The sequence below is a fragment of the Staphylococcus sp. HMSC062H10 genome (genome assembly GCF_001836945.1).
In the GTDB taxonomy this organism is placed as follows: Bacteria; Bacillota; Bacilli; order Staphylococcales; family Staphylococcaceae; genus Staphylococcus; species Staphylococcus aureus.
The window spans coordinates 1-57,671 of sequence record NZ_KV830989.1; the positions used below are offsets into that span (position 1 = coordinate 1).

Genomic DNA, 57,671 nt, shown 5'->3' on the forward strand with positions numbered 1-57,671 from the left:
ACGTTGACATATTGTCATTCAGTTTTCAATGTTCGTTTGTCACTTACAAGATTTAATTATAACTTGTAAGTTTTTGTAAGTCAAGAATTATTTTTAATTATTTTATTTCTAAAAAATAAATTTCCTAACTCAATTAATTCAACAAATATTATTTTATTATGTATTTGTTCGAATTTCAATAGTCAAATTTACACTTTATTAAAATTTTAAATCAACAACTTAAAACATTTGATTTTTAAATATTAGTGCCGTTTGACGACTTTTATATAATATCAAGTTATTCTAGTAGAGTCAACATAAAACAACACTTATTTTTGTTTAAAAATTACTGTTGAAGGGATTATTTTCTATTCGTAAGTACTATATGTATTTAAAGTGTAATTCCTTACGCTTTTTGCTTCAGTTTTACAAACAAACATACCCTCAATTTATGGATAGTTATTTAAGTAGATCTTTGTTTGTATATTTTTATGTTTATTTATAAAGGTTACTAGTTATTAGTTAATACCACTTCCGTAGTTAGAATGTTCTTTTCTTCTATTTAAATATTTTTCAGAATAAGCATAAAAAAGAAGTTAAACAACCTTCATGTCGTTTAACTTCTAAAATATTACGCTTACTATATATGAAGTAAGCTAACGCCTTTTTAATTTGTCATACTACCAAAGTTAAATTATTTATCTTGGCATTCTTTACAAACTCCATAAATTTCCATTCGATGATGTGTTACGTCAAAGTCAGTCATATGCTGAGCTAATCTTTCAATTTCATTTAACTGTGGATATTGAAAATCAACGATCTTACCACATTGTTCACATATAATATGATAATGATTATGTGTATTAAAGTCGAATCGACTTGATGAGTCTCCATATGTTAATTCTTTTACAATTCCAATATCTTTAAACACTCTTAAATTATTATATATTGTCGCAACACTTATATTTGGAAAATCAGGTGAAAGTGCTTGATAAATTTCATCAGCTGTTGGATGAGTATGTGAAGAAATTAAATAACGTAATATTGCTTGTCTTTGAGGTGTAATTCTTACGCCTGCTTGTCGCAATGATGCAATTGATTCTTCTAGTTCATGTTCAATTGATTCTATTTCAACACTCATCTAAATCACCATCTTTCTTATATAATAATTATTATTACTTACTATAAATATAACTGTTGTATTGCGCGCGTGTCAATATTTACATGTCGATTTCATTTAATAGCCTTTTTTAGCATCAACTTCATTCTCAATTAGACTATTCTTATTGAGAAAATTAACTAGATTGTTTTTAAAAATATCTAATAAGTCATACTTTGCTTCATAATCATTACCAGTTATATGCGCTGTTATAGTTACATTATCCAATTCATATAATTCATGATTAGGTTTCAAAGGTTCATTTTCAAACACATCTAAATATGCATGTCGAATAACTCTACTTTTTAATACTTCTATTAAGAGCGCTTCTTTAACTATGGTACCTCGTCCTATATTTATAAAAAGTGCTTCATCTTTCATTAATTCAAAATGTTTTTTCTTTAGTAAATGAATCGTTTCTTGCGTTTCTGGTAAAGTATTTATAACAATGTCAGCATTTGGTAATGTGCTTTCAAGTGATTCGATGGTATATATATCATCAAACTCATCTTTGTTCTGACCTGACTTACTCAGACCAATTAAATTCATATTAAAAGCCTTTGCTAACTTCGCAGTTCTAGTAGCAATTGCACCTGTACCTAAAAATAAAACTGTTTGTCCTGACAGGCGTTTACCAGTTATTTTCGAATCATATATATGTTGTCGTTGGTTATCATATGATAGTTTCATCTTTTTATAATCATCTAAAATGAAAGCCAAAATGTATTCAGATAATTGTTTAGCTTGAACACCTTTTCCATTAGTTAAAAGTATGCCGTGATCTGCAATATAATCTAACGGTAATATATTTACACCCGTTGCAAACCATGCGATCCATTTTAAATTTGGACAACGTCGTAAAAATACCTCATTGATACCGCCATCATAACCAACTAATATATCTAAATTAGCCAAGTCGCTCTCAGGTATTTCTGATGCTTTTTTATAAAATTTAAAATCTACATCTGAAAAGCGTTGTTGTAATTCAGTTTCAACTTCACGCATACGATTCAACCCAACAACTTTCATATATGTCACCCCAAAATGTTTTTAAGTTCTTCTATTTGTGTTTTAACTTTAACCTTCTCGATAACATCTAATACTTTACCTTGTTCATCTATTATAAAAGTCGTTCTTACAATGCCCATACTTTCTTTGCCAAATGATTTTTTTAACTGATATACGCCAGTTTCTTTAGCTAATTTAAAATCTTCATCTACTAATAAATCGAAATTCAATCCGTATTTTTCAATAAAATTTTGGTGTTTTTTCTTTGAATCACCGCTTATACCATATACTGCAACATCTAAATCATTGAACATTTCTAAATTGTCTCTAAAGTCACAAGCTTCTGTGGTACAAGTAGGTGTATTATCTCTAGGATAAAAATAAATAATCGCCTTTTTACCTTTTAATGTATCATTTGTAATGACAGTTCCGTCTTGATTTTCTAATTTAAATATTGGAAATTGTTCTCCTTTTTGCAACATATAATCACCTTTTTCTTCATTATAATAATTTTATGATACGATATTAGATGAAAATATTAAATTAAAAGAGGTTGATATAAATGAATTTTAGTGAAAGTGAACGTTTACAACAACTTTCAAACGAATATATTCTAGGCGGTGTCAATTCCCCTTCTCGTTCTTATAAAGCTGTAGGAGGCGGTGCACCTGTTGTTATGAAAGAAGGACATGGTGCATATTTATATGATGTCGATGGCAATAGATTTATTGATTACCTTCAAGCATACGGCCCAATTATTACGGGGCATGCACATCCTCATATTACTAAAGCAATTCAAGAACAAGCTGCTAAAGGTGTTTTATTTGGTACGCCGACTGAACTAGAAATTGAATTCAGCAAAAAATTACGTGATGCAATTCCATCTCTTGAGAAAATTCGCTTTGTAAATTCTGGAACAGAAGCAGTCATGACAACAATTCGTGTTGCACGTGCATATACTAAAAGAAATAAAATTATAAAATTTGCTGGATCTTATCATGGCCATTCTGATTTAGTATTGGTTGCAGCAGGTAGCGGCCCATCTCAGCTCGGTTCTCCAGATTCAGCTGGTGTTCCAGAAAGCGTCGCACGTGAAGTCATTACTGTTCCTTTCAATGATATTAACGCATATAAAGAAGCAATTGAATTTTGGGGTGATGAAATTGCCGCCGTATTAGTAGAACCAATTGTTGGTAACTTTGGAATGGTAATGCCTCAACCTGGATTTTTAGAAGAGGTTAATGAAATTTCACATAACAACGGGACACTAGTGATTTATGATGAAGTAATTACTGCATTCCGTTTTCATTACGGTGCCGCTCAAGATTTATTAGGTGTTATCCCTGATTTAACTGCATTTGGTAAAATTGTTGGTGGTGGTTTACCAATTGGAGGCTATGGTGGACGTCAAGATATTATGGAACAAGTAGCACCTCTAGGTCCTGCATATCAAGCTGGTACAATGGCTGGTAACCCGTTATCTATGAAAGCAGGTATTGCATTACTCGAAGTACTAGAACAAGACGGTGTTTATGAAAAATTAGACAGCTTAGGCCAACAACTAGAAGAAGGTTTACTTAAATTAATCGAAAAACATAATATCACAGCTACAATTAATCGTATTTACGGATCTTTAACATTGTACTTTACAGATGAAAAAGTCACACATTATGATCAAGTTGAACATTCTGACGGCGAAGCGTTCGGTAAATTTTTCAAATTAATGTTAAATCAAGGTATCAATTTAGCACCTTCTAAGTTTGAAGCTTGGTTCTTAACAACTGAACATACAGAAGAAGATATTAAACAAACTTTAAAAGCTGCAGACTATGCTTTTAGTCAAATGAAATAACTTTTAAGGAAGTATATTTTTAATTGAATTAAAATAAAACAAATGCTCACATAGTAGATTCATTTTATAACGTTAACTATTAACGTTTAACTTGATATGTCACTATGTGAGTTTTTATTTTACAAATTAAGACTCTTTTAATCTCTGACTAAAGTTTTACATCACTATCAGTATTATGTATGATTTATTTTAACAACTATAAATAAGCTTGAATTTTGTAACTAGTAAGTGTATAACAGTAATGAATACGAATATTAGATATTCAATAAATTTAAAAGGGGCGTCATTATTTTTGAGACTAGGAGCTCGGATTTTTAAAACTGGTATAGCCATTATTTTAGCTATGTCTATCGCTTCTTTACTACCGGATGATGTTGGTCTGAAAGCCTTAGCTGGTGTCAGTGCTGTTGTTGCAATGCAACCTAGTATTTATCGTTCATTTAAAACAGTTTCTGATCAAGCATTGGGTAACGTTATAGGTGCCATACTTTCTGTTACAATGGTAACAATTTTTAGTGATAATTTTATCATTATGGGTGTTACCGTCATAGTACTTATTGCTATTTTATTTAAATTTAATTTAGCACATGTTGCTACTTTGGCGAGTGTAACAGCATTAATCATTATGGGACAACATACCGGTTCTTTCTATATTACCGCCTTTTACAGGTTTGTACTTGTAATGATTGGTGTCATAAGTTCATCTCTAGTTAACTTTGTGTTTCTACCACCTAAATTTGAAACGAAAATTTACTATAATTCATTAAATATATCCTCAGATATTTTTATGTGGTTTAAATTAGTATTAAATGATACGACGGAGTTTAATAATATTAAACAAGATAGTCATAATTTAAAACAACGTGTCGAAAAGTTAGAGAAAATTTATGATTACTATAGCGAAGAACGTCCTATTACAAAAAAACATATTCACCAACAGAATAGAAAGAAAATACTTTTCAGAGAAGTAGTTCAGACGACTAGACAAGCTTATGAAGTATTAAACAAATTGTCGCGTTATCAAAACGACTTATATTTACTTAATAATAATTTCCTATTACAAATCAAATTAGATTTAGATTCATTAACTGCTTTTCACGAGCAAATTTTAGCTAGCCTTTCTAAAAAAGCACGTTATAATGTGACACATGTTGATTATGAGTTAGATAATCCGCAGAAAAAAGATTTATTGTCTACATTTCAGCATGAGTTAATAAATCATCCTTATCAAACGGAATATTCGTTTGCCAATGTTATGCAAATTGTTGCAGCCATCGAAGAGTATCGACACCATTTAGAGCATTTAGACCGCATAAGAATTAGCTTTTTCACATATCATAGATCTGATGCAGACATTGAAATTGTTGAAGAAGACTTTGATTTATAACATTAAAACAATTCCTGTAATTAATACCACAATGAGATAAAGTAATATTGAATCTCGAAATTAAATTTAAAAAAGCAGTAAGATTATTTTCAATTAAGAAAATCTCTTACTGCTTTTTCTATGTTATGACCCCACCATCCTGTTACAAATCTTTCCTACAAAATTGTACTGAAGTCAAACAACTAATACTTTATAAGTTTTGAATGCTATATAAATACTCGTAAGCACCTTGTTTTGCAATCAATTCACGATGCGTACCTGTTTCAACAATATGTCCATTTTCAATTACGACAATTTTGTCAGCATGTGTAATAGTGGACAAGCGATGCGCAACGATAAGTGTCGTTCGATCTTTACTCAACACATCTAATGCTTCTTGAATAATGGATTCACTTTCTAAATCAAGTGCACTTGTTGCTTCATCCAGGATAAGAATTGGCGGATTATTTAAAAATATTCTAGCAATCGATAATCTTTGTTTTTGACCACCTGATAATTTAACACCTCGTTCACCTACTTCAGTGTCATATCCCTGTGGCAAGTTCATGATAAAGTCATGTGCATTAGCCATTTTCGCCGCTTCAACTACTTCTTCATCTGTTGCTGTTGGACGACCAAGTAAAATATTTTCCTTAACTGTATCAGAGAATAAAATATTATCCTGTTGCACCAATCCTATTTGATTTCTTAAACTTCCCGCTAAAAAATCTTTAATGTTGTGACCATCTATTAAAATTTGCCCAGAAGTTACATCGTAAAATCTCGGTATTAAGTTAATTAATGTTGATTTACCACCACCACTCATACCTACGAAAGCAACTGTTTCTCCTTTTTCAATACTCAAATTAATATCTTTTAAAATTGGAGCTTCGTTATCGTTATATTGAAAACTAACATGATCAATATCGATACGACCTTGTTTAATTTCAATAGGTTGAGCACCAACACCATTTTTAATGTCATAATCTTCGTCAATTAATTGGAATACACGGTCCATTGAAGCAAAACTTTGCGTTAAAGTTGTAAATGATGCGACTAAACGACGTAAAGGCCCGAACAATAACTCCAAGTATCCAACAAATGCTGCAAGTGTACCTACTGTGATTGATCCAGAAATTGCAAGATATGCACCAACACCGATGACAATTATTGGTCCAATATCTGTAACTGTATTAATTGCGGCAAAGGAATAGGCATTCCATCTTGTATGTTTCAACGCACGTGTTAAGAAATTAGTGTTCTTTTTATCAAAGTTTTTCGCTTCATTGTCTTCAATCGCAAAACTTTTAACGACTGAAATACCTTGAACACGTTCATGCAAGAATCCTTGAACCTCAGCTAATGCTTGAAATCTTTCACGCGTCAATTTTCTTAATCTTCCAAAGAAAACGTACACCGTTAAAATGTAAAATGGGAAGATAAACAGTGCTGCTAAAGTCAATTTCACATCTAAAAAGAACATTATGGATAGTGCAATAATAATTGTTATACAATCTAACCAAATATTCATTAACCCGGTTAAAATGAAATCTTTTGTTTGTTCAACATCATTAATCACTCTAGATATTACTTGACCTACTTGATTATTAGCATAAAATCTCGCACTTAAAGCTTGTAAATGGTTGTATAACTTTTTACGTATATCATACAATATTTTATTACTTGTCCATTGCGCCAAATATTGACGTATAAATTCAATTGGTGGTCTCACTATTACAAAAATAAATAATGCGATACCAATGGCAATAGTTAAATGATGAACTTTTTCATCAGTCGTTAGTGCGTGGTTATTAATCACGCCATCTATTGCATATTTAATTAAAAGTGGTATAAGCATTGGTATACCAAACTTAATTATCCCAACAATAATCGTTGCAAAAATACGATATTTGTATGGCTTAACAAATTGCAAATATCGTTTAATCATACAATCCCCCCTAATCTATTGCCCTATCTTATTCATAAGTATAAAAATGAATAGAGGTTGGATACATAATTTGTGGATGTAAATTCTTCTTACAATTTACATTTTAAAATTAAGATATCTCAACCTCTGTCATATTCACGTGATTAAATACGTTGTCTTATTCGTATGTTATATTCTATTCAATTTAATCTATGGATACTGTGTCCCCACACGACAGCAAAAATTATCATACTTCTTTACATCACTAAGTCAATATAAATGATTTAATCAGTATTTACACTTTATTTGCTTAATATTGTCTAATTTTTTTGTAACGGTCTTTCCAAACTTTGATAAAATCTGGCGCGAATGGGCCCTTCTTCTGTTCTATCCATTGTTGAAGAATGTCCACGTTGCGTCTTAAAATAATATCAATATCATGCGGATAATTCATTTGATTCATATGTTGCTCATATTCATCTTCATCTAATAAATGATACTTTCCGTTTGGATATACTTTAATATCTAAATCATAGTCTATATATTTTAATGCTTCTTCATCACAAACAAATGGTGATGACAAATTGCAATAGTAATAAATTCCATCTTCTCTAAACATGCAGATAACATTAAACCAATATTCTGAGTGAAAGTAAACAATTGCCGGTTCACGTGTTATCCAAGTTCTTCCGTCACTTTCAGTTACTAACGTATGATCATTGCCACCAATGACAACATGATCAGTACCCTTTAATATTGTTGTTTCAGACCAAACGCGATGAATCTTACCATCATGTTTATAACTCTGAATTTTAATGTTTTCCCCTTCTTTAGGTATGGATTCTCTGACCATACTCCACACCACCTTCTGTTAATTTAACCATTATAAATTATAGCATATTTCAGAAATAGTATTATATAAATACATATTTTTACGAAATAAGATTTTACTACTTAATGATTAAACTCGGTAATATTGCTAAGTACTACAACAGAGATTTACATGTCCCATTTAAAGTATATAAAATCATCACTTTTATAAATCAACACTTTAACTTTTTGACATTGTTATTCTATGAGATTTAAAGGTATCATTTATACATTTTTAAAATTAATGTCACTATATTTTCCGATAATCTTATCAATCATCGAATGTTACCCATTTATAAATTGATAAATCTTTGACATAGGTACAGGGAATGTATATTGATCTCGATCACTTAAATCAAACCAAATCATGTCATCTGGTAATGTTTCAATGTTAATTGTTCCTGAAACGGCGTATACCTTTATCTTCCATGTTAAATGAGTAAATTGATGCTTCAACTCAAAAATAGGTGTTTCTACTGGTTGAATGTCATGACCGATTTTTTCAGTCATTTCACGTCTAGCATGCTCACTTTCAAACATAGGAAATTGCCACATACCATGCAATAATTTTTCGCTACGCTTTTGCAACAGATATTGACCTTGATTATTTCTAATTAAAAAGACGGATTGCTCAATTACTTTTTTACTTACATTTTTAGATTTAACAGGTAACTTTTCAAATGTCCCTTTATCAAATGCCTCACAGTTTTCTTGAACTGGACAAAATAGGCATAATGGATTTTTCGGTGTACAAATTAATGCCCCTAATTCCATCATAGCTTGATTAAACGTTCCAGCTTCTGTAGTAACATATGGTAATAATTCTTGTTCATACGATTTCCTCGTCGATTGTAATTTAATATCTCGATAGTCATCATTCAATCTAGACCATACTCGAAAAACATTTCCGTCTACAGTTGCTAGTGGTACATTATATGCAATGCTCATTACTGCAGCTTGTGTGTATGGGCCAACCCCTTTTAACGCTTTAAATTGATCAGGATCTTTGGGAACTATGCCTTCATATTTATCATGAACTTCTTTAATTGCCGTATGAAAATTTCGAGCTCTACTATAATATCCTAAGCCTTCCCAGTACTTTAACACTTCATCTTCCGAAGCTTGACTCAAAACTTCCACAGTTGGAAATCGTTCAACAAAACGATGATAATAGTCAATAACTGTTTTAACTTGTGTCTGTTGTAACATGACTTCACTTAACCAAATATAGTACGGATTGGTCGTTTGTCTCCATGGCATTTCTCTTTGATTTTCATCAAACCAGTGTATCAAATTTTCTTTAAAACTAGACTGCTGATACATTTATAAAACCCTTTCCTCACCAAAATTAATTATCTTTACTCATAATGTTTTTATTGTACATTAAAATCATGATTAGTATGTAAGTTAATTTAGTTATTTGCGAAATTGGATTATAATAGAATATATAATATTATGAAATGAGTGAACTGATATGGATACTGCAACACATATCGCAATTGGGGTGGGCCTTACAGCACTTGCAACTCAAGATCCAGCAATGGCTTCTACGTTTGGTGCAACAGCTACAACCCTTATCGTTGGTTCATTAATTCCTGATGGGGATACTGTTCTTAAATTAAAGGACAATGCAACATATATTTCGCATCATAGAGGTATCACGCATTCCATCCCTTTCACAATACTATGGCCAATTTTAATTACATTTTTAATATTCACGTTCTTTAGTGGAACCAACCCATTTCATGTATGGATGTGGGCTCAGCTCGCAGTATTTTTACATGTCTTTGTAGATATATTCAATTCTTATGGTACACAAGCACTTAGACCTATCACAAACAAATGGATTCAATTAAGTGTGATTAACACATTTGACCCTATTATTTTCACAGTTCTTTGTATTGGTATTGTATTATGGGTTATAGGCTTGCATCCATTTGCAGTCTTCTTTCCTATAATCGCTTTACTAATCATTTATTACATGATTCGTTTTAAAATGAGAGCCGTAATTAAGCAACAAGCTTTAAAAGCAATTCAACAAGAGCATCACCCTGTTAAAGTATTTGTTGCGCCAACAATAAAATTTATGGAATGGCGTGTCGCGATACAAACTGATGCACATGACTATGTTGGAAAAGCATATGGTAGGAATGTGGTGTTTAGTGATAAAGTGGAACGTCAAAAATTATCAACAGACTCCATTTTATGGAAAGTCAAAGGTAATAAAGATATACGTACTTTTTTAAACTTTTCATCAATCTATCGTTGGCAAACAACAACGTTAGCAGATGGTTCTACTGAAATTCGTTTGATTGATTTGCGTTATTTAAAAAATAATCATTATTCATTTGTGGCAATTGCACATGTAACAAACGATAATGTCATAGACCACTCTTATATTGGCTGGGTATTTACAGAAGATAAGTTACAACGTAAACTGTATGCTAAATAATTTCAATTTATTATTCACTAAAGTTAATCTATAAAAAATGAACAACCGGGCAGAATGAAAATCAAAGCGATTTTTATTCTGTCCGGTTTTTTAATGTAAAACTATAAATGCTTTTACAAAACCTAAAATTTATATTGTCGCTAACAAACTACCTTTAATGACTCGAAATATCAAAATCAGTATAGGAAAACAATATCTAGATTATATTCTAATTGTTTCTGATTCTCACGGATTAATTTACACAACAAGTCAGCTAAACATCATGAAGAAGTATCCGCCTCGTCTGTACTATCTTTTGAAACATCTTGTTGATTATCAGTTTGTGTCACTTTAGATGTTTTATTATAAATTGCGTGTGTCGTATACCTTGCTAATACGAAATTTACTGCAGCTATTAAACATAAGAATAAAATAAAGTAAAAATGATATGGAATGTTTTCCATACTCGATATACCAAATATGATAGATTGTGCTATACCATTAACAATGTAATACATTGGATTCAGCATTAGGATGTGATTGATAAATACATGATTTGGATTTGGTATGAAAATAATTGGTAACACTAAGAAACACAATACACAAATCCCATAAAATATGATATTTATTTTTTCAGTTAACAGTCGAATAAGACCAAAAGTAACTGATATTAATCCTACAAAAATAGTTGCCATCACAATAAAATAGAATAGCGCTATATATGATGTTTCGAAGTTTACTGGTTTAACCAATGCACTAATCATCGTCAAAATGACTAGCATAATAAAACTTAAAATAGACATAATAACTACTGGCGTCGCTGCGGAAATATTAAATAACTTAGTAACTAAAAAGTCATTCATATAATGATGATAAGAGATATAAATTGTGAACATCAATACCGCAAAAACAATCAATGCAATAAGTCTAAATAACCATCGCACCTCTTTAACATCGGTCAAATGACTAAAGGAAAATAGCGTTTCACTTGCAATAATAAGTATTAAACATGCAGCTAATACGATTAGAAAACTTTTCCAACTTTGTTTTAAACGTTCTGTTACATACCTTTTAGTATGCGGTAAGTTTTTAAAATATAAAATAATATTATCTAGCATCTTTACACCTACAATTCAATATAAATCCATTTGTCTTCTTTCAAATTGGCAATACAATATCCATTCCCAACTTTAGTAATCCAAATGTTATTGTTAATATTAAACTTATCTTTTAATTCTTTTTTATCTACGATTGGATAAACAAAACCGTATAACTGATTATTATCATTGAAAAGTAATTGTATCGGTTGTTGTGTAACGGATGCAACGAAACGGTTATCATCATCAGGAACTAAAGTTTTAATAACTGAACTATGCTTTTTATGTAATTGACTGTTAAAGTATGCATAGTAATTACTATAATTTGATTTCATATATGGCGCTAATTTTTTAAAACTATGCGTTTGATATAAACCTGCCGGGTTAAAATATTCTAATTTATCTTTACTAATATAGTAAGTCTTATTATCGGCGGTAACACGATAATTTTTACTATTTTCGCCAGTAATTGTAACTACACTATATTTTGGAATTGTGACTTGTTTATCCCCTTGCATATCCACACTGCCATTAAAAGCAATTCCATAAGCTAACTTTTCGCCATATGGATCTTTATTTTCATTTTGCATCGTAGCACGATTCGTAAAATCTGTTATCGAAATAATTCCAATATTATTGAAAATGAGCAACATCATCAATGCTAAGCCTAAAATAGTACCTGAGGCTAAAGTCCAAAAACGCACTAAAAACTTAGGTGGTTTTGCATGATTATAGCGCTCAACACGTTTGAAATTATAGGTCATCTCCGGTATTCTTGTACGATTCTTTTTCCAATCTAAATCAAAGTTTTCAATTTCTTCTTTTGAGTTTAAACTTAATCGATCACGTTCATGTTCTTTAAAAGATGGAATAACTTGTTTAAGTGACCCTTCCATTCTTAATTGACCATGTGAAAACCAAGCTATATAGTTACTCACTTGTGAAATTTTATCAATATCATCACCAATTGACACAATCGTTAAATTATTTTCAATATAATCATTTGTTAATTCAATCGCACGTTCAATAAATTGTGGCGTTAAATAGTCAATAACATGATTTAAAATAATAATATTTGATTTTGATGAGCGTGCAATACTTAATAGTAATTGAGCGTATGCCGCTTTCGAAATATGGTTAACCGGCTTCGTTTTATAATCGCCTAAATGTGCATATTGAATAATCTGTTCAGCTTTATGATCATTAATTTCATATGGAAATAGTTGAACTAACTGCGCTGTGTAAGCTTCAACAGTTTGATGAATTAACGATTGATCTTCAATATATCCGTAGAACAAATCTTCAGTACAAACTACTTTACCTTTATCGGGTTTAATTGCACCTGCCAACAATTGACCTACCATCGCTTTGGAAGATTCAGGTTCACCAATTATACCTAATGCTTCTCCTTGATAAATATGTAAACTAATATTGTTTAAATCGATATCTTCAGCATCATATCCAAAAGGTAAATACCATTTTTTATTCTGTTTATTCCTATAGTAGTGTGTTACTTTTAGTAACTTTAAAACAATTGAACTTCCCATCTATTTTCATCCTTCTATAATTGTAATAACGCTATAGGTAAGCCTTCTTCGGGTTCATCCCTATTAAATCTAAACCCCCACGCAAAAATACCTTTTAATCTTTCTACTTTAAAATATTGATTACTGCCATCAGTCAGTTTATAAATTTTACCAATTTCTATCTTTTTTCTGTCTACTAAGTAACTTTCGGCAACAATTACTTTACTTTGATAAACGTCATATTCATTTAAAATACCATTCATCTCAGCTTTTCTCATTTTCTCTTTATAAAGTTGTATTTCGTGTCTTAATTCTGGCTCAGACATCTCACTCAATTTCTTCTGTTCCATCGGCAATACCACTTTCTTCTAATTTAGCTTTAATTTTATCATATTTATATCCTTTTCTCATAAGGCCTTCGATAGTTTTTGAAATTAATTTTTGTTGCGTGTACTTCTTTCGATTTTTATTATAAATTTTTTCTAAATCTCGTTGTAATAAATCGTCTAAAACCGCTTCATCTTGTGTAAAATCCATTTCATTCAATACAGCATGAATGGTTTCCATTTCAAACCCTTTTTGAATTAAAGATTGCATTACTTTTTCTTTAACCTTATTTTGTGGCCCCTTTTTTGTTTTAGATATTTTTTCAGCAATTTGGATAATATCATCAAGTTCCTGTTGTTCTCTATAAAGTTCTGTAAACATTTCAATGATATTTGGTTCTATACCAAGTTGATATAGTTTTTGTTGATAAATTTTAGGTCCTTTATCTGTCGTGCGAATCATTGTATTTTTTAAACTTTCTGCATAATCTTGATGGTCGATTAACTTTTCGCGATAACAATATTCAATCACTTCAGAAATCGCTTGCTCTGATATCTCTTCTTTTTGTAAATATTGTAAAACTTCTTTTTCAGTTCTCTTTTTATATGATAAATATTGGATTGCTTTATTTAAACCTATGCGATAATGATCATACTTTTGAATCTCTGCCATGTCAGCAGCTTCAAGTTGTTGCCCTTTTTTTAAATTAAATTTGACTAATGTATCGATATCTATACCCATTTCAAATTGTTCGTCTAAAAAAAGATTAAAACGTTCTTTGTTTTTCTTTTGAACTTCTATTTTAGTAATCTTCGGCACTGGATCACCCCGTTACTTTCTCAAGTTTTAATACAATACTCTTTTATTATTCAATAAGCCACTTCCTATAGCAAATGTTTAACTTTAAATATTTTTCGATGCTAACAAAAAATCACACTATCATCTTTTAAAATGAAAGTGTGATTACAAGCAAATCTGTAAAATTTATTAAGCAGAAACAATTCAACTTTATCATTATGACATTTCAATTAAACCTTCTACATTATTGTTCCAAGTATCTTACACATGAATGCAAGTATTTAACGATTTAATTGTGACATAGCCTGTTGATATTGTGTTTCATTGATATAATTTTGTTGCTTCATTTTTTCTAAGTTCGTGCTTACACGTTGCGTAAAATTCTCAGACATATTATTGATATTATATACGCTAGGTGCATTGACTTTACTAGCTAAAATAGCACTTTGTAAAACTGTAATGTGAGACATTGTTGTACTATTTTTATTCACGGTTGTTCCAAAGTAATGGTTTGCTGCTCCCTCAAGCGTATATTGATTATCCCCAAAGTAAATATTATTTAAATAAAAGCTTAAAATTTCGTTCTTATTATATTGTTTTTCAACTCGATGAGCTACAAATAATTCTTTTACTTTTCTAGTAAATGAACGATCATTATCATAAAAATAATTTTTGACAACTTGTTGTGTAATGGTACTTCCACCTTGCACATCTCTGTCGCTAATCGTTGAAAATAAAGCTCTAGTTGTACCTTTCAAATCGAATCCATGATGATTGTAGAATCGTTCATCTTCCATTGAAATAAAGGCACCTTTAACATACTCTGGCATGTTATCAGCTGACACAAAACTACTTTTATTTTCAATTTTTCTTAGTTCATCCACATTATCGCGTGTAGATAAAAAATACATGATACCAATAAACAATGCGATAATGATTAGAATGGTTAATAATATTTTCAATAGTATTCGTTTACTTTTTTTCTTTTTCGGCGGTTTGCCAACTGGTTGATAATACGTATTATAGTGAGGTTCGTGTTTCATATGCTCAAAATGTTCATTTGAGTTTGAGTACCTATCGCTTCTTTTCATGCGTTTGCTCCTTCTTTTAAAACTCACTTAGTATATACCTTGAGTTTACCAGTACTATCACAAATAGGCTACACTTTTTGGGAAAATCAGTCCAAGGGCTTACAATCGTATACGCCATCATACTTACTTTTTTTGTTTTTTGAAAAGATTATAGATAAATCATTGTGATTTTAAATATTAATCATGTCAAATATTGTTATATTTTAAAAAAATAAAAGACCATCCCTACTAAATGCCAATAGAGATGACCTTTTATTTGTTATTCATTTTTTAAAACTGAAATCCATATTTCATTTCAATCGAAAATATATAAATTTTAACAATCGATAACCACAATACTTCTATTGTAATTGTTTAACAATTTCTCGATTAAAATCATCTAAATCGTCTGGTACTCGACTTGTTACAATATTGTTGTCTACAACTACTGACTCATCAACTACATGTGCGCCTGCATTTGATAAATCTTTGCGCACGTTCAATACTGCTGTTAACGTACGACCTTTTAAATCGTCTGTATCTATTAGTATTTGTGGCCCATGACAAATGGCAAATGTTGGTACATCATTTTTAGTAAAGTATTTAGCAAATGTGCCATATCGACCTTCTGTATCTCCACGTAAATGATCTGGTGAAAATCCTCCAGGAATTAATAATGCATCATAATCTTCTGGTTTAGCTTCTGCAATACCTACATCGACAGTAACTTTTTCACCGTGTTTACCAACAACTTCACTATTTGCAGTATCTCCAATCACTACAGTATTAAAGCCAGCATTCTCTAATGCCTCTTTAGGACTTGAATATTCTATATCTTCAAATTCGTTTGCTAGAATAATTGCTACTTTTTTAGTCATTGAAAATCACCTTTCTATATATATATCATTGATATAAATACTATAGACAAGTAAATCAGTGATTAAACATACAAGATATAAAAATATTAAGCGACTGTCGCGATATCTAACTCTGACACATCTTATGTGGTATTTACTTAGATACTAATTTAACCTTTTCTTCAAGCTGATCTAACAATCCAATCCATTCATCTATATCTTCAACACGTACTTCATCAGGATTTACATGATCGATATCCTCAATAAACTTATTTAAACGCGCTTTTATCTGTTCGATTGTTTGCTGTTCATTCATAAAAAGTTAACTCCTTTTATTTTGTTTTCTTTTTCATTATTATCCTAACAGAAATTGCGTTAAAGCGATATAATCTTAGCTATATTTATGACATTCAAATTATTTTGACTTTTAAAAATCCCCTTTTCAATTAACTAAAATTAAGAGATAATTTGTTACGAGTGATAATACGAAGTGGTATCATACCGATATGAACCAAATAGAAAGAAGGAAGTTTAAGACGATGAATAGCGTCAAATTGAAGCAACCTGTTAGCATTCACAATGATCCATGGGAAGCATATAACGATGTTAAAGAACATGGCCAATTAACTTTAAGTAACATCGAATTTACAACTACAAATCTTTGTAATATGCGTTGTAGCCACTGTGCAGTTGGTTATACTTTACAAACTGTCGACCCCGAGCCTTTAGATATGGACTTAATTTATCGTAGACTTGATGAAATTCCAAATCTGCGAACGATGTCAATTACAGGTGGCGAACCAATGTTTTCTAAAAAGTCTATTAGAAATGTTGTTAAACCTCTATTAAAGTATGCACATAATCGAGGTATATATACACAAATGAATTCAAACCTAACATTGCCTCAAGATCGTTATTTAGATATTGCTGAATATATCGATGTTATGCATATCTCACATAACTGGGGAACAACTGATGAATTCGCAAATGTTGGCTTTGGCGCAATGAAGAAGCAACCACCGTTAAAAGCTAAGTTAAAATTATATGAACAAATGATTTCGAATGCACGTACATTATCTGAACAAGGAATGTTTGTATCTGCGGAAACAATGCTCAATCAAAGTACGCTACCTCATTTACGAAAAATACATCAAGAAGTCGTTCATGATATGAAATGTAGCAGACACGAGATTCACCCTATGTATCCAGCTGACTTTGCAAGTCAATTAAATGTGTTAACTCTAGCGGAAATGAAAAAGACAATTCATGATATATTGGATTTCAGAGATGAAGATATTTGGATGTTATTTGGTACTTTGCCTGTTTTTCCATGCTTAAAAGATGATGAAGATCAAAAGTTACTATCACGTTTAAGAACTGCTAAAAATGTAACGACTAGAAATGATCCGGATGGACGTAGTCGTTTAAATGTCAATGTATTTACAGGTAATGTAATTGTAACTGATTTCGGAGATGAAACAGGTACAATTTCGAATATACAAAAAGATAAATTAACAGATGTATTCGATAAATGGTTATCCTCTGATCTTGCTAAATCATTAAATTGTCATTGTTCTGAGTTTAGTTGTTTAGGACCAAATGTTCTTGTTAAAAATATGTACTATCCGAATATGGATTTTAAAGATAATGAGCGTCATATGCACAAACAACCACAAATTATACAATTTTAAAAACGCTTAATTATGCGGAGAAGCACTTTATCGATAAGTAGTCTCCGCGTATTTTAATGCTATTACAAAATAAAAAACCATTAATTGCTGGCAGTACTCTACATAAATAATAAAGGTCATTTAATAGAACTAATAGTAGTCTATAATAAAAGTGTTAAATTTTAACTAAAAACATAAATGTGCATAATCAAAAAGACAGATTGTAGGTGGAATATTCGAACATAACAGTTCAATTCATCCTTAACAACCTGTCTTTATATTTTTAGTCTCTAATATGTTGCACTTGAGCTAAATATTCAATTGTTTGTTTACTTTCAATGCGACGTGCTTTTCTTCGTTCAACACGTTGTGGTGCTGTATCATAAAACCATTTTTCAACATCATCTTCTGGATATACTCCAGGTACATGTTTAGGCTTCCCTTCATCATCTAACGCAACAAATGTTAAGTAACTTAATGCAGCTAAATCATGCTTGTTATTAAATACATCGTCAATTCTAATTTGAACGACCACTTCCATCGAACTTGTCCCAGCGTATGAAACCATCGCTACGTATTGTAATATGTCCCCTGTTTTAATCGGCTTTAAGAAATCTACTGAGTCTGTAGATGCGGTAACTACTTGCGCACCAGCATGTTTCATAGCTGTGATTGCTGCAATTTCATCAATATTAGCCATCAATGTACCACCAAACATTGTATGATGGTGATTCGTATCTTGAGGGAAAACTTGTCTATTTTTATAACATTTTGATTCTGACATAGATTTCATTGGTCTGTCCTGATTTGTCATTATTTTATCTCCCAATCTATACTTTAATCACGTATTTGACCTTTAAATACATGTTTCATTTCCTACTCAGCACCTCAAAATAACATTTATTAAAATGTTGATGCCCAATTTCCATTTTCAAATACTAGTTCTTTTGAACCATCTTCGAATATGCCGTAAATAGTCAAATCACTACTACCAATCATGAAGTCGACATGTACGTTTGAATCATTTAATCCGCTTGCAATCTTTTCCTCAACAGTCATTTCCGTTCCACCTTGAATATTGAAGGCGTAAGCAGATCCAATCGCTAAATGACATGCTGCATTTTCATCAAATAAAGTATTGTAAAAAATGGTATTACGATTTGATATCGGTGAATCATCAGGTACTAACGCTACTTCACCTAATCTTCTTGAACCTTCATCGGTATTGATTAAATCTTTCAATACCGCTTCACCTTTTTCAGCTGAAAAATCAATAATTTCTCCATCTTTAAACATCAATTTAAATTGATCGATAATCGTGCCATTATAACTTAAAGGTAATTTATTAGTAACATATCCATCTACTCTATTTCGATCTGGTGCTGTAAATACTTCTTCAGTTGGTATATTAGCAATAAAAGCTTGTTCCTTGCCGTTAACATAACTTGTAGCATCTTCCCAGATATGATTTTTCGCTAAACCTACAGTTAAATCAGTACCTTCAGATACATAATGCAACGCATGGTAATTTTTTTGCTGTAACTTTTGAGCGTAAACACTTAAATTAGCGATGTGTTGGCGCCAATTTTCTACTGGATCATTACCATCTATTCGTACAATTTCAAATACTTCATCTATGAACTTAGCATATGCTTCTTCAATAGGTAACTCAGGGTACACACGCTTAGCCCAAGCTTTAGAAGGGAATGCAGCAACTACCCATGCGAATTGATTCTTTTGAACGCGTTCCATATATCCTTTAAATGCACGTGAATTTTGCTGTTGGAATGCTTGCAATTTTTTACTGTCAATTCCATTCATTAAATCAGGGTCTTCACTAATTAATGCTAAATTCGCAGCACCACGTTTTACATAATCCATTCTTTCTTCAACGTCGTACGATTTAATAGCATTATTTGCAAAAAATTCTACTGGTTCATATTCAAATTTCAAACGATTTAACGTTGGATCATTATATGCAACGCGTACATCTGATGCACCACAATTATAAGCTTCTTCAACAATTAAATGTGTTAACTCTAATGTTTCAACTGAAGCTCTTATGAAAACAGGTTGTTTCGGTTGAACATTCATACCTACTTTTACTAATAATTCAGCATATTGTTGTAACTTTTGTTTATAATCTTTCAATTCACTCACTCCTAGTCATGTCGCAATTGCCCTAAAGCATCAGCGATAGCTGTCACTTCACTCGGCGATAATCTATCTCTTGATTGAACAAAATCATATATTTCAGTTAGTTCTTCTTCGTTGGCATTTTTATATTTATCAGGATCTAACAACCCTTGATTAACAATATTTAATTTCTCTCTAATAGCTAATACTTTCTCTTCATTTGTCATAGCCTTATAGTTCACCTCTAATTATAGTTATGTTATCAAAGTATCACAATTTAATAAACTTTAATAGAAATTTATATAATCTGCTTCCTTATTGTTTAAAGTCGCTTTAAAATGGGGATATAACTACATAGTTTGGAGGAATTATAATGGTAGATGTAGCATTTGTCTGTCTTGGCAACATATGTCGTTCTCCAATGGCAGAAGCAATCATGCGACAAAGACTTAAAGACAGAAATATTAATGAAATTAAAGTATACTCTAGAGGTACGGGGGATTGGAACTTAGGTGAACCACCTCACAAAGGTACACAAAAGATTCTTAACAAACACAATATTCCTTTCGATGGCATGATTAGTGAATTATTTGAGGCAACAGATGATTTTGATTACATTATTGCAATGGATCAAAGCAATGTTGATAACATTAAATCTATCAATCCTAATCTTAAGGGCCAATTGTTCAAACTGTTAGAATTTAGTAATATGGAAGAGAGTGATGTGCCAGATCCTTACTACACTAATAATTTTGAAGGTGTATACGACATGGTATTATCATCTTGTGATAATTTAATAGACTACATCGTAAAAGATGCAAATTTGAAAGAGGGGTAGTTTTTTATGGAAAATAAATTTGTTCCTGGTATTTTAATTGGTGCCGTAATTGGTGGTGCAATTAGTTTAGCTGATAAATCTACACGTCAAGCTTTAGTTCAATCAGTTAAAGATGCAAAAAATGGTAACCGCACTCGTAAGCCTTCTAAAGTCAGCAAGATTAAAGACGAAGTTTTATACTGGAAAGATGTTGTTGAAGAAATTCGTCGTAATAATCCTGAATTAGAACGTTCATTAAAGGATGCGAAAGAAACATTTGTTAATAGAAAAAATCAACGCTAAGATGATTTTGATTTTATAAGGTAATACTTAACAATTTGGTGTACGCCTTTCGTAGTTATCATTATTAAATGATAATACAATGATTGGCCAAACTTCATTGTTTCAGTATTGCCTTTGTTTTAATTTTAAATCAAAATAGCCTATGAAAGATTTATATCAATTAATTTCTATAATATTATCATTTTTAAAGCATATCATTGTTTAGTTTTTTTATAATTGGATAAATACTAATAGTTACTTTATAAAACATTACATAGAGAAAGGTTAAGGAGTGCACATGTCGAAAAAGGACCACTCTTCTTCAAAATACCTTAATTCTGTTAAGGAAGCGCAAGAGGAGTCAAAAAAGAAAAATAAAAGTAATCCCAAAATTGATGTTGATCGTACATATATTGAACCACAACAATTCCAATCTAAGAAACCTAAAAAAGATGATCAGGTTTTCTTCTTATCAAGATTAAATAAACCTGCAAAATATAAGAAAGACTCTAATTTCTTATCATATCTCATCTATCGCATAGGAAAAGATGATGCCTCAGGACTAGCAGCGCAAATGACTTACCATTTCGTACTTGCTATGTTCCCTATGTTGCTTTTCCTATTAACATTATTACCATTTTTCAATATTAAGCAGAGTCAAATTACTAATATGTTAAGTAATGCACCCGCTGAAACATCTACTCTAATTAAGAGTGTAATTGGTGATATAACTCAAAACTCCAGTGGTGGCTTATTATCTATCGGTTTGATTTTAGCAATTTGGTCAGCTTCAAATGGAATGACTGCAATTATGAATTCTTTCAATGTTGCTTACGATGTAGAAGATAGCCGTAATGGAATCGTATTAAAACTACTAAGTGTTGTCTTCACTGTAGTTATGGGCGTTGTGTTTGTAGTTGCTCTAGCATTACCAACGCTTGGTTCTGTAATTAGTCATTTCCTATTCGGTCCACTTGGATTTGACGAACAAGTGAAATGGATTTTTAATCTTATTAGAATTGTGTTACCAATCATTATTATATTTATCGTATTTATCGTGTTATATTCGGTTGCACCTAACGTTAAAACGAAGCTTAAGTCAGTATTACCAGGTGCAGTATTTACTTCAATTATTTGGTTAGCTGGTTCATTTGGTTTTGGTTGGTATATTTCAAATTTTGGTAACTATTCTAAAACATATGGCAGTATCGCGGGTATCATCATTTTGTTACTATGGTTATATATCACAAGTTTTATTATAATTGTCGGTGCTGAAATCAATGCAATCATTCATCAGCGTAGTGTAATTAAAGGTAAAACACCTGAAGAAGCAGCATTAGAACATGATGACAATAATAAAAATCATTATAATGAGAACACTAGGTACGAATATGATGAAAATACTAATGCAACACATCAACGTACGTATCATGTTGATGAACATCCTAGTGATACCTATCCAGAAGATGATAAAAGTATAAAAGACAAAATCGTTGATAAGCTTAAAAAAGACTAAACAACAATAAAACAGAGGTTTTCGCTAATGATTGCGAAGACCTCTGTTTTTTGGTATCTATTTGATGTTATATTGTGATTGGCGTTAGTAACTTTTCTTAATTCGATATGAACTATTGAATTAAATTATGTTGGAATGCATAGATAACAGCTTGTGTTCTATCTTGCACTTCTAACTTACTTAAAATGTTACTCACATGTGTCTTAACCGTTTTAATAGTAATATGCGATGCACTAGCAATTTCTTGATTTGAGTAACCTTTCGCAATCAATAATAATATTTCCATTTCTCGTTCTGTAAGCATTTCATATAACTCTGCACGCTTTTTCATACGGTTACGCATTTTCACTAAAACTTCCGGTTCAAAAACAGATTCTCCTCTAGAAGTTTTACGAACTGCATCGGCGATATCTTTTGCACTTGTTGTTTTTAAAATGTAACTATCGACACCTGCATCTAATGCACGATATACCTCTTTATCTTCAATAAAACTAGTTAACATTAATACTTTAATTTGCGGTAAATCTTTTTTAATCTGAGTCGTCGCTTCTACACCATCCATGTCTTCCATAAGTAAATCCATTAAAATTAAATCTGGCTTCAACTCATGTGCTTTGGCAATTGCTTCTTTACCAGAAGCGCCTTCACCAACTACTTCAATATCACTTTGCGTTGATAGATAACTTGAAATTCCTATACGTACCATTTCATGATCATCCACAAACAATACTTTAATCGTCATACGAATCCTCCTTATTTAAAGGTGCTTTCACCTCGATACGTGTACCTGAATCTGGCAATGATACAATATGGAACGTTGCACCAATTTCCAAAGCTCTTTCACGCATATTTTTAAGTCCATAACTTTGTTCTAATTTTTCATCAACATTAAAACCTTTACCATTGTCTTGAATTCTCAACAATAAATAATCGTCTTTATTAAACAATTCGACTGTCACTTTTGTACCGTTTGAATGACGCAATGTATTCGAAATTGCTTCCTGTGTAATTCTGAACAAATGATCTTCAATACCTTTAGGTACTTTAAAATCTTGTATTTCATGCACAACTTTCATTGGCACTTTTTTTTGTAAATCAATAACTAAATCTTTAATACCCTCACCTAAAGATTTGTCTTTTAAACCAAGCGGTCTTAAATGTAACAGCAAAGCACGCATTTCTAACTGCGAATCTTGAACCATTTTCTCTAAAATCGGAATTTGTTGGTCTAATGGTGGTTCTAACTTCGTTTCTTTGATAGCAGATAGCATCATACTTGCCGCAAAAAGTTGCTGACTAACAGAATCGTGAAGTTCTCGTGCTAGTCTTTGACGTTCATCTTCAATAATCTTTTTAACTTTCACATCATTAATATTATAATTTTCATTGGTTAAGTTTTGAGTTTTAAGTCGCAACTTATGCAATTCTTGATTTAAAGGTACGAGTGTATGGTATAAATCTAACGTTTCACTATATATTTCTATATTTTGATCATTAATGCCAACTGTTTCGCCTTCCATTGAACGCTCAATTTGCGTCTTAATCCAATCATTTTGCTGATTGATTTTGTAAGCGAGTACCGAACCAACAATAATACACAATAATATGATGATGAGATTTAAAAATAAAAAGACTGGTATTCCGAATATTTGTGTATAAAACATACCTTGAAAATAGATGATATTTACAAAAACTTTATCGATGAACAGAAATGCAGCTAGCATGCTATATACTAAGATGAGCATTGAACCAATTGTTCTAATGTAGTGGTTCATCGATAAATCACCTCTACGTCTCCGATAAACGTTGATACGTAGATATTAACTGTATAGTTATCCGGTTTCATCATTTCTTCAATATGAATATTGTTATTTTCAACTTTATATGATTTTTCATTCACGTAAGTACTTCCATAAAAAGCAGCTACATGTAAATTAATATTGTAATTAACCGGCAATATAACCTGCACTTTACCTAAAATGTGTCTAACAACAATGGTATTATTTTCCTTAATATTTGCAGCTTTTGTTAAGTCAATATGTAGGTCGCCAATTCCATGTTGAATTTGGACATCTTCCCACTTATATACATAAACTGGTGTACGTTGCTCACCAAACCACTTTTGTTTAATAAAAGATGGTGAAGTCATAACCTCATCCGTCGCAACTACTTTTTTTGGTTTAAACTTGTGTATTAAATAACGCACAATAAGTAGTAATAAAAAGACGAACAAGATGATGATTGTATACTTATTAGACAATAATGTGAATGCAATTAATAGCGCGCCTATCCAAAACGCCAAAAGGCCACGTATTTTATGAAAATAAAGATATCCTACATAAACTAATACACATCCCAATAATAGAACGAGTAAAAAGCCAATTTTTTCAAAAAATATGTAGTAAAAATTGGCAATAATCATTAATGCAGTAAAAATGATCAACATTTGCGTTGATATATATTTGTGTGTCATGTTTCGCCGCCTTTCTATGCCACAGCGTTCATATAATTTATTAGATACGATGTTTTTTCTGTTGCTATTTTTTCAGTTGAAGTTTGTTGAATTTGAGTTTCAATTTGTGCATAATATGCTTCAACTTTATTCAACTCTGATTTAATATTTTCAATTTCTTGATTATTGATTTCTCTTGCACATTGAATTCGAAATGCTTCAGCAATATCAATATATTTATTTTCTAATGTTAGCATTAGACTGTCAATTAACTTGCTAAGTTGTTCTTTTTTAGTAATTAAATAACGCATATAATCATCTAAATTTTTCATTTTTTCATCTAACGTTAAAAGGTAGTGCTTGATATTATTTCTTACTGTTGCTCTCAAAAACTGTTCAATATAACGTTCAACATAGTTCATAACTATCACCTTTTATAATAAGTTTTAAAATACCAAATGCGCTATGTATCTTCGTTGATGTCGATGATATGTTTGCTTAAAAACTACTTTATTACAACATATTTTTGAAATGACGCATTGATTGTGTTCTTAATTATTATAAAACAGTTCCGAAACCAATATGAATAGGCTCCGGAACTAAATGATGTTCATACTTTAGTCTTAGTATATGTTGAACTATTCTTCTTCAATCTTTGTCGTTAAAATCGGACCATCCTTAGTCACGATAACCGTATGCTCAATTTGAGCAACAAAACTTTTATCGCTCGTTTCAAAAGCCCATTCATTTTTACCTTCTGTAACAAATGATGCATTTGATGAGATAAACGGTTCAATAGCTAATACCATACCTTCAGTTAATAATGTTTTGTCTTTTGGATCAAAGTAATTAAGTACATGTGCTGGTGCTTCATGTAATGATAAACCAACACCATGACCTGTTAAGTTTTTAATGACTTTCAAATCATTTTGTCTAGCTGTATTATGCACCGCTTTACCAATGTTACTTAACTTAGTACCCGGTTTTACTTTTGCAATTGCATTCTCAAATGCCATCGTTGCTACGTCACATACTTTTTGTTTCATTGGATCGTCTGATTCTCCAACGACAAATGAAATGCCTGTATCTGCATAATAGCCATTCTTCAAAGCCGATACATCAATATTTACTAAATCTCCTTCACGAATGACACGCTTACTTGGAATCCCATGTGCCACCTCTTCATTCACACTAATACACGTTTGACCAGGAAAATTTTCATCATGAATTGGCGCAGAAATAGCACCGTATTCTTCAAATAACTCTTTCGCAATATTATCAAGATCTTTCGTAGTGATACCTGGTTTGGTTGCAGCTTGCATTGTATTGCGCACTTTAGCGCATATGTATCCAATTTCTTTTAACGCTTGTAATTCTTCTTCTGTTTTTACAATCATTTTATCCCGTTCCTTTTTTATATAATTATAACTTATTATAGCAAAAATTCTTTGATATACTAAAGATGTTACTTTAGTATTTTGGAAAGTGAGTGGGACATAGTGTGATAAAGAAAAAATATTTCTTTATCGTTGTACCCCAACCTGCATTGCCTGTAGAATTTCTTTTTCGAAATTCTCTATGTTGGGGCCCCGCCAACCTGCATTGTCTGTAGAAATTGGTGTTCCAATTTCTCTGTGTTGGGGCCCACACCCCAACTTGCACATTATCGTAAGCTGACTTTTCGTCAGCTTCTTTGTTGGGGCCCCGGACTATAATTGAAAAATGCTTGTTACATGTGCATTTTATTTTAGTCAACTACTAACAATATAACATTGTGGAGCCCAGAACTTTGATTAATGTATATGAAAATCAAAGTAATGCTTAAGCATGATTATTTCAAATATTTTTCATACAGGAACTTTTCCAATGTACGATACTATTATTATAAAGCGCTCGCTAAGATTTTACGATGATTAGAGGTTAAAAAATGAACGATCAATGGTATAAACATTTAATTGGTGCCAGAACAATTAAAACTGGTATTGCCATTTTTTTAACAGCTGTCTTTTGTATGGCATTAGATTTAACACCTATCTATGCCATTTTAACAGCTGTAGTCACAATTGAACCAACTGCCAAGGCATCACTTATTAAAGGTTATCGTAGATTACCTGCTACGGTAATTGGTGCAGGCTTTGCAGTATTATTTACATATTTATTCGGTGATCAATCACCTTTTACATATGCATTGAGTGCGACTTTCACGATTCTATTCTGTACAAAACTCAAATTGCAAGTTGGTACGAATGTTGCTGTACTAACATCATTAGCTATGATTCCAGGTATTCATGATGCCTACATATTCAACTTTTTGTCTCGAACATTGACGGCGATTATTGGACTCGTGACATCAGGTTTAATTAACTTCATGGTATTTCCACCTAAGTATTATGGTCAGGTCGAAGAAAAATTAAGTAAGACAGATGCCTTGATGTATAAATTATTTTACAATCGCTGCCAAGAACTTATCTTATCAAGACTGCAATCTGATAAAAGCGAAAAAGCATATAAAAATATTTTCAATTTAAACAATCAAGTTGAAACGTTAATAAGTTATCAACGTGATGAATTAAGCTATCATAAGAAAAAAGAATGTGATTGGAAATTACTCAACCAATTAACTAAACGTGCATATACGAATCGTTTGTTTATCACTCATTTATCAAATATCATTTACTTGCCTAAAAATACTCGTGTTAACTTTTCAGGTGACGAAAAAATGGCATTGCTAAAAATTAGTAGTAGCATCAAAGATATTTTTTATGATGGTTCATTTAAGAGAGAAGATGATTCTGTAGAAACTTTACGTTCGACAATAAAAGCTCTTGAAATTAGTGGTGAAAATCAAATTAAAAGTCATATACTGTATGAAGTTTTAATGATTTATCGACTGCTAGACAGCAGATATGCATAATTTAAGTACCTTATGCTAATTGGCACCATTACTTATAATCTTACTTTATTCGTATATAGCATGTCCCTTTTTAAAATTACAAGCATAAATATTCAGACTCAAATATAGCCACACGCCTAAACTACGGAGGGATGTGGCTGTCTTTTTTGATTGTAATTGTGTATCAGGTTTAAATCATTAATGTAACGAGACTAATTCATTAATAAATTTAGTAAAACCTGATTTAGCAACATTTATCCTTAATGAAATACCAGATTCTGTTGCCATGTTTGAATGCCTTAAACCAGAATCAAAATCAATATAAATACAAAGCAGTTCTTGATTAAAATCAATAATCGTAAAATGTAAATCAGGTTCTATAAAATATATTTCGGTAACTGGATTATCGTATTCAATATGTTTTAAATTGTCAATGTCACTATCAAAAAGTGCAAATTCAAATTCAACTTCTTGATCTTCGAAAGTTGCACTAGTGTCGAAATAATAAATTTCATTATCTTCTTCGATAACTACATCTTTTAAAATAAATGTTATCGATGTTTTGCTATGTAAATAAGATGCATCTTTTAAAATCACTTTAGTAGGCTTCATCGTCAAATTCCTTTCATCTTTCATTTTTTCATGTTGCATAATTACCATTACTATTGATAATTCTACGGTAGATACTCATTGTATAATAATTATTCACTAGAACAAAAAACACACATCAATTTGGTTGTTTCCATCCAAAATAATGTGTGTGTTTATACATATATGATTAATTACTAAACTTCATCGTTTATCAATTTTAAATCCATTGATACGATGTTCAGAGTTAACGAGATTTCTTCTGTCTATTTGCTCTGTCTATTAATACTTGTTTCGCTTGCTTTTCCGCTTCATTATCTATTTCTTTAGGTTCAAACGGAATACCCTTACGTTCACAAGCTTTTTCTAACAGATAATCAGTGATTTCGTAATTTTTAGGTAAAATTGGTCCGTGTAAATAAGTACCTAATAAGTTTTTATAATGAATGCCTTCTTTTTTATCTTCATCATTATTACCATAACCAAAAGTAACATGACCAAGTGTACCGAAATTATGATATGTTCTACCACCATGATTTTCAAAACCTACAATAGTTCCAAAAGTATCACTTTCGATAACAATATCTCCTGTTAATCGGTTTGTCTTTGATTCAGTATAAAAATCTAAAATACCTAACCCTTCTAATTCTGTACCATCAGGCGTGATATATTTTTTCCCTAAAAATTGATAGCCTCCACAAATCGTTAATCCCGGCATACCATCTTCAATCGCTTCTTTAAGTGGTGTCTTAATTTTACTTAATTCTTTTGTTGCTAATGCTTGTTCTCTATCACTTCCACCACCGATAAAGAAAATATCACATTCATCAAAGGTAATACCTTCTGTTTCATTGATTTCTACGACATTAACTTTAATATTTCGTTTTTTTGCACGTTGTCTTAAAGCAATAATATTTCCTATATCACTGTATAAATTCAATTTATCTGACATAAAATGATAAATAGTCAATTCATGCATATTATGATTGACCTCCTTCAAACGAACGGTTTAATTGTTCAAGCATAGGCGCTAATGATGTATAGTTTGGTATTGCAACTGTGAAACCTTTATAATCCATAGTCTTTGCCGTTGCTTTATAAATATCACGCTCAACTATAATTGGTACTTCAACCTCTGCTAACTTCAATCGCAATTGAAGTTCTTCTGCTCGTGTACCTGTCACGATGATAGCTTCAATTTGTTGCTTAGATAATTTTTCGAAATCTGCATCATAAATCCATGAAGTATCTCGACCATCTGCAGCGTTATCATTTAGTGAAATAACATACACTTTTTCGCCTTCTAATTGTTCACCAACTGATAAACTTGCATTCATTCCTGCAGGGTTTTTAGCTAAATTGATCATCGCTTCTTTTTGTTCTTTTTTAAAGTACTGCATACGACCATTGTCTGATGTATACGTTTCAAAGCCATTTTTAATTGCTTGTTCATTTAACCCTAGCTCTCTTAAAACTGTATATGCTGCTAACGCGTTATAAGCGTTAAAGTCACCTGCTATTTTCATATCATATTTTTCATCATTAATATTTAAATGTAAAAACGGTGCCACATCAAAACTTGATATTTCATATTTTGCTTGCTCTCGTTTGAAACCACACTGACAGTGATAATGACCAATTTGATTATAATGAATATAATCGTATTGCAATAAGCGACCACAGTTTGGACAATATCTACTTTCATTCATCGTACTTTGTTCAAATTCATGGGCATGTGCTTTCATGCCATAGTACACAATCGTATCACTTGCGATTTTCAAACGACTCACAAATGGATCATCAGCATTCAGCAATAATTTGATGCCTTTATTACTAATTGTCTCTGCAATGTTATTAACCATAATATCAATTTCACCGAAGCGATCCATTTGATCTCTAAAGAAATTAGTAAATACCATCATTGAAGGTGTAACTTCTTTTAACACACGTGGAATCGAACCTTCATCAATTTCGATTACCGCAATTTTAGTCTTAGGTGTTGATTGCATGATGAATGCAGAAGTTATACCTGCAGCCATATTAGCACCTTCATTATTGTGTATAATTTGAATATTATTTGCTTTTAAAGTATGTCCAATTAAGTTTGAAGTCGTTGTTTTACCATTTGTTCCACTGATAAATACAATATCATCAACTTGCTCTGCTAATTTTCTTAATATATCTATATCCACTTTTCTAGCAATTTGTCCAGGTAAATCTGTTCCTCTTTTACCTACTGCTCTACTTGCTTTACGCGCCAATTTTGCTAGATGGATTGCCGTCCACTGTCTCATGTGTTTCCTCCTCAAATTTCCACTCGCATCATTATAACATGACAAGGCAACTTCAAAAAAGTTTCTCAATCACAAATTGATACAGCGTTTCTAAATTATAATCATTCTCATTTAGATAATTAAAAATGATATTTATTCTCAATTAAATCTCGCTAAATGATACATTTTCTCAATTAGAGTGCTAAAATCGGGTATTAAATTATAATTATTATTATTTACAATTGAGAATGAGTTTGTTATACTAAGTTTAATTCATAGTAATTTTAATTTACAAATAAGAGGTGTATCAAAATGTTAAGTAAAAATTTATTAGAAGCATTAAATGATCAAATGAACCACGAGTACTTTGCAGCGCACGCATATATGGCAATGGCAGCATACTGTGATAAAGAATCGTACGAAGGATTTGCAAACTTCTTCATTCAACAAGCTAAAGAAGAACGTTTCCATGGACAAAAGATTTATAACTATATTAACGACAGAGGTGCACATGCAGAATTCAGAGCAGTTTCAGCACCAAAAATTGACTTTTCAAGCATACTAGAAACTTTCAAAGACAGTTTAACTCAAGAACAAGAAGTGACAAGACGTTTCTATAACTTATCTGAAATCGCTCGTCAAGATAAAGATTATGCAACTATCTCATTCTTAAACTGGTTCTTAGATGAACAAGTCGAAGAAGAATCAATGTTTGAAACTCACATCAATTATTTAACTCGTATCGGCGATGACAGCAATGCATTATATCTTTACGAAAAAGAACTTGGCGCTCGTACATTCGACGAAGAATAATTAAACATCACTACAATAGACAGATAAATATCATACGACATGATAGACATTTGGGTCACTTACAATAACCCAATGTCTATATTATTTTGCTTTACGGAGATCTTTAGATTTATTTTCTAAATCATTGATCTGCGTTTTTTTATTTTCAAGGCTAATTATTGTATTTTTAGTCATTTATTTTTTAAACTACTAATGTTAATAACTCTAAATTTAATATTGAATTAATTTGACCGATTTTAAAGCATATCATCATTTACTTTTTAACCAGAGTTACATCCAAATGATAGATTTCACGTTATACCTTCACGTATAATATTATGTATCATTTGTAAGCAAATGACTAAAAAGTCTATTAATATATACATTTAATTAATTGAAAGGATTGACTACATGATACAAGATGCGTTTGTTGCACTTGATTTTGAAACAGCAAATGGTAAACGTACAAGTATTTGTTCTGTCGGAATGGTTAAAGTCATTGATAGTCAAATAACAGAAACATTTCATACTCTTGTGAATCCGCAAGACTATTTTTCACAACAAAATATTAAAGTTCATGGCATACAACCAGAAGATGTTGAAAATGCACCTACGTTTGACTACGTATTTCCATATATGATGCAATTTATTGCAGATTTACCTGTTGTCGCACATAACGCGGCATTTGATATGAACGTCTTACATCAAAGTATTCAAAATATTGGTTTACCAACTCCAAATTTAACTTACTTTTGTAGTTATCAACTTGCTAAAAGAACCGTTGATTCGTATCGATACGGTTTAAAACATATGATGGAGTTTTATCAATTAGATTTTCATGGTCATCATGATGCATTGAATGATGCCAAAGCATGTGCAATGATTACTTTTAGGCTACTGAAAAATTATGAAAATTTAACGTATGTAACTAATATTTATGGTAAAAATCTAAAAGATAAAGGCTAGGACTAAATAAAATGCTCCATTCAAAGTAAGCATTGTAAAAATGTAAACTTTAAATGGAGCTTTATTTTATATAAAGTCATATATCGTCATATTTTTATAAGTTGATTGTTCTAAATTACCTACAGTGACACCAATAAGTCGAATTGGTACATCAGGGTCTTTTAAATCGTTATAAAGTAAATATGCAATATTATAAATATCTTCTTCAGAACTAACCGAATCTCTTAAACTCATCTGTTTAGATAACGTTTCAAATTGATAAGTTTTAATTTTAACTGTTACAGTTTTAGCTGACTTCTGTAATTTATTTAGACGTTCAGCTGTTTTACCTGACAACTCCCATACTTTTCTTAAAATCTCTTCATCATCATTCACGTCTGTTGCAAATGTGCGTTCAGTCCCTACTGATTTTCTTACTCTTGATGATTTCACTTCACTATGGTCAATACCGCGTGCCTTGTTATATAAACCCCGACCTCTTTTTCCAAACAAACGTATTAATTCAAATTCCGTTTTCTCATATAAATCTCTACCGTTAAAAATACCATTATCGTGCATTACTTTTTTGGAAGCTTTACCTACGCCTGGAAAATCTCCAATATCCAATGTCATCAAAATATCATGGACATTTTGATAATCAATCACAGTCATACCATCAGGTTTATTCATACCACTCGCTAATTTAGCTAAAAATTTGTTGTAAGAAACACCTGCAGATGCTGTTAAATGTGTCTGCTCTAGAATATCTTTTCTAATATACTGAGCAATTTTCGAAGCAGGAAGGTCTGGTCTCACTAATTCTGTAATATCTAAATACGCTTCATCCAATGACATCGGTTCTACCTTATCTGTATAACTTCGGAAAATAGACATAATCTGTGCAGATGTTTCTCGGTAAGCACCAAAATTACTTGTGACAAAGTATCCATTTGGACATAATTTATGCGCTTGTGACATAGGCATTGCTGAATGGACGCCGTATTTTCGTGCTTCATAAGATGCCGTAGAGACAACACCCCTACTACTTGCTTTACCACCAACAATGACTGGTTTCCCTTTCAATTTGGGGTTATCTCTCATTTCGACTTGTGCAAAAAAATAGTCCATATCTATATGAATAATTCGTCTCTCAGTCAAGTGCTCACCTCCCTACTAATTTTTACTTTTAGAACGCACAAAAATATCTCAACATAATTATACGCTGTGTGCGATTTTTTTACATAAATCTTGCACTTAGCGATAACTATATTGAGATAACTACAAGTTGTTATAAAATCAATTGCTATTTAAGCATGATGATGAAGACGATTGAGTAAGAAAACATAGGTAATCTGAAATAATTCAAGCAAATTCATTTTGTTGGTATCATCATATTAAAATTTATTATTGAGTCGGCTTTTGATGATACAAATAAATACTATCTTCATCTTGTTGAACATATTTAAAACTACTAGATATTGTTAATGCAACAAGCAGAATATCTATAAAGCAATAAGCGGTATGCATACTAAACATAAAAATAAGTGATGAATAACCAAATACCTTAATTAAAATAAGCAAGCCAGTACTTAATAGGATTAGTGGTGACAGCATAATAATTGAGAATTGCCATTTGTTGAAGCAAGCATCTGCTGTTTGGAATAAGATTCTGTCTTTTTTTATATTAAACATAGGTTTGCTATCTTTTTTAAATAAAAGAAATAATGCTCTATGGATAAGTTCATGTAAAATCAATAAAATAATGAATCCAGCAAACCCATATACAAGATTGATGATGATATTTTGATCGACAACCGCTGTGACACCTAACGCCCACTTATACGTAAATAAAATCACGAATAACGCAATAACAAGTTGCAAGATAATAAACCTTCGCATTTGAAAATTATTTGTCGTTAAATCAATTTTATGCATTACCAACCCTCCCGATCATGACATTCTTATTCTTCTTTAAATATAGTATACAATGTCACATTTAATTTAAAAAGTTCATATCAAGAAAGTAAATTGGCTGTAATAAAATTTTAATATACGACTTCTTTCTTCACTTATTAAGGCGAAATTTTATCTCAAATCATGTGCGCTATTTCAAATTGAATAATGCCACTGTCTCAACATGTGTTGTTTGTGGAAACATATCTACCGGTGTTACCTCTTCAAGTTGATATTTTTCAGCTAATAATAATGCATCACGTTGCTGTGTTGCGGGATTACATGAAATATAGACAATACGCTTAGGTTCTAATGTAAGCAAAGTCTGAATAAACGTTTCGTCACAGCCCTTTCTTGGCGGATCAACCATTACAACATCTGGTTTAATCCCTTGTGCTTTCCATTGTAAAATAACTTCTTCAGCTTTCCCACAGACAAAAGTTGTATTATTACATTGGTTTATAGTCGCATTTTGTTGTGCGTCTTCAATTGCAGAAGGTACTACTTCAACACCGTATACATGTTTTGCATGTGGTGCCATATATAGCCCTATTGTTCCAATACCACAATAGGTATCTAATACAACTTCATTACCTGTCAATTGCGCATACTCAATTGCTTTATTATATAATTTCTCTGTTTGTTCAGAATTAATTTGGTAGAATGACTGATCACTTATTTTAAATGTACTATCTGTTAATTGATCAATAATTGTATCTTTACCATATAGCGTTATAGATTGACGTCCCATAATAACATTAGAGTGGCTATCATTAATGTTTTGTTTAATACTTGTCACATTAGGAAATGCATCTAATATCTTCTCAACAACAGCATTTTTTTGTGGCCACTTTTTACCATTAGTTACAAAAATAATCATCATTTCGTCTGTATGATATCCTGTTCTTACAACCAAATGTCTCATTAAACCTTTTTTCAATTGTTCTTGATAAATACTTACATTTAAATCTTTTAAAATAGATTTAACTTCATTCATCACTTCTTGATGTTGTGAATCTTGTATTAAACAACTTTCCATGTCAATAATGTCATGGCTTCTTTGACGATAAAAGCCCATAATAACTTCATTCTGTTCATTCTCACCAACTGGAATCTGGGACTTGTTTCGATATCTCCAAGGATCTGTCATGCCAACTGTATCGTTAATCTTAGAATTATCAAAATGTGCTTTTCGCTGAAACAAATTAATCACTTGTTCTTTTTTCATTTCAAGTTGTGCTTCGTATGATAAGTGTTGAAGTTGGCACCCACCACAACGTTCATAATATATACATGGCGGTGCAACACGATTCTCACTTCTCGTATTTATATTAAGCAACTTACCTATCGCAAAGTTCTTTTTTACTTTGATAATTTTATATTCAATTTGTTCATTAATTAAAGCTTGTGGTATGAAAATAGGAAAGCGATCTATTTTTACGACACCATGACCTTCATGCGTTAAATCAACAACTGTTCCCGTTTTAATGTCATTTTTAGCTATTGCTTGCAAAATTTTACCTCCAAAATGAACAGGTTAGGAACAAAATTATGCGCTTCCTAACCTGCCATTATATATTTCACTACTTCTGTTTATTCTTCGATTAAATTGCCATCAACATGATCATTATTTATTAACTCTTCATTTACAATATCATTAGGTGCAAAGACATCTATATGACGTTCTAGATTTAAGAAATTCGCTGGTAATTTACCACCATATTCTCCATCTACATTTAGTTGTAAGTCTGTGAATGATGAAATATTAATTGCCTTTGCTTTTTCATAAATAACTTTAGGATGCTTAGTATGTTCTCCTCTTGAAGCTAAAGTCATAATATGACCAAGTTCTGCAAGGTTTGATTTTTCAACTATAATTAACGTAAAATAGCCGTCGTCTAACTTAGCGTCCGGCACTAATTTTTCAAATCCTGCCATTGAATTTGTTAAACCTAAAAAGAATAATAATGCTTCTCCTTGGAAAACATTACCATCATATTCAATTCTTAAATCTACAGCTTTCATTTGAGGTAACATTTCGAAACCTTTGATGTAATAAGCAAATGGACCAACAATAGATTTCAATTTACTCGGTGTTTCATAAGAGACTTGCGTCAATTGTCCGCCTGCAGCTAAATTAATAAAGTATCGATTATTCATTTTACCAATATCTACTTTAGTAGAATGACCTTCAATGATGACATCAAGTGCCCCCATGATGTCATTAGGTATATGCAATGCACGTCCAAAGTCATTAACAGTACCCATAGGAATGACACCTAGCTTAGGACGATTAGGCTTTTCTGCGATACCATTAACTACTTCATTTAATGTTCCGTCACCACCTGCAGCGATTAATACATCATAATTTTCATGCATAGCTCTTTCTGCTTCAAGTGTGGCATCACCTATTTTCTCGGTTGCATATGCACTCGTTTCATATCCCGCTTTTTCTAATTTTATTAAGGCATCAGGTAATTCTCTTTTAAATTGCTCTTTACCTGATGTCGGGTTATAAATGATTCTAGCACGTTTCCTCATATCTTATCCCTCTACTTAAAATTCATTTATTTTAACTTCATCTTGGTTTCGTCTAATAGGGAGTGGGACAGAAATAATATTTAACAAAATTTATTTCGTTCTACCCCAACTTACATTGTCTTTAGAATTTCCTTTTGAAATTCTCTTTGTTGGGGCCCCACTAGAATTGAAAAAAGCTTCTTACAAGCGTATTTTCTTTCAGTCAACTACTGCCAATGTAGCATTGTAGTGCCTAGGATATTGAATTTATGACCCAGGCTCAGTCTTATTTCATCATTCTTAATATCGTTAAAGACCAACTTGTAACTTAAACAAATACTATCTCAATATGTACAAAGGTTGTTATTTATTCAGCAATTTTTGCCGTTCTTCGTTATATAGACTTCGTCAGTTATGCTATTTTACCTTTAAAATGATGTTGTAAATATAATGTTGTCTTTATACAAAAATGTTTTATACCTTTTTATTATACAGTTTGCCTTAATATAATTAAAGCTAACGCATTAATAAAATTAATATTTTTACCATTAACATGTACAATGAATAAAGTTAAAAGTAATATGACTTCTATAGATATAAATAAACCCTCGATTGCATCTAAGTCAGCAACCAAGGGTTCATTGTTATATCATCATAGTCTGATGAATCTAATTATCTTTTATCTAATTCTTGTTTTAATAGTTGATTTACTAATTGTGGATTAGCTTGACCTTTAGACGCTTTCATAATTTGACCAACTAAGAAGCCCATAGCTTTGCCTTTACCATTTTTGTAATCTTCAACTGATTGTTCGTTATTGTCTAATGCTTCATTTACAAATTTTAGAAGTGTTGCTTCATCAGAAATTTGAACTAAGCCATTATCTTCCATAATCTGTTTAGCATTACCACCTTTAGCTGCTAACTCTGGGAAGACTTTCTTCGCAATTTTACTGCTCATTGTTCCGTCTTCGATAAGTTTAATCATACCTGCTAAATTTTCTGGTGTTAATTTAGTATCTAATAATTCTACTTGATTTTTATTTAAATATTCGTTTACGCCACCCATTAACCAGTTAGATGTTAATTTAACATCTGCACCGTGTTCAATTGTTGATTCAAAGAAATCTGACATTTCTTTAGTCAATGTTAATACGTGTGCATCGTATGCAGGTAAACCTAATTCATTTACATACTTAGCTTTACGCTCATCTGGTAATTCAGGAATTGTCTGACGAACACGCTCTTTCCAAGCATCATCAATATATAAAGGTACGATGTCAGGCTCTGGGAAGTAACGGTAATCATCAGAACCTTCTTTAACACGCATTAAAATTGTTTTACCTGTAGATTCATCAAATCGACGTGTTTCTTGTCCGATTTCTCCACCATTTAACAATTCTTCTTCTTGGCGTTTTTCTTCATATTCTAAACCTTTACGTACATAGTTAAATGAGTTTAAGTTTTTCAATTCGGCTTTAGTACCAAATTTTTCTTGACCATATGGACGCAAAGAGATGTTAGCATCACAACGTAAAGATCCTTCTTCCATCTTAACGTCTGATACACCAGTGTATTGAATAATTGAACGTAATTTTTCTAAATACGCATATGCTTCTTTAGGTGAACGAATATCTGGTTCAGATACGATTTCAATTAGCGGTGTACCTTGACGGTTCAAGTCAACTAATGAATACTCACCTTTATGTGTTGACTTACCAGCATCTTCTTCCATGTGAAGACGAGTAATACCGATTCGTTTTGTTTCACCGTCGACTTCGATATCGATATATCCATTTTCACCAATTGGTTGATCAAATTGAGAAATTTGATATGCCTTTGGATTATCTGGATAGAAATAGTTCTTACGGTCAAACTTAGATTCTGTTGCGATTTCCATATTTAGTGCCATTGCAGCACGCATTGCCCAGTCTACTGCACGCTTATTAACAACTGGTAAGACACCTGGATATGCTAAGTCGATAACATTTGTATTTGAGTTAGGTTCTGCTCCAAAATGCGCTGGTGATGGAGAAAACATTTTTGAGTCCGTTTTTAACTCTACGTGAACTTCAAGTCCTATAACTGTTTCAAAATGCATGATTTCCACTCCTTATAATTTTTCATAAACGTCATGTAAATTGTATTGTGTTTCATATTGATAAGCGACACGATATAACGTTTTTTCATCGAATGGTTTACCAATGAACTGTAAACCGATTGGTCGGCCATTTGATTGTCCACAAGGAACAGAAATACCAGGTAATCCAGCTAAGTTTACTGGTGTTGTTAATAAATCATTGGCATACATTGTCAATGGATCATCAATTTCTTCACCTAAATTAAACGCAGTTGTAGGCGCTGTTGGACCAACTACTACATCATAATTTTCGAATACTTTATCAAAGTCATTTTTAATCAATGTTCTAACTTTTTGAGATTTTTTATAGTAAGCATCGTAGTAACCTGAACTTAATGCAAATGTACCTAAGAAAATACGACGTTTTACTTCTTTACCAAAACCTTCAGATCTTGACATTTTATATAATTCTTCTAATGAATGAGCTTCTTTAGAATGATAACCATAACGAATTCCGTCAAAACGAGAAAGGTTTGACGAAGCTTCTGATGATGCAATCACGTAATATGATGGAATACCAAATTTAGTATTTGGCAATGATACTTCCTCAACGACAGCACCTAAAGATTTTAAAGTTTCTACAGCGTTTTGAACTGCTTCTTTTACGTCATCAGCTACACCTTCACCTAAGTATTCTTTAGGTAATGCAACTTTTAATCCTTTAATATCTTTACCAATATCAGATGTAAAGTCTACATCATCAACAGGTGCACTTGTAGAGTCATTAACATCTGCACCAGAAATGGCTTCTAATACGATTGCATTATCTTTTACATTTCGAGTCAATGGACCAATTTGGTCTAATGAAGATGCAAATGCAACTAATCCAAATCGAGATACACGACCGTATGTTGGTTTCATACCGACAACGCCACAATATGCAGCCGGTTGTCTAATTGAACCACCTGTGTCTGAACCTAAGCTAAATGGTACTAAGCCAGCTGCAACTGCTGCTGCAGATCCACCTGATGAACCACCTGGTACTGCTTTATGGTCAAATGGGTTAACTGTTTTTTTGAAATAAGATGTTTCTGTTGAACCACCCATTGCAAACTCATCCATATTTAATTTACCGATTAAAACGGCATTCTCATTATGTAGTTTTTCCATTACAGTAGATTCGTAAATTGGCACAAAACCTTCTAACATTTTACTTGCACATGTTGTTTCTAATCCGTTTGTAATAATGTTATCTTTTATACCCATTGGAATACCAAATAATTTGCCATCCATTTGGTCTTTTGCTTGTAATTCATCCAATTCTTGCGCTTTTTTAATTGCATTTTCTTTATCCAGCGCTAGAAAAGACTTAATTGTTGGATCAGTCTCTTCAATTGCATCATATATATCTTTAACAACATCAGATGGTTTGATTTTTTTGTCTTTTATTAAAGTTAATAAATTCTCAACCGATTCGTAGCGAATGCTCATCTTACGCGTCCTCCTCATTCATGATTGTAGGCACTTTAAATTGTCCATCTTCTGTTTCTTTGGCATTTTTCAAAGCTAATTCTTGCGGAATACCTTTAATTGCTTTATCTTCACGTAAAACGTTTTGTAAATCTAAAACGTGATATGTAGGTTCAACGCCTTCTGTATCAGCGCTATCATTTTGTTTTGCAAAATCTAAAATGCTTTCTAATGTGTTGGCCATTTCTTCCGTTTCTTCAGGAGAAATTTGAAGTCTTGCAAGATTCGCGATATGCTCAACTTCTTCACGTGTTACTTTTGTCATTAATAAAAGCCTCCTTTAAGTCATTCATCACTAAATTGTATCAAATTTCCAATTAAAAATCTAAGTATTTATGAGGTACTACTTTAATTTCATATAAACTGTATAAACATTATCATTCGTTTACCAAATCATTTTTTATGAAAACAACACCCTCTTAATAATAGACAACCCAATTCAATATTATGATTATGCAATTTTAATTATAAAAATTTGCCTATATCTAAAAAATACGAAAGCGCTTTCTATATTGGTATACAAGTATTTCAAAAAGAATAAATTTAATTTTCCTACTTTTCTAAACATTTATCTTTATGTATAATGTTTTCAAGTAACTAAATTATAAATTAAATAAAGGGAGTGTTTATCATGCTTACAATGGGGACAGCATTAAGTCAACAAGTAGATGCCAATTGGCAAACTTATATTATGATTGCCGTCTACTTCTTGATACTAATCGTTATTGGCTTTTACGGTTACAAGCAAGCAACTGGTAACCTGAGCGAGTACATGTTAGGTGGACGTAGTATCGGTCCGTATATTACTGCATTATCAGCTGGAGCTTCAGATATGAGTGGCTGGATGATTATGGGTTTACCAGGCTCTGTCTATAGTACTGGTCTTTCGGCAATGTGGATTACAATCGGCTTAACATTAGGTGCTTATATAAATTACTTTGTTGTTGCTCCTAGACTTCGTGTTTATACCGAATTAGCTGGAGATGCAATTACATTACCAGATTTCTTTAAAAATCGTTTAAACGATAAAAATAATGTGTTAAAGATTATTTCTGGATTGATTATCGTAGTATTCTTTACATTATATACACATTCTGGTTTCGTATCTGGTGGTAAATTATTTGAAAGTGCTTTTGGATTAGATTATCATTTCGGTTTAATATTAGTTGCTTTCATTGTCATTTTCTATACTTTCTTTGGTGGATATTTAGCTGTATCAATTACAGATTTCTTCCAAGGTGTCATTATGTTAATTGCGATGGTTATGGTCCCTATTGTTGCTATGATGAATTTAAACGGCTGGGGAACGTTTCATGATGTAGCAGCTATGAAACCTACAAATTTAAATTTATTTAAAGGGTTATCATTTATAGGAATTATCTCTCTATTTTCATGGGGATTAGGTTATTTCGGTCAACCTCATATCATTGTAAGGTTTATGTCTATTAAATCACACAAGATGCTACCTAAAGCTAGACGTTTAGGTATTAGCTGGATGGCTGTTGGTTTATTAGGCGCTGTGGCTGTTGGTTTAACAGGTATTGCATTCGTACCTGCTTATCATATTAAACTAGAAGATCCTGAGACATTATTCATCGTGATGAGTCAAGTACTTTTCCATCCTCTTGTAGGCGGTTTTTTACTAGCAGCGATTTTAGCAGCAATTATGAGCACGATTTCTTCACAATTACTTGTAACATCTAGTTCTTTAACGGAAGACTTTTATAAATTAATTCGTGGTGAAGAAAAAGCTAAAACGCACCAAAAAGAATTTGTTATGATTGGAAGATTATCTGTATTAGTTGTAGCAATTGTTGCTATCGCGATTGCATGGAATCCAAACGACACAATTCTAAACTTAGTAGGTAATGCTTGGGCCGGATTTGGTGCATCGTTCAGTCCACTTGTGCTATTTGCACTTTACTGGAAAGGTTTGACACGTGCCGGTGCTGTAAGTGGAATGGTTTCAGGTGCTTTAGTCGTTATAGTTTGGATTGCATGGATTAAACCATTGGCACATATCAATGAAATATTCGGCTTATATGAAATTATTCCTGGATTTATTGTAAGTGTAATCGTTACATATGTTGTAAGTAAACTTACTAAAAAACCTGGTGCATTTGTTGAAATTGACTTAAATAAAGTCCGCGACATCGTTAGAGAAAAATAATTCATAAGTCTTAACAAATTAAAAAGGTACTAATGTTAATCAAAATTCTGACTAACATTGGTACCTTTTTATTATCTTTAATTTACAATTAATTACTGTAAATATGAACTTGTGGTTCTTTATCATCTTTTGTCTTACTAATTAAAGCACGTGGTTGGTTACCATCTTTAATACGAATTTCATAGTTATTGATTTTATCGAAATATTTATTCGCTTGTTCAGTAACGTACTGTGTAATACCAATTGTTTCAGCTTGTCCATAGTAATCGATTGGTAAATCTACTACTAATCGTTGTGGCTTTTTATCAACAAATTTAACTTTCCCTACTGCTTGTGTGAAATTAGAAAAATATGATTGCAAATTATCGTTAAATTGCTTGAAATTATTATTTAAATTTTCATCATAATCTGCTGCTGTTGAAGAAGGTAATAAAGCTGATTTTTCATTGATATTATGCCATTCATTAAGCTTTGTTTGACTCTTTTCTGCAGTCGCTTGAGTGATAAATTCACCTGGTGTGATTGAATCTTCACTTGATTGCTTATAAATTGCAAAATGAATTGGTATATCTTTTAAATCATCATTTTCACGTAACCTTGATAATATCTCACTAGCCATTTGTTTACCTTGCTTTTTAACTTCGCTATCATCTAGTTTTTTACTAAAAGTCGGTCCATCTTTTTCTTTTTTATAGTAATAAACACTATTCATAGCTAAACCAATCGTCATACCTTTAATATTCTTACCTTTTGTATCTCCACCACCATAAAAATCTTGTTCTAAAATGTTAGATAAATAGGCTGGTGATTTTTCTGCAATCTTTTCAGGATCTGTTTCACCTTCGTGTGATGGATTAAGTCCTAAATTTTCATTCGCTTTCTTGTCTTTTTTATCTTTTTCAGACATTTTATCGATTTCACGTTTTGTATACTTAGGATTTAAATAGGCATTAATTGTTTTCTTATCCAAAAATTGACCATCTTGATACAAATATTTGTCTGTTGGAAACACTTCTTTACTTAAGTTCAACAAACCATCTTCAAAGTCGCCGCCATTATAACTATTTGCCATGTTATCTTGTAAAAGTCCTCTTGCCTGGCTTTCTTTAAATGGTAACAATGTACGATAGTTATCACCTTGTACATTTTTATCCGTAGCAATTTCTTTTACTTGATTTGAACTATTGTTATGTTTTTGATTATCTTTTCCAGCCTGGTCATCCTTATGGTTACCACAAGCAGCGAGTATAAAGATAGCTGTAATCAATAATACTAATGTACGCTTCATCGACATACCCCTCTAACTATTTAATTCATTTTGCTTATCTACAAATTGTTGCTCTGTCCAAATTTCAATACCTAAACTTTGTGCTTTTGTTAATTTTGAACCTGCATCTTCACCAGCAATAACGACATCTGTATTTTTAGTAACGCTACTTGTAACTTTAGCACCTTGTGATGTAAGCCATTTAGATGCTTCATTGCGTGTCATTTGATGTAGCTTACCAGTCAGTACTATCGTTTTACCACTAAATTCAGGATGTCCTTCAATATCTGATGTTTTGATACCTTTATAAATCATATTAACATGTTTATCTTTTAATTTTTGAATTAAAGCACGAATATCTTCATTTTCTAAATAAGTAACTACAGATTGTGCTACTTTATCACCTATATCATGAATTTCTACTAATTCCGCTTCAGTTACCGTTAGTAATCGATCTATCGTTTCATATTTTTCTGCTAACACTTGGCTCGCTTTAACACCTAAATGCCTTATACCTAAACCAAATAATAAATTTTCTAAAGAGTTGTCCTTAGCTTGTTGAATGGCAGCTAATAAATTATCAACTTTTTTCTGCCCCATTCTGTCTAAAGGTAATAAATCTTCTTCTGTTAAATAGAAAATATCAGCAACATCTTTAATTAATTCGCTTTGATAAAGCTGTTGAATAATTTTAGTGCCTAAGCCATCAATATTCATGGCTTGTCTTGATACAAAGTGAATCAATCCTTCAACAAGTTGTGCTTGGCATTTTGGATTAATGCAACGAAGTGCTACTTCGCCTTCAATACGTACTAATTCATGTCCACAACTTGGACAATGGGTTGGCATATGATATGTGACAGCATCCTCAGGTCTACGTTCTGGAATACTACGTACAACTTCAGGTATGATGTCACCTGCTTTTTTCACTACAACACTATCACCAATTCGAATATCTCTGTCATGAATTAAATCTTCATTGTGCAAAGATGCTCTTGATACAGTTGTACCAGCTACTTTTACTGGTTCTAAAATAGCAGTAGGTGTGACTACACCCGTACGTCCAATACTTAATTCAATATCTAATAATTTAGTTACTACTTCCTCAGCTGGAAATTTATAAGCAATGGCCCACCTTGGTGATTTTTGTGTGAATCCCATTTCGTCCTGTTGATCTAAATCATTAACTTTAATAACAATCCCATCAATATCATAAGGTAATGACTCTCTTTGGCTTGTCCATTTTTCAATATACTCTAAAACGCCATCGATATTATTTACACGCGCTCTATTTTTATTCGTTGTAAAACCTAATTTATCTAACTCATCTAATGCTTCACTTTGCGAACGCGCATTGAAATCGGTGAAATCATTGACACTATATATAAATACGCTTAGCTTTCGTTTTGCCGTTAATTTAGAATCTAACTGTCTTAATGACCCCGCAGCTGCGTTTCTTGGATTTGCAAATAACTGCTCATCATTTTTTTCTTTTTCTTCATTTAATCGTAAAAATGAACGTCTCGGCATATATGCTTCACCACGAACTTCTACATTTAATGGTTCTTTCATTTTCAAAGGTATCGCATGAATTGTTTTTAAATTTTCGGTAATATCTTCACCTGTTGTTCCATCACCACGTGTTAAACCTTGAACGAAGTATCCATCAACATATTTCAATGATACTGCTAAGCCATCAATTTTTAATTCGCACATATATTCAACGTTGCCAATTTGTTCACGTATGCGTTGGTCGAATTTTCTCAAATCATCCTCATTAAATGCATTCCCTAAACTTAACATTGGCGTGTCATGGTTGACTTTATTGAAAGAGGCTTGGGCTTCACCACCAACTCTAACTGTTGGAGAATCTACAGTCTTATACTCAGGATGCTCCTCTTCTATTTTAATCAGTTCATGAAGTAATTTGTCATATTCACTATCTGGTACAGATGGATTATCCTCTACATAGTATTCATAACTGTATTGATTTAATAAATCATGTAACTCGTTCACACGAGACGATAAATCAGCCATCCCTTAATCCTCCTTTTTTTCAATTGGTGCAAATTGCGCTAACAAACGTTTTGGCCCTTGTGATTTAAAGATAATATCTAGTTCGATTGAGCCATTTTTCTCGTTTACATTACTCACCATGCCTTCTCCCCAGGCTTTATGCATTACTTTGTCACCTACATTCCAATCAGATGACGATACTTGTTTTTTCGTTGACGTTGTTCGTTGACTAAATCCACGTTTAGCAAAAGGTTTTGCCTTAGGTTGTATCGTTTGTCGTTTGCCACTTGAATGATTTTCTAATAGTGATTCTGGAATTTCCTTTAAAAATCTAGATGGCATATTTGACTGAGGGCGACCAAATAACATTCTTGATGTCGCATGAGTGATGTATAACACCTCTTCAGCCCTTGTGATTGCTACATAACAAATTCGACGTTCTTCTTGCATTTCATGATCATCTTCACTCTTAATCGCTCTAATATGTGGGAATAAAGATTCTTCCATCCCCATTATAAAGACGATTGGAAATTCAAGGCCCTTAGCCGAGTGCATCGTCATTAGTGTTACGCCATTTTCAGTATCTGCCTCATCAATATCAGCTACTAACGATAAATCCGTTAAAAAGTTAATTAATGACTGTTCTTCTAATGGGGTATTTTCCTCATAGTCTTTTGGTACTGACATAAATTCATCGATGTTTTCTAATCTACTTCGAGATTCTAGTGTATTTTCACGTTCAAGCATTTCTCGGTAGCCAGACTTTTGTAATACTTCATCAACTATTTCATGAATTTCTAAAAATTCTTGTTCTTTTATCAAGCTTTGGATTAACTCGTAAAAATTAAGACACTCTTGTGTCACTTTTTTTGACAATCCGATAAAATCAGCTTCTCCAAGTGCATCAAACATACTGATATTGTTTTGAAGTGCATAGTTTTGAACTTTTTCAACAGATGAAGGACCTACACCTCTTTTTGGAACATTAATAATACGTTGCAAACTAATGTCATCATTACTATTGGCAATTATACGCAAATAACTTAATAAATCTTTGATTTCTTTACGATCATAGAACTTTTGTCCACCAACCATTGTATATGGCATATTAGATTTCATGAATGTTTCCTCAAGTACACGTGATTGTGCATTTGTTCTATATAAAATTGCCATATCTTGATATTTCTTACCATTACGTTGATGCTTCATAATTTCTCGTATTACAAATTCCGCTTCGTCACGTTCTGTCATTGCTTCATAGTAATGAATTTTCTCACCATTCGTATTTGCAGTCCACAGTCCTTTTGGCTTACGTTCAGAATTATTTTTAATCACTTCGTTAGCCGCATTTAAAATCGTTTTCGTCGAACGATAATTTTGCTCTAAAAAGATTGTATTCGCTTCTGGGTAGTCTTTTTCAAATGATAAGATATTTTGAATATCAGCACCACGCCAACCATAAATTGACTGATCTGAGTCACCTACAACACATAAGTTTTTAAACTTACTTGCTAATAATTTAACTAATGTGTATTGTGCTTTATTGGTATCTTGATACTCATCTACATGAATATATTGGAATTTGTTCTGATAATATTCTAGAACTTCTGGTACACGCTCAAATAAGTTAATAGTTGTCATAATAAGGTCATCAAAATCTAACGCTTCATTACGTGACAATTGGCGTTGATATCCACTATAAACCGTTGCTACCATTTGCGAGTGATAATCTGTGGCTTCTTTTTGAGCATCTGCAGGTGTTTTAAGTTCATTTTTCAAATTACTGATCGCACCGATAAACATACGAGGTTCAAATTTTTTACTATCAATATTTTCATTTTTTAAGACGTCTTTAATAACAGATTTTTGGTCTGTAGGATCAATTATCGTAAAATTGCGTTCTATACCAATTCGATCTGCATCACGACGTAAAATACGAACACACATTGAGTGGAATGTTGACATCCAAATAACTTCTGCTTGATCACCTACTAATTTTTGAACACGTTCTTTCATTTCTCTTGCAGCTTTATTTGTAAAAGTAATAGCCAAAACATTGTATGGTGAGACATCTTTTTCGTCTAATAAATAAGCAATTCTATGTGTTAAAACACGTGTCTTCCCTGAACCAGCACCTGCCATAATTAACAATGGTCCTTCTGTTGTCTTTACAGCTTCACTTTGCTCTGTATTCATATGATTTAATAACGCATTCATTTACTAGACTCCTTTATTTTTACTGTTTTTAAAGCTTTTTTAATATCTTTATAAATAATATCACCGACGATAATTGTATCTGCAATAGCTGCCATCTCTGTCGCTTGTTGTTCTGAGGAAATACCGCCACCATAAAAAAGTTGCGTTTCTGATAGATGTTCTGAGACAGCTTGAACCTTTGATACGTCGCCATAAATGCCACTATACTCTATATACATAACCGGTAATCGATACATATGATTGACCATTTGGGCATATGCTTCTAAATCTTCTATTGTTAAATCTGTATTTGCTTTGGTATGTTTTGCCACTTTGCTATCAGCATTGCACACGACATAACCTTCAAATATTACTTCTTCAAAATCTATACTATGTCCATATGTTTTAAGCGCTTCTAATAATGTACCATTGTGAAATGCAACATCTGTACTGTTCAGTACTGTAGGTACAAAATAAAAATCAAAACCAGGCATTACACTTTCGATGTTTGATATTTCAAGTACTAAAGGCAATGGGTATCTTCTTACCCTGCTCATTAAATGAATGACATTATCTTCAGTAACGTCATCAGTTCCACCAATCATAATTGCATCTGTTTGAGACATACAAATCGCATCTAAATCATCATCTGAAATATGTTTAGCTGGGTCTAATTTAAAAATATGGCGCCATTTTTTAATGTCATACATTTTCCGAAACTCCTTTTTTAACATACATATGATTATAGCATTTTTAAGTGTCGAGTTCTAAAGACTTAATATGAAATTTAAGTTCTTTTACTCTGTAAATTTTTTCGTGAAAAAACAATGATTATCTACCTTATTAGTGCAGATAGATAACCATTGTTTATCGTTCATTTATTATTCATTTGTTTCAATATTCATACGATCTAAAATCATTGTATAAGCATCATTACCCCATTGTAATGAACGCTTCACTCTAGAAATCGTTGCAGTCGATGCTCCAGATTCTTGTTCAATCGTTGCATAGGTATAACCTTGCTTAATCATTTTAGCAACTTGTAATCTTTGAGACAGTGATTGAATTTCATTTACAGTACACAAATCATCGAAAAATTGGTAACATTCTTCTCTATTTTCTAACGTTAGTATTGCATCAAACAATTCATCTAACGCTGCACCTCGTAATTTTTCAATTTGCATATCGAAACAACCCCTATAATTTTATTCTTTATGTCATTTTAACGCATTAACCTATTAAAGTGTAGCGATTTATATTTTATTAAATCTGAATCGTTACTTTTTTTAATTTTATGCTAATCCAGCGCGTTCGAAAATAGTGTCAACTTGATTCAAATGATGTTTAGGATCGAAACATTCATCCAATTCTTCTTTTGTTAAAACACTTGTAATAGACTCATCTTGTTCGATTAATTCACGGAAAGGTGTTTTCGTTTCCCAAGATATCATCGCTTTTGGTTGTACTTTGTCGTATGCTTCTTCACGAACCATACCTTTATTAATTAATGCTAATAAGACACGTTGTGAGAAAATCAGACCAAATGTTTTATCTATATTATTACGCATATTATCTTCAAATACAGTTAAACGGTCCACAATATTCGTGAAACGATTCAATGCATAATCTAGTGCTATTGTAACATCTGGTAACATAATACGCTCAGCTGAAGAATGAGAAATATCTCTTTCATGCCATAATGGCACATTCTCATAAGCTGTAGTAATATAACCACGAATTACTCTTGAAATACCTGTGATATTTTCAGAACCAATTGGATTTCGTTTATGAGGCATTGCAGATGATCCTTTTTGACCTTTTGCAAATGCTTCTTCAACTTCTCTTGTTTCGGTTTTTTGAAGGTTACGAATTTCAACGGCAAATTTTTCTAGTGACGTCGCGATTAATGCTAATGTCGCAATATAGTATGCATGTCGATCACGTTGCAATGTTTGCGTTGATACAGGCGCTATGCCAATACCTAAATGTTTACACACATAACTTTCTATTTCAGGGGGAATGTTAGCAAAAGTACCTACTGCACCACTCATTTTCCCTACTTCAATTTCTTCTCTTACTTGTTTGAAACGTTGTAAGTTACGTTGCATTTCCGTGTACCACAATGCCATTTTGACACCAAATGTAGTTGGTTCTGCATGCACTCCATGTGTACGTCCCATCATCAATGTATATTTATAATTTTTTGCTTTTTCAGCTAAAACGTCGATAAATCTTTCTAAATCTTTTTCAATAATGTCATTTGCTTGTTTAATAACGAAACTTAAAGCTGTATCTACAACATCAGTAGAAGTTAAACCATAATGTACCCACTTACGTTCTTCACCTAGCGTTTCAGAAACTTGTCTAGTAAAGGCTACAACATCATGGCGCGTTTCTTGTTCAATTTCTTGTGCACGTTCGACATTTACCTTTGCGTTCTGACGAATTTTTTGTACGTCAGCTTTCGGTATATGTCCTAATTCACTCCATGCCTCACATGCTAAAATTTCCACTTCTAACCATGCTTCATAGCGATTTTGATCAGTCCAAATATTAGACATTTCTTCTCTAGAATAACGTTCAATCATTTTTTTAACTCCTATCGTATATATACTCGAATTTTCAAAAACAGAACATTTTTAATAAAAATAAATAAAAAGTTCGTTTTTAACTCTACTCTTCACAGTTTAACAGAATTGGTTATAAATGTATAAAAAATTTCCGTATATTCTCATTCTATTTTATTTTTTACATTAATACAATTATCTATGGCAGATTAATACTGATTTCTAATTGTAAATGTTCGCAACACTTTAATCTAATTGGTATTTATAATGATCCATTAAGAATATATTATTGCATTTTAATTTTTCTCCCCTCACCTAGACTATCCATTTTATTTACAATTAGGACAATCAATGACTTTAGTAATACCAGATATTATTCACTTTACTTCTCCTATTGTATAGAATTTCAACAATCTACTTTTCCTAGTTTCATAATATTTCTTCTTACATTCCATAATATGTTTTAAAATTATTTGCTTCTAATTTAACAAATTTTCTACTCACAAAAAGAATTGCATAGGTATGGCATTTTAAATATAAGCAATTAATATTGAACTGCTCGAGTCGTATAAATACGAAACTGAGTATAGAAAAATACGCAGAGATTTTCTTAATAGTAAATTTTTATAGAAAGACATAAATTGACTACGCTTCTTTCAAAATCGACTAATATATTTTCATGAAACTTTCGATCATATTAATTATTGAATGAAATGTTTACAATTTAGTAAATAAGATACTAAATTATTACATAAACTGATAATGTGTAATAATTAAATATTTTTTAAACATAGATTAAAAATTTATATTGAAATTCTTAACTAAATTTAATATAATTATTTTATAATAAAAGAAAGGAGTTTTTATATGAAAAGAAACTTTCCAAAATTAATAGCTTTAAGTTTAATATTTTCTTTAAGTATTACCCCTATTGCAAACGGTGAGAGCAATTCAAATATCAAAGCAAAAGATAAGAAGCATGTGCAAGTTAATGTCGAGGACAAGAGTGTTCCTACTGACGTACGTAATTTAGCGCAAAAAGACTATCTTTCTTATGTTACTTCGCTTGATAAAATCTATAATAAAGAGAAAGCCTCGTATACGCTTGGTGAACCTTTTAAAATTTACAAATTCAACAAAAAGAGTGATGGTAATTATTATTTTCCTGTTTTGAACACTGAAGGTAATATCGATTATATAGTTACAATTTCACCAAAAGTCACTAAGGATTCTAGTTCATCTTCTAAATACACAATCAATGTTTCTTCATTTTTATCTAAAGTCTTAAATCAATATAAAGATCAACAAATTACTATTTTGACAAACTCTAAAGGTTACTATGTGGTTACTCAAAATCATAAAGCTAAACTAGTACTAAAAACACCACGTCTAGAAGATAAAAAGGTAAAAGAGACCGAGAATATACCTACTGGCAATAATGTAACGCAACTAAAGCAAAAAGCTTCTGTCACTATGCCAACTAGTCAATTTAAAAGTAATAATTATACTTACAATGAACAATATGTAAATAAACTTGAGAATTTTAGGATAAGAGAGACTCAAGGTAACAATGGTTGGTGTGCAGGCTATTCTATGTCTGCATTACTAAATGCGACTTATAATACTAACAAATATCATGCAGAAGCTGTGATGAGATTTTTACACCCAAACTTACAAGGACAACAATTCCAATTTACTGGTTTAACGCCAAGAGAGATGATTTATTTTGGACAAACTCAGGGAAGAAGTCCACAACTTCTTAATAGAATGACTACATATAATGAAGTTGACAATCTTACTAAAAATAATAAAGGAATTGCTGTTTTAGGTAGTAGAGTAGAATCAAGAAATGGTATGCACGCAGGGCATGCTATGGCAGTTGTTGGGAACGCTAAATTAGACAATGGACAAGAGGTTATAATTATATGGAATCCATGGGATAATGGTTTTATGACTCAAGATGCTAAAAACAATGTTATTCCAGTATCCAATGGCGACCATTATCAATGGTATTCATCTATTTATGGTTATTAAAATTTGTATTTTAGAAAGGTAAATAATATTATGGAACAATTTGAATTATTTAGTATTGATAAATTCAAATGTAATTCAGAGGCTACGTATTATCTTAATATTATTGAGGGAGAATGGCATCCTCAAGATTTAAATGATAGCCCTTTAAAATTTATTCTCAGTACCTCAGACGATTCTGATTACATTTGCAAATATATAAATACAGAACACAAACAACTCACATTATATAATAAAAATAATAGCTCAATTGTTATTGAAATATTTATACCAAATGATAATAAAATACTACTAACAATTATGAATACAGAAGCTTTGGGAACTTCTCCTAGAATGACTTTCATTAAGCATAAGTCATAAGACTACCTAGATATGATTAAGTAAACTATTAATCTTATTAAAGGACTCTAGGAAGAAAAAATTTCATGCGATGAGATTGTTTTAGAAAAAGCGACGATATATATAATTTAACAATGATTTTAAAATATTAAGAACCCCCAGCATATGCTTTATATAGCTTGCTGGGGGTTTCTCATACAATATGGATCGAGCATCTTGCATGTATAAACAAATAGGCTATTCAAAGTAAAATTACTCAAACTTTGAATAGCCTTTCCTCTTCAAAAAGTCTTTATTTAAATTGGATTATGTTATTGTATTTTCTTACCTACAAAAATGATTTCTTGATGTGATACTTCAATCGTGCCATCTTTTTGTTCCTGAAACACGGGTTTTTCAATACGTTTTACCGGCATATATCCTTGCGTTTTCATTCGTGACAAACAATCAGCAATTGTTTCGTTCTCATTTACTTTGAATTTCATGTTCTACTACACTTTCCAGTTCTTCTGGTTCATAATCTTTAAGCTTTCTACGACGAATGCCTTTAGTCCAGAATCCACCATGTATGTTTCGAGGTTCATACGCAATGATAAATGCTTTCGGATCTAAATTTTTTATCGTATCCATCAATTTACGTTCATATTTTCTTGGTGTTAAAATTTGCATCACCATACGACTACCATCTCTACCAAACGCAGCATAGTGCGTAACGCCATATCCTAAATTTCGAAGTTCATTCGGTAAATCTAACTCATATTCTGCTGAAGTTACATTTACAACTGTATAACCTAATGCCAGTTTTTCTTCTATTTTCATACCAACAATGATACCTATTGAAAAACCAAATGCGTAGGCAATAATATTTTGAATATGGTCTAAATTAGACATAACCAAACCTAAACCAACGATATAAACTAATACTTCTAAAAAACTAACTGATGCTGCAATATAACGATAACCTTTCAACGTTAAAATTGTTCGCATTGTTAAAAACGTTACATAACAAACGTTAATGATAAATATAGTTAATACCATTAACCATGGATTTTCTGTTACGAATGACATAAGGCGCCCCACTCTCTTTCAATTACACTTTAAATATCAAACTGCTTCAAACTAACCTTAATGAATGCATATTAATATAATATAGTACGAAAACTCTCATAAATAAATAGCGAATTTGTCATAAATAAAAATTTATTCTCAAATGAACATACTCACTTTATTTCATACACTATCAATTTATATACTGAAGTAGCCTAGTTGAATGTGGTTTAACGTTATTAATTCTAACTCGTATTTAATTTAAGTCACACGTTAGAAGAAAAAATTAAATTAGGATTTTGGCCACGTGTATCTTGTATATGCAAGTTCACGTTTATGTGCATTCCGTATATAATGATTTTCAATTACTTTTTGTTCTTCTGGCGTAACTGGCTTACCTTCTAAATAATTATCAATCGCTTCATATGTTACACCTAATGCATCTTCATCTGGAAGTTGTGGTTTGTCATCTTCTAAATCAGCAGTAGGTGTTTTTTCATACAATTGTTTTGGTGCACCAAGATAAGCTAATAACTGACGACCTTGGCGCTTATTCAAACCGAATATAGGTGCAATATCTGCAGCACCATCACCATATTTCGTATAAAAACCCGTAATATTTTCTGCAGAATGATCAGTGCCAACTACGATACCTTGTCGGTTTGAAGCAATTGAAAATTGTACTTTCATACGTTCGCGAGCCTTTTCATTACCTTTTTGGAAGTCTGTTAGGACAATCCCAGCTTCTTTCAATGATTGCACACTTTGATCAACTGCAGGCTTAATATTGACTGTTACTATTTCATCTGGCTCAATGAATAGTAAAGCTTGCTCAACTTCATCAGCATCTTTTTGAACACCATATGGCAACTTAACTGCGATAAATGTACAGTCATTACCCTCTTCACGTAATTCATTTACTGCCATTTGAACAAGTTTCCCTACTAATGTAGAATCTTGACCACCTGAAATGCCTAATACTAATGATTTAATAAATGAATGTGATTGGACATAACTTTTTATAAACTGTTTTAACTCAGCAATTTCTTCCGCACTGTCGATGCTTTTCTTCACTTTCATTTCTTGTACAATTACATCTTGTAATTTAGTCATTATCTTCTTCCATCTCCTTAACATGTTCCGCCACTTCGAAAATACGTTTATGTTTATTATCCCAACATGCTTTACTTAAATCGACTGGGTACTCTTGTGGATTTAAGAAACGCTTGTTTTCATCCCAAATGGATTGTAATCCTTGTGCTAAATAATCACGTGATTCATCTTCTGTTGGAATTTGATACACTAATTTACCATTTTCATAAATATTATGATGCAAATCAATGGCTTCGAAAGATTTTATAAATTTCATTTTATAAGTATGCACTGGATGGAATAATTTTAAAGGTTTTTCATCGTATGGATTTTCATTTTCCAAAGTAATATAATCGCCTTCTGCCTTACCTGTTTTCTTGTTTATAATGCGATATACATTTTTCTTACCTGGCGTCGTAACCTTTTCAGCGTTATTTGATAATTTAATACGATCACTATATGAACCATCTTCATTTTCAATAGCTACAAGTTTATATACTGCACCTAATGCTGGTTGATCGTATCCTGTAATCAGCTTTGTACCAACGCCCCAAGAATCTACTTTTGCACCTTGTGCTTTCAAACTCGTAATCGTTTCTTCATCCAAATCATTAGACGCGATAATTTTAGTTTCAGTAAATCCTGCTTCATCAAGCATACGTCTTGCCGCTTTAGATAAATAAGCGATATCTCCAGAATCCAATCGAATACCTACAAAGTTAATTTTGTCACCTAATTCTTTTGCAACTTTAATTGCATTTGGCACGCCAGATTTTAAAGTATGGAATGTATCTACTAGGAACACACAATTTTTATGTCTTTCAGCATATTTTTTGAAGGCAACATATTCGTCTCCATAAGTTTGAACAAATGCGTGTGCATGTGTACCAGACACAGGTATACCAAATAATTTACCCGCCCTAACATTACTTGTAGAATCAAAGCCCCCGATGTAAGCAGCTCTAGCGCCCCACAATGCTGCATCAATTTCTTGCGCACGACGTGTACCAAACTCCATTAATTTATCATTTGATGCAATTTGACGAATTCTACTAGCCTTTGTTGTAATTAGTGTATGGAAATTTACAATGTTTAATAAAATTGTTTCTATTAATTGCGCTTGAATCAATGGTGCTTCTACGCGTAACAATGGTTCATTACCAAAGCATAATTCGCCTTCTTGCATCGAACGGATGCTGCCTGTGAATTTTAAATCTTTTAAATATGATAAGAAATCATCCTTGTAGCCAATAGACTTTAAATATTCCAAATCTGATTCTGAAAATCCAAAATGTTCTATAAAATCAATGACGCGTTTTAAACCATTAAAAACAGCATAGCCACTATTAAATGGCATTTTTCTAAAATATAAATCAAATACAGCCATTTTTTCATGAATATTATCATTCCAATAACTTTCAGCCATATTTATTTGATATAAGTCATTATGTAACATTAAACTGTCGTCTTCTAATTGGTACACTCGTATCTCTCCAATCGACCTAAATATTTTCTTACATTTTATCATAATTCATTTTTTTATATACATAAGAGCCCATTAATTTCCATACTTTTAATTAAAATCAACCAACAATTTAATGACATATACATAATTTTTAAGAGTATTTTAATAATGTAGACTATAATATAAAGCGAGGTGTTGTTAATGTTATTTAGAGAGGCTCAAGCTTTCATAGAAAACATGTATAAAGAGTGTCATTATGAAACGCAAATTATCAATAAACGTTTACATGACATTGAACTAGCAATAAAAGAAACTGGGACATATACACATACAGAAGAAGAACTTATTTATGGTGCTAAAATGGCTTGGCGTAATTCAAATCGTTGCATTGGTCGTTTATTTTGGGATTCGTTAAATGTCATTGATGCAAGAAATGTTACTGACGAAGCATCGTTCTTATCATCAATTACTTATCATATTACACAGGCTACAAATGAAGGTAAATTAAAGCCGTATATTACTATATATGCTCCAAAGGATGGACCTAAAATTTTCAACAATCAATTAATTCGCTATGCTGGCTATGACAATTGTGGTGATCCTGCTGAAAAAGAAGTTACACGCTTAGCAAATCACTTAGGTTGGAAAGGAAAAGGTACTAATTTTGACGTGTTACCACTGATTTACCAATTACCTAATGAGTCAGTTAAATTTTACGAATATCCTACTTCATTAATTAAAGAAGTACCTATTGAACATGATCATTAT

57 protein-coding genes and 2 pseudogenes (1 of these 59 running past the window's edge) are annotated in these 57,671 nt (G+C 31.8%); 14 read left to right on the plus strand and 45 right to left on the minus strand.

Annotated elements, in window-relative coordinates; genetic code table 11:
• Positions 1–673: 673 nt before the first annotated feature.
• From perR to HMPREF2658_RS09990, 3 genes are all read right to left on the minus strand, one after another.
• Positions 674–1,120 carry a peroxide-responsive transcriptional repressor PerR gene (perR, locus tag HMPREF2658_RS09980; RefSeq protein WP_000110011.1) on the minus strand — a complete coding sequence of 149 codons (447 nt, stop codon included), beginning with the start codon at positions 1,118–1,120 and terminating at the stop codon, positions 674–676.
• 96 nt (positions 1,121–1,216) lie between these two features.
• Complete coding sequence (locus HMPREF2658_RS09985; RefSeq protein WP_000869466.1) at positions 1,217–2,167, minus strand: phosphoglycerate dehydrogenase; 951 nt, start codon at positions 2,165–2,167, stop codon at positions 1,217–1,219.
• A 5-nt stretch (positions 2,168–2,172) separates the two neighbouring features.
• Positions 2,173–2,628, minus strand: a complete 456-nt coding sequence (locus HMPREF2658_RS09990; protein WP_000939524.1) for a peroxiredoxin — start codon at positions 2,626–2,628, stop codon at positions 2,173–2,175.
• Positions 2,629–2,708: 80 nt separating this feature from the next.
• On the opposite strand from HMPREF2658_RS09990, the gene HMPREF2658_RS09995 reads away from it, so the two are divergent.
• Together HMPREF2658_RS09995 and HMPREF2658_RS10000 are read left to right on the plus strand one after the other, a co-directional pair.
• Entirely contained in the window at positions 2,709–3,998 is a 1,290-nt protein-coding gene (locus HMPREF2658_RS09995; RefSeq protein ID WP_001011611.1) for a glutamate-1-semialdehyde 2,1-aminomutase, read from the plus strand.
• A 292-nt stretch (positions 3,999–4,290) separates the two neighbouring features.
• Positions 4,291–5,385, plus strand: a complete 1,095-nt coding sequence (locus HMPREF2658_RS10000) for an FUSC family protein (protein WP_001796444.1) — start codon at positions 4,291–4,293, stop codon at positions 5,383–5,385.
• Positions 5,386–5,474: 89 nt separating this feature from the next.
• On the opposite strand, the pseudogene HMPREF2658_RS10005 reads toward HMPREF2658_RS10000, so the two are convergent.
• The 4 genes and pseudogenes from HMPREF2658_RS10005 to mutY form a co-directional block, all read right to left on the minus strand.
• Positions 5,475–5,567 (minus strand): annotated as a pseudogene (locus tag HMPREF2658_RS10005) (hypothetical protein).
• An 8-nt stretch (positions 5,568–5,575) separates the two neighbouring features.
• Positions 5,576–7,312: an SAV1866 family putative multidrug efflux ABC transporter gene (locus tag HMPREF2658_RS10010; protein WP_070854391.1), complete on the minus strand. Its 1,737-nt coding sequence runs from the start codon at positions 7,310–7,312 to the stop codon at positions 5,576–5,578.
• 289 nt (positions 7,313–7,601) lie between these two features.
• The gene (locus HMPREF2658_RS10015) at positions 7,602–8,144 is read right to left on the minus strand and encodes a nucleoside tri-diphosphate phosphatase (protein WP_000251252.1); all 543 of its coding nucleotides are present in this window, start codon (positions 8,142–8,144) and stop codon (positions 7,602–7,604) included.
• 302 nt (positions 8,145–8,446) lie between these two features.
• Entirely contained in the window at positions 8,447–9,484 is a 1,038-nt protein-coding gene (gene mutY, locus HMPREF2658_RS10020) for an A/G-specific adenine glycosylase (protein ID WP_000284741.1), read from the minus strand.
• Positions 9,485–9,635: 151 nt separating this feature from the next.
• Between mutY and HMPREF2658_RS10025 the strand changes: the two genes are divergently transcribed.
• Entirely contained in the window at positions 9,636–10,613 is a 978-nt protein-coding gene (locus HMPREF2658_RS10025) for a metal-dependent hydrolase (RefSeq protein WP_000379095.1), read from the plus strand.
• A 260-nt stretch (positions 10,614–10,873) separates the two neighbouring features.
• On the opposite strand, the gene HMPREF2658_RS10035 is transcribed toward HMPREF2658_RS10025, so the two are convergent.
• From HMPREF2658_RS10035 to HMPREF2658_RS10065, 7 genes are all read right to left on the minus strand, one after another.
• Entirely contained in the window at positions 10,874–11,710 is an 837-nt protein-coding gene (locus tag HMPREF2658_RS10035) for a hypothetical protein (protein ID WP_000886472.1), read from the minus strand.
• An 8-nt stretch (positions 11,711–11,718) separates the two neighbouring features.
• Positions 11,719–13,236, minus strand: a complete 1,518-nt coding sequence (locus HMPREF2658_RS10040) for an ABC transporter ATP-binding protein (protein WP_000535840.1) — start codon at positions 13,234–13,236, stop codon at positions 11,719–11,721.
• Between the two features lie 14 nt (positions 13,237–13,250).
• Entirely contained in the window at positions 13,251–13,565 is a 315-nt protein-coding gene (locus tag HMPREF2658_RS10045) for a YfhH family protein (RefSeq protein WP_054194644.1), read from the minus strand.
• The gene (recX, locus tag HMPREF2658_RS10050; protein ID WP_001124427.1) at positions 13,543–14,361 is read right to left on the minus strand and encodes a recombination regulator RecX; all 819 of its coding nucleotides are present in this window, start codon (positions 14,359–14,361) and stop codon (positions 13,543–13,545) included. The genes HMPREF2658_RS10045 and recX overlap by 23 nt, the downstream gene beginning before the upstream one ends.
• Positions 14,362–14,621: 260 nt before the next feature.
• Complete coding sequence (gene sgtB / locus HMPREF2658_RS10055) at positions 14,622–15,431, minus strand: monofunctional peptidoglycan glycosyltransferase SgtB (RefSeq protein WP_000830380.1); 810 nt, start codon at positions 15,429–15,431, stop codon at positions 14,622–14,624.
• A 341-nt stretch (positions 15,432–15,772) separates the two neighbouring features.
• On the minus strand, positions 15,773–16,288 hold the full coding sequence (locus HMPREF2658_RS10060; RefSeq protein WP_000163283.1) for a type 1 glutamine amidotransferase domain-containing protein: 516 nt from the start codon (positions 16,286–16,288) through the stop codon (positions 15,773–15,775).
• Between the two features lie 133 nt (positions 16,289–16,421).
• Entirely contained in the window at positions 16,422–16,583 is a 162-nt protein-coding gene (locus HMPREF2658_RS10065) for an SE1561 family protein (protein ID WP_001005407.1), read from the minus strand.
• Between the two features lie 223 nt (positions 16,584–16,806).
• On the opposite strand from HMPREF2658_RS10065, the gene yfkAB reads away from it, so the two are divergent.
• Entirely contained in the window at positions 16,807–17,958 is a 1,152-nt protein-coding gene (yfkAB, locus tag HMPREF2658_RS10070; RefSeq protein ID WP_001089602.1) for a radical SAM/CxCxxxxC motif protein YfkAB, read from the plus strand.
• 262 nt (positions 17,959–18,220) lie between these two features.
• Here yfkAB and HMPREF2658_RS10075 read toward each other — a convergent pair whose 3' ends face one another.
• The 3 genes from HMPREF2658_RS10075 to HMPREF2658_RS10085 all read right to left on the minus strand — a co-directional run bounded on the left by HMPREF2658_RS10075 (position 18,221) and on the right by HMPREF2658_RS10085 (position 20,300).
• Positions 18,221–18,751, minus strand: a complete 531-nt coding sequence (locus tag HMPREF2658_RS10075) for an acyl-CoA thioesterase (RefSeq protein WP_000184383.1) — start codon at positions 18,749–18,751, stop codon at positions 18,221–18,223.
• Positions 18,752–18,840: 89 nt separating this feature from the next.
• The gene (locus HMPREF2658_RS10080) at positions 18,841–20,088 is read right to left on the minus strand and encodes an aminopeptidase (protein ID WP_000656302.1); all 1,248 of its coding nucleotides are present in this window, start codon (positions 20,086–20,088) and stop codon (positions 18,841–18,843) included.
• Positions 20,089–20,099: 11 nt separating this feature from the next.
• The gene (locus HMPREF2658_RS10085) at positions 20,100–20,300 is read right to left on the minus strand and encodes a DUF1128 family protein (protein ID WP_000180459.1); all 201 of its coding nucleotides are present in this window, start codon (positions 20,298–20,300) and stop codon (positions 20,100–20,102) included.
• A gap of 146 nt (positions 20,301–20,446) precedes the next feature.
• Between HMPREF2658_RS10085 and HMPREF2658_RS10090 the strand changes: the two genes are divergently transcribed.
• The 3 genes from HMPREF2658_RS10090 (at position 20,447) to HMPREF2658_RS10100 (ending at position 22,688) form a co-directional block, all read left to right on the plus strand.
• Positions 20,447–20,911, plus strand: a complete 465-nt coding sequence (locus HMPREF2658_RS10090; RefSeq protein WP_000228668.1) for a low molecular weight protein-tyrosine-phosphatase — start codon at positions 20,447–20,449, stop codon at positions 20,909–20,911.
• Between the two features lie 6 nt (positions 20,912–20,917).
• Positions 20,918–21,193 carry a YtxH domain-containing protein gene (locus HMPREF2658_RS10095; RefSeq protein WP_000428172.1) on the plus strand — a complete coding sequence of 92 codons (276 nt, stop codon included), beginning with the start codon at positions 20,918–20,920 and terminating at the stop codon, positions 21,191–21,193.
• A 277-nt stretch (positions 21,194–21,470) separates the two neighbouring features.
• The gene (locus tag HMPREF2658_RS10100; RefSeq protein ID WP_000037083.1) at positions 21,471–22,688 is read left to right on the plus strand and encodes a YihY/virulence factor BrkB family protein; all 1,218 of its coding nucleotides are present in this window, start codon (positions 21,471–21,473) and stop codon (positions 22,686–22,688) included.
• 112 nt (positions 22,689–22,800) lie between these two features.
• Here HMPREF2658_RS10100 and vraR read toward each other — a convergent pair whose 3' ends face one another.
• The 5 genes from vraR to map all read right to left on the minus strand — a co-directional run bounded on the left by vraR (position 22,801) and on the right by map (position 26,537).
• Positions 22,801–23,430, minus strand: coding sequence for a response regulator transcription factor VraR (gene vraR, locus HMPREF2658_RS10105; RefSeq protein WP_000153535.1), 630 nt, complete (start codon positions 23,428–23,430; stop codon positions 22,801–22,803).
• Positions 23,420–24,463 carry a sensor histidine kinase VraS gene (locus HMPREF2658_RS10110; RefSeq protein WP_001017131.1) on the minus strand — a complete coding sequence of 348 codons (1,044 nt, stop codon included), beginning with the start codon at positions 24,461–24,463 and terminating at the stop codon, positions 23,420–23,422. The genes vraR and HMPREF2658_RS10110 overlap by 11 nt, the downstream gene beginning before the upstream one ends.
• On the minus strand, positions 24,460–25,161 hold the full coding sequence (gene liaF / locus HMPREF2658_RS10115; protein ID WP_000149064.1) for a cell wall-active antibiotics response protein VraT: 702 nt from the start codon (positions 25,159–25,161) through the stop codon (positions 24,460–24,462). The genes HMPREF2658_RS10110 and liaF overlap by 4 nt, the downstream gene beginning before the upstream one ends.
• A gap of 14 nt (positions 25,162–25,175) precedes the next feature.
• Positions 25,176–25,562, minus strand: a complete 387-nt coding sequence (locus HMPREF2658_RS10120) for a hypothetical protein (protein ID WP_070854393.1) — start codon at positions 25,560–25,562, stop codon at positions 25,176–25,178.
• Positions 25,563–25,778: 216 nt separating this feature from the next.
• Positions 25,779–26,537, minus strand: coding sequence for a type I methionyl aminopeptidase (map, locus tag HMPREF2658_RS10125; RefSeq protein WP_000636137.1), 759 nt, complete (start codon positions 26,535–26,537; stop codon positions 25,779–25,781).
• 530 nt (positions 26,538–27,067) lie between these two features.
• Here map and HMPREF2658_RS10130 point away from each other — a divergent pair.
• Positions 27,068–28,054, plus strand: coding sequence for an FUSC family protein (locus HMPREF2658_RS10130; RefSeq protein WP_000999713.1), 987 nt, complete (start codon positions 27,068–27,070; stop codon positions 28,052–28,054).
• A gap of 177 nt (positions 28,055–28,231) precedes the next feature.
• Here the strand turns inward: HMPREF2658_RS10130 and HMPREF2658_RS10135 are convergent, their stop codons facing one another.
• The 4 genes and pseudogenes from HMPREF2658_RS10135 to murT form a co-directional block, all read right to left on the minus strand.
• Positions 28,232–28,645 (minus strand): hypothetical protein, encoded by a 414-nt coding sequence (locus HMPREF2658_RS10135; RefSeq protein WP_001622129.1) that lies wholly within the window; start codon positions 28,643–28,645, stop codon positions 28,232–28,234.
• A gap of 28 nt (positions 28,646–28,673) precedes the next feature.
• Positions 28,674–28,783: pseudogene (locus HMPREF2658_RS10140) on the minus strand (hypothetical protein).
• Positions 28,784–28,868: 85 nt separating this feature from the next.
• Positions 28,869–29,600, minus strand: a complete 732-nt coding sequence (locus tag HMPREF2658_RS10145) for a lipid II isoglutaminyl synthase subunit GatD (RefSeq protein ID WP_000544973.1) — start codon at positions 29,598–29,600, stop codon at positions 28,869–28,871.
• Position 29,601: 1 nt separating this feature from the next.
• Positions 29,602–30,915, minus strand: a complete 1,314-nt coding sequence (murT, locus tag HMPREF2658_RS10150; protein ID WP_001250325.1) for a lipid II isoglutaminyl synthase subunit MurT — start codon at positions 30,913–30,915, stop codon at positions 29,602–29,604.
• 291 nt (positions 30,916–31,206) lie between these two features.
• Here murT and ftnA point away from each other — a divergent pair, with 291 nt between their 5' ends.
• The gene (gene ftnA / locus HMPREF2658_RS10155; RefSeq protein ID WP_000949468.1) at positions 31,207–31,707 is read left to right on the plus strand and encodes an H-type ferritin FtnA; all 501 of its coding nucleotides are present in this window, start codon (positions 31,207–31,209) and stop codon (positions 31,705–31,707) included.
• A gap of 81 nt (positions 31,708–31,788) precedes the next feature.
• Here the strand turns inward: ftnA and HMPREF2658_RS10160 are convergent, their stop codons facing one another.
• Complete coding sequence (locus tag HMPREF2658_RS10160) at positions 31,789–31,881, minus strand: hypothetical protein (RefSeq protein WP_031785525.1); 93 nt, start codon at positions 31,879–31,881, stop codon at positions 31,789–31,791.
• 216 nt (positions 31,882–32,097) lie between these two features.
• On the opposite strand from HMPREF2658_RS10160, the gene HMPREF2658_RS10165 reads away from it, so the two are divergent.
• A complete protein-coding gene (locus HMPREF2658_RS10165; RefSeq protein ID WP_000613738.1) occupies positions 32,098–32,652 on the plus strand; it encodes a 3'-5' exonuclease in 555 nt (184 codons plus the stop codon).
• A 66-nt stretch (positions 32,653–32,718) separates the two neighbouring features.
• Here HMPREF2658_RS10165 and dinB read toward each other — a convergent pair whose 3' ends face one another.
• The 8 genes from dinB to gatC all read right to left on the minus strand — a co-directional run bounded on the left by dinB (position 32,719) and on the right by gatC (position 40,978).
• Positions 32,719–33,789: a DNA polymerase IV gene (dinB, locus tag HMPREF2658_RS10170; RefSeq protein WP_000140176.1), complete on the minus strand. Its 1,071-nt coding sequence runs from the start codon at positions 33,787–33,789 to the stop codon at positions 32,719–32,721.
• A 246-nt stretch (positions 33,790–34,035) separates the two neighbouring features.
• Positions 34,036–34,566, minus strand: coding sequence for a DUF3267 domain-containing protein (locus tag HMPREF2658_RS10175; RefSeq protein WP_000548781.1), 531 nt, complete (start codon positions 34,564–34,566; stop codon positions 34,036–34,038).
• 169 nt (positions 34,567–34,735) lie between these two features.
• A complete protein-coding gene (rlmD, locus tag HMPREF2658_RS10180; protein WP_001147862.1) occupies positions 34,736–36,097 on the minus strand; it encodes a 23S rRNA (uracil(1939)-C(5))-methyltransferase RlmD in 1,362 nt (453 codons plus the stop codon).
• Between the two features lie 80 nt (positions 36,098–36,177).
• Positions 36,178–37,125: a diacylglycerol kinase gene (locus HMPREF2658_RS10185; RefSeq protein ID WP_001231459.1), complete on the minus strand. Its 948-nt coding sequence runs from the start codon at positions 37,123–37,125 to the stop codon at positions 36,178–36,180.
• 466 nt (positions 37,126–37,591) lie between these two features.
• Positions 37,592–37,738 carry a hypothetical protein gene (locus HMPREF2658_RS10190; protein WP_001791535.1) on the minus strand — a complete coding sequence of 49 codons (147 nt, stop codon included), beginning with the start codon at positions 37,736–37,738 and terminating at the stop codon, positions 37,592–37,594.
• 38 nt (positions 37,739–37,776) lie between these two features.
• Positions 37,777–39,204, minus strand: a complete 1,428-nt coding sequence (gene gatB / locus HMPREF2658_RS10195) for an Asp-tRNA(Asn)/Glu-tRNA(Gln) amidotransferase subunit GatB (RefSeq protein ID WP_000545370.1) — start codon at positions 39,202–39,204, stop codon at positions 37,777–37,779.
• A 12-nt stretch (positions 39,205–39,216) separates the two neighbouring features.
• Positions 39,217–40,674, minus strand: a complete 1,458-nt coding sequence (gatA, locus tag HMPREF2658_RS10200; RefSeq protein ID WP_000027926.1) for an Asp-tRNA(Asn)/Glu-tRNA(Gln) amidotransferase subunit GatA — start codon at positions 40,672–40,674, stop codon at positions 39,217–39,219.
• 1 nt (position 40,675) lies between these two features.
• Positions 40,676–40,978, minus strand: a complete 303-nt coding sequence (gene gatC / locus HMPREF2658_RS10205) for an Asp-tRNA(Asn)/Glu-tRNA(Gln) amidotransferase subunit GatC (RefSeq protein ID WP_000170162.1) — start codon at positions 40,976–40,978, stop codon at positions 40,676–40,678.
• Positions 40,979–41,344: 366 nt separating this feature from the next.
• On the opposite strand from gatC, the gene putP reads away from it, so the two are divergent.
• Complete coding sequence (gene putP / locus HMPREF2658_RS10210; protein ID WP_000957019.1) at positions 41,345–42,883, plus strand: sodium/proline symporter PutP; 1,539 nt, start codon at positions 41,345–41,347, stop codon at positions 42,881–42,883.
• An 88-nt stretch (positions 42,884–42,971) separates the two neighbouring features.
• Here the strand turns inward: putP and HMPREF2658_RS10215 are convergent, their stop codons facing one another.
• The 6 genes from HMPREF2658_RS10215 to purB form a co-directional block, all read right to left on the minus strand.
• Positions 42,972–44,171 carry a CamS family sex pheromone protein gene (locus HMPREF2658_RS10215; RefSeq protein ID WP_070854395.1) on the minus strand — a complete coding sequence of 400 codons (1,200 nt, stop codon included), beginning with the start codon at positions 44,169–44,171 and terminating at the stop codon, positions 42,972–42,974.
• 12 nt (positions 44,172–44,183) lie between these two features.
• Positions 44,184–46,187 (minus strand): NAD-dependent DNA ligase LigA, encoded by a 2,004-nt coding sequence (ligA, locus tag HMPREF2658_RS10220; RefSeq protein ID WP_000774567.1) that lies wholly within the window; start codon positions 46,185–46,187, stop codon positions 44,184–44,186.
• Positions 46,188–46,190: 3 nt separating this feature from the next.
• Positions 46,191–48,383: a DNA helicase PcrA gene (pcrA, locus tag HMPREF2658_RS10225; protein WP_000992924.1), complete on the minus strand. Its 2,193-nt coding sequence runs from the start codon at positions 48,381–48,383 to the stop codon at positions 46,191–46,193.
• Positions 48,380–49,072: a heptaprenylglyceryl phosphate synthase gene (locus HMPREF2658_RS10230; protein ID WP_000272062.1), complete on the minus strand. Its 693-nt coding sequence runs from the start codon at positions 49,070–49,072 to the stop codon at positions 48,380–48,382. The genes pcrA and HMPREF2658_RS10230 overlap by 4 nt, the downstream gene beginning before the upstream one ends.
• 171 nt (positions 49,073–49,243) lie before the next feature.
• Complete coding sequence (locus HMPREF2658_RS10235; protein WP_001165363.1) at positions 49,244–49,546, minus strand: YerC/YecD family TrpR-related protein; 303 nt, start codon at positions 49,544–49,546, stop codon at positions 49,244–49,246.
• A gap of 108 nt (positions 49,547–49,654) precedes the next feature.
• Complete coding sequence (gene purB, locus HMPREF2658_RS10240) at positions 49,655–50,950, minus strand: adenylosuccinate lyase (RefSeq protein ID WP_054194532.1); 1,296 nt, start codon at positions 50,948–50,950, stop codon at positions 49,655–49,657.
• A gap of 846 nt (positions 50,951–51,796) precedes the next feature.
• On the opposite strand from purB, the gene scpA reads away from it, so the two are divergent.
• Both scpA and HMPREF2658_RS10250 read left to right on the plus strand, forming a co-directional pair.
• Complete coding sequence (gene scpA, locus HMPREF2658_RS10245; RefSeq protein ID WP_000827739.1) at positions 51,797–52,963, plus strand: cysteine protease staphopain A; 1,167 nt, start codon at positions 51,797–51,799, stop codon at positions 52,961–52,963.
• Between the two features lie 30 nt (positions 52,964–52,993).
• Positions 52,994–53,320, plus strand: a complete 327-nt coding sequence (locus HMPREF2658_RS10250; protein ID WP_000434537.1) for a staphostatin A — start codon at positions 52,994–52,996, stop codon at positions 53,318–53,320.
• Positions 53,321–53,610: 290 nt separating this feature from the next.
• Here the strand turns inward: HMPREF2658_RS10250 and HMPREF2658_RS10255 are convergent, their stop codons facing one another.
• The 4 genes from HMPREF2658_RS10255 to HMPREF2658_RS10270 all read right to left on the minus strand — a co-directional run bounded on the left by HMPREF2658_RS10255 (position 53,611) and on the right by HMPREF2658_RS10270 (position 56,921).
• A complete protein-coding gene (locus tag HMPREF2658_RS10255; RefSeq protein WP_000669865.1) occupies positions 53,611–53,784 on the minus strand; it encodes an NETI motif-containing protein in 174 nt (57 codons plus the stop codon).
• Positions 53,765–54,367: a DUF2179 domain-containing protein gene (locus tag HMPREF2658_RS10260; protein WP_000011542.1), complete on the minus strand. Its 603-nt coding sequence runs from the start codon at positions 54,365–54,367 to the stop codon at positions 53,765–53,767. Before HMPREF2658_RS10260 ends, HMPREF2658_RS10255 begins: the two co-directional genes overlap by 20 nt.
• Before the next feature lie 270 nt (positions 54,368–54,637).
• Complete coding sequence (gene nadE, locus HMPREF2658_RS10265) at positions 54,638–55,459, minus strand: ammonia-dependent NAD(+) synthetase (RefSeq protein WP_000164017.1); 822 nt, start codon at positions 55,457–55,459, stop codon at positions 54,638–54,640.
• Complete coding sequence (locus tag HMPREF2658_RS10270) at positions 55,452–56,921, minus strand: nicotinate phosphoribosyltransferase (protein ID WP_000284427.1); 1,470 nt, start codon at positions 56,919–56,921, stop codon at positions 55,452–55,454. Before HMPREF2658_RS10270 ends, nadE begins: the two co-directional genes overlap by 8 nt.
• A gap of 183 nt (positions 56,922–57,104) precedes the next feature.
• Between HMPREF2658_RS10270 and HMPREF2658_RS10275 the strand changes: the two genes are divergently transcribed.
• Positions 57,105–57,671 carry the 5' portion of a nitric oxide synthase oxygenase gene (locus HMPREF2658_RS10275; RefSeq protein ID WP_000898869.1) on the plus strand. Its footprint extends 510 nt past the window's final position, so only the first 567 of its 1,077 coding nucleotides appear in the window; its start codon is at positions 57,105–57,107; its stop codon lies beyond the right edge, outside the window.

Bases quoted from the DNA above. Each gene is read 5' to 3' on its own strand.
- perR (WP_000110011.1), bottom strand. From the start codon at position 1,120: ATGAGTGTTGAAATAGAATCAATTGAACATGAACTAGAAGAATCAATT.
- HMPREF2658_RS09985 (WP_000869466.1), bottom strand. From the start codon at position 2,167: ATGAAAGTTGTTGGGTTGAATCGTATGCGTGAAGTTGAAACTGAATTA.
- HMPREF2658_RS09990 (WP_000939524.1), bottom strand. From the start codon at position 2,628: ATGTTGCAAAAAGGAGAACAATTTCCAATATTTAAATTAGAAAATCAA.
- HMPREF2658_RS09995 (WP_001011611.1), top strand. From the start codon at position 2,709: ATGAATTTTAGTGAAAGTGAACGTTTACAACAACTTTCAAACGAATAT.
- HMPREF2658_RS10010 (WP_070854391.1), bottom strand. From the start codon at position 7,312: ATGATTAAACGATATTTGCAATTTGTTAAGCCATACAAATATCGTATT.
- HMPREF2658_RS10015 (WP_000251252.1), bottom strand. From the start codon at position 8,144: ATGGTCAGAGAATCCATACCTAAAGAAGGGGAAAACATTAAAATTCAG.
- mutY (WP_000284741.1), bottom strand. From the start codon at position 9,484: ATGTATCAGCAGTCTAGTTTTAAAGAAAATTTGATACACTGGTTTGAT.
- HMPREF2658_RS10025 (WP_000379095.1), top strand. From the start codon at position 9,636: ATGGATACTGCAACACATATCGCAATTGGGGTGGGCCTTACAGCACTT.
- HMPREF2658_RS10035 (WP_000886472.1), bottom strand. From the start codon at position 11,710: ATGCTAGATAATATTATTTTATATTTTAAAAACTTACCGCATACTAAA.
- HMPREF2658_RS10040 (WP_000535840.1), bottom strand. From the start codon at position 13,236: ATGGGAAGTTCAATTGTTTTAAAGTTACTAAAAGTAACACACTACTAT.
- HMPREF2658_RS10045 (WP_054194644.1), bottom strand. From the start codon at position 13,565: ATGGAACAGAAGAAATTGAGTGAGATGTCTGAGCCAGAATTAAGACAC.
- sgtB (WP_000830380.1), bottom strand. From the start codon at position 15,431: ATGAAAAGAAGCGATAGGTACTCAAACTCAAATGAACATTTTGAGCAT.
- HMPREF2658_RS10060 (WP_000163283.1), bottom strand. From the start codon at position 16,288: ATGACTAAAAAAGTAGCAATTATTCTAGCAAACGAATTTGAAGATATA.
- HMPREF2658_RS10065 (WP_001005407.1), bottom strand. From the start codon at position 16,583: ATGAATGAACAGCAAACAATCGAACAGATAAAAGCGCGTTTAAATAAG.
- yfkAB (WP_001089602.1), top strand. From the start codon at position 16,807: ATGAATAGCGTCAAATTGAAGCAACCTGTTAGCATTCACAATGATCCA.
- HMPREF2658_RS10075 (WP_000184383.1), bottom strand. From the start codon at position 18,751: ATGACAAATCAGGACAGACCAATGAAATCTATGTCAGAATCAAAATGT.
- HMPREF2658_RS10085 (WP_000180459.1), bottom strand. From the start codon at position 20,300: ATGACAAATGAAGAGAAAGTATTAGCTATTAGAGAGAAATTAAATATT.
- HMPREF2658_RS10090 (WP_000228668.1), top strand. From the start codon at position 20,447: ATGGTAGATGTAGCATTTGTCTGTCTTGGCAACATATGTCGTTCTCCA.
- HMPREF2658_RS10095 (WP_000428172.1), top strand. From the start codon at position 20,918: ATGGAAAATAAATTTGTTCCTGGTATTTTAATTGGTGCCGTAATTGGT.
- HMPREF2658_RS10100 (WP_000037083.1), top strand. From the start codon at position 21,471: ATGTCGAAAAAGGACCACTCTTCTTCAAAATACCTTAATTCTGTTAAG.
- vraR (WP_000153535.1), bottom strand. From the start codon at position 23,430: ATGACGATTAAAGTATTGTTTGTGGATGATCATGAAATGGTACGTATA.
- HMPREF2658_RS10110 (WP_001017131.1), bottom strand. From the start codon at position 24,463: ATGAACCACTACATTAGAACAATTGGTTCAATGCTCATCTTAGTATAT.
- liaF (WP_000149064.1), bottom strand. From the start codon at position 25,161: ATGACACACAAATATATATCAACGCAAATGTTGATCATTTTTACTGCA.
- HMPREF2658_RS10120 (WP_070854393.1), bottom strand. From the start codon at position 25,562: ATGAACTATGTTGAACGTTATATTGAACAGTTTTTGAGAGCAACAGTA.
- map (WP_000636137.1), bottom strand. From the start codon at position 26,537: ATGATTGTAAAAACAGAAGAAGAATTACAAGCGTTAAAAGAAATTGGA.
- HMPREF2658_RS10130 (WP_000999713.1), top strand. From the start codon at position 27,068: ATGAACGATCAATGGTATAAACATTTAATTGGTGCCAGAACAATTAAA.
- HMPREF2658_RS10135 (WP_001622129.1), bottom strand. From the start codon at position 28,645: ATGAAGCCTACTAAAGTGATTTTAAAAGATGCATCTTATTTACATAGC.
- HMPREF2658_RS10145 (WP_000544973.1), bottom strand. From the start codon at position 29,600: ATGCATGAATTGACTATTTATCATTTTATGTCAGATAAATTGAATTTA.
- murT (WP_001250325.1), bottom strand. From the start codon at position 30,915: ATGAGACAGTGGACGGCAATCCATCTAGCAAAATTGGCGCGTAAAGCA.
- ftnA (WP_000949468.1), top strand. From the start codon at position 31,207: ATGTTAAGTAAAAATTTATTAGAAGCATTAAATGATCAAATGAACCAC.
- HMPREF2658_RS10160 (WP_031785525.1), bottom strand. From the start codon at position 31,881: ATGACTAAAAATACAATAATTAGCCTTGAAAATAAAAAAACGCAGATC.
- HMPREF2658_RS10165 (WP_000613738.1), top strand. From the start codon at position 32,098: ATGATACAAGATGCGTTTGTTGCACTTGATTTTGAAACAGCAAATGGT.
- HMPREF2658_RS10175 (WP_000548781.1), bottom strand. From the start codon at position 34,566: ATGCATAAAATTGATTTAACGACAAATAATTTTCAAATGCGAAGGTTT.
- HMPREF2658_RS10185 (WP_001231459.1), bottom strand. From the start codon at position 37,125: ATGAGGAAACGTGCTAGAATCATTTATAACCCGACATCAGGTAAAGAG.
- gatB (WP_000545370.1), bottom strand. From the start codon at position 39,204: ATGCATTTTGAAACAGTTATAGGACTTGAAGTTCACGTAGAGTTAAAA.
- gatA (WP_000027926.1), bottom strand. From the start codon at position 40,674: ATGAGCATTCGCTACGAATCGGTTGAGAATTTATTAACTTTAATAAAA.
- gatC (WP_000170162.1), bottom strand. From the start codon at position 40,978: ATGACAAAAGTAACACGTGAAGAAGTTGAGCATATCGCGAATCTTGCA.
- putP (WP_000957019.1), top strand. From the start codon at position 41,345: ATGCTTACAATGGGGACAGCATTAAGTCAACAAGTAGATGCCAATTGG.
- HMPREF2658_RS10215 (WP_070854395.1), bottom strand. From the start codon at position 44,171: ATGAAGCGTACATTAGTATTATTGATTACAGCTATCTTTATACTCGCT.
- ligA (WP_000774567.1), bottom strand. From the start codon at position 46,187: ATGGCTGATTTATCGTCTCGTGTGAACGAGTTACATGATTTATTAAAT.
- pcrA (WP_000992924.1), bottom strand. From the start codon at position 48,383: ATGAATGCGTTATTAAATCATATGAATACAGAGCAAAGTGAAGCTGTA.
- HMPREF2658_RS10230 (WP_000272062.1), bottom strand. From the start codon at position 49,072: ATGTATGACATTAAAAAATGGCGCCATATTTTTAAATTAGACCCAGCT.
- HMPREF2658_RS10235 (WP_001165363.1), bottom strand. From the start codon at position 49,546: ATGCAAATTGAAAAATTACGAGGTGCAGCGTTAGATGAATTGTTTGAT.
- purB (WP_054194532.1), bottom strand. From the start codon at position 50,950: ATGATTGAACGTTATTCTAGAGAAGAAATGTCTAATATTTGGACTGAT.
- scpA (WP_000827739.1), top strand. From the start codon at position 51,797: ATGAAAAGAAACTTTCCAAAATTAATAGCTTTAAGTTTAATATTTTCT.
- HMPREF2658_RS10250 (WP_000434537.1), top strand. From the start codon at position 52,994: ATGGAACAATTTGAATTATTTAGTATTGATAAATTCAAATGTAATTCA.
- HMPREF2658_RS10255 (WP_000669865.1), bottom strand. From the start codon at position 53,784: ATGAAATTCAAAGTAAATGAGAACGAAACAATTGCTGATTGTTTGTCA.
- HMPREF2658_RS10260 (WP_000011542.1), bottom strand. From the start codon at position 54,367: ATGTCATTCGTAACAGAAAATCCATGGTTAATGGTATTAACTATATTT.
- nadE (WP_000164017.1), bottom strand. From the start codon at position 55,459: ATGACTAAATTACAAGATGTAATTGTACAAGAAATGAAAGTGAAGAAA.